At 69.7% G+C, this 56,208-nt stretch carries 53 protein-coding genes, 1 tRNA gene and 1 pseudogene (2 of these 55 cut by a window edge); 24 read left to right on the forward strand and 31 right to left on the reverse strand.

Features of this window, described 5'->3' with window-relative positions:
- Positions 1-1,021, forward strand: the 3' portion of a protein-coding gene (locus ACFPIJ_RS13260) for a glycoside hydrolase family 19 protein (protein ID WP_380115041.1). It extends 95 nt beyond the left edge of the window; only the last 1,021 of its 1,116 coding nucleotides appear in the window; the start codon falls outside the window, past its left edge; the stop codon is at positions 1,019-1,021.
- Positions 1,022-1,072: 51 nt separating this feature from the next.
- Here ACFPIJ_RS13260 and ACFPIJ_RS13265 read toward each other — a convergent pair whose 3' ends face one another.
- The 3 genes from ACFPIJ_RS13265 to ACFPIJ_RS13275 all read right to left on the reverse strand — a co-directional run bounded on the left by ACFPIJ_RS13265 (position 1,073) and on the right by ACFPIJ_RS13275 (position 4,373).
- Positions 1,073-2,365 carry a reverse transcriptase family protein gene (locus tag ACFPIJ_RS13265; RefSeq protein WP_380115042.1) on the reverse strand — a complete coding sequence of 431 codons (1,293 nt, stop codon included), beginning with the start codon at positions 2,363-2,365 and terminating at the stop codon, positions 1,073-1,075.
- A 78-nt stretch (positions 2,366-2,443) separates the two neighbouring features.
- Positions 2,444-3,769 carry an NAD(P)/FAD-dependent oxidoreductase gene (locus tag ACFPIJ_RS13270; protein ID WP_380115043.1) on the reverse strand — a complete coding sequence of 442 codons (1,326 nt, stop codon included), beginning with the start codon at positions 3,767-3,769 and terminating at the stop codon, positions 2,444-2,446.
- Between the two features lie 97 nt (positions 3,770-3,866).
- Complete coding sequence (locus ACFPIJ_RS13275) at positions 3,867-4,373, reverse strand: mycothiol transferase (protein WP_380115044.1); 507 nt, start codon at positions 4,371-4,373, stop codon at positions 3,867-3,869.
- Between the two features lie 125 nt (positions 4,374-4,498).
- Here ACFPIJ_RS13275 and ACFPIJ_RS13280 point away from each other — a divergent pair, with 125 nt between their 5' ends.
- Positions 4,499-4,855: a hypothetical protein gene (locus ACFPIJ_RS13280; protein WP_380115045.1), complete on the forward strand. Its 357-nt coding sequence runs from the start codon at positions 4,499-4,501 to the stop codon at positions 4,853-4,855.
- Between the two features lie 42 nt (positions 4,856-4,897).
- Here ACFPIJ_RS13280 and ACFPIJ_RS13285 read toward each other — a convergent pair whose 3' ends face one another.
- Positions 4,898-5,752, reverse strand: a complete 855-nt coding sequence (locus ACFPIJ_RS13285) for a hypothetical protein (RefSeq protein ID WP_380115046.1) — start codon at positions 5,750-5,752, stop codon at positions 4,898-4,900.
- 48 nt (positions 5,753-5,800) lie between these two features.
- Between ACFPIJ_RS13285 and ACFPIJ_RS13290 the strand changes: the two genes are divergently transcribed.
- Both ACFPIJ_RS13290 and ACFPIJ_RS13295 read left to right on the forward strand, forming a co-directional pair.
- The gene (locus tag ACFPIJ_RS13290; RefSeq protein WP_380115047.1) at positions 5,801-6,235 is read left to right on the forward strand and encodes a GNAT family N-acetyltransferase; all 435 of its coding nucleotides are present in this window, start codon (positions 5,801-5,803) and stop codon (positions 6,233-6,235) included.
- 92 nt (positions 6,236-6,327) lie between these two features.
- Complete coding sequence (locus tag ACFPIJ_RS13295) at positions 6,328-6,966, forward strand: tetratricopeptide repeat protein (protein WP_380115048.1); 639 nt, start codon at positions 6,328-6,330, stop codon at positions 6,964-6,966.
- A 61-nt stretch (positions 6,967-7,027) separates the two neighbouring features.
- Here the strand turns inward: ACFPIJ_RS13295 and ACFPIJ_RS13300 are convergent, their stop codons facing one another.
- From ACFPIJ_RS13300 to ACFPIJ_RS13335, 9 genes and pseudogenes are all read right to left on the reverse strand, one after another.
- The gene (locus tag ACFPIJ_RS13300; protein WP_380115049.1) at positions 7,028-7,645 is read right to left on the reverse strand and encodes a hypothetical protein; all 618 of its coding nucleotides are present in this window, start codon (positions 7,643-7,645) and stop codon (positions 7,028-7,030) included.
- Positions 7,646-7,796: 151 nt separating this feature from the next.
- Positions 7,797-8,441 carry a hypothetical protein gene (locus ACFPIJ_RS13305; RefSeq protein WP_380115050.1) on the reverse strand — a complete coding sequence of 215 codons (645 nt, stop codon included), beginning with the start codon at positions 8,439-8,441 and terminating at the stop codon, positions 7,797-7,799.
- Between the two features lie 11 nt (positions 8,442-8,452).
- Complete coding sequence (locus tag ACFPIJ_RS13310) at positions 8,453-8,674, reverse strand: hypothetical protein (RefSeq protein ID WP_380115051.1); 222 nt, start codon at positions 8,672-8,674, stop codon at positions 8,453-8,455.
- Positions 8,671-9,564, reverse strand: a complete 894-nt coding sequence (locus ACFPIJ_RS13315) for a hypothetical protein (RefSeq protein WP_380115052.1) — start codon at positions 9,562-9,564, stop codon at positions 8,671-8,673. Before ACFPIJ_RS13315 ends, ACFPIJ_RS13310 begins: the two co-directional genes overlap by 4 nt.
- A gap of 18 nt (positions 9,565-9,582) precedes the next feature.
- Entirely contained in the window at positions 9,583-9,717 is a 135-nt protein-coding gene (locus ACFPIJ_RS13320) for a hypothetical protein (RefSeq protein WP_380115053.1), read from the reverse strand.
- Positions 9,718-10,321: 604 nt separating this feature from the next.
- Positions 10,322-10,570: pseudogene (locus ACFPIJ_RS64565) on the reverse strand (IS1634 family transposase); the annotation flags it as partial.
- Between the two features lie 155 nt (positions 10,571-10,725).
- Entirely contained in the window at positions 10,726-11,307 is a 582-nt protein-coding gene (locus tag ACFPIJ_RS13325) for a hypothetical protein (protein WP_380115055.1), read from the reverse strand.
- On the reverse strand, positions 11,304-11,861 hold the full coding sequence (locus ACFPIJ_RS13330) for an RNA polymerase sigma factor (RefSeq protein ID WP_380115056.1): 558 nt from the start codon (positions 11,859-11,861) through the stop codon (positions 11,304-11,306). Before ACFPIJ_RS13330 ends, ACFPIJ_RS13325 begins: the two co-directional genes overlap by 4 nt.
- On the reverse strand, positions 11,837-12,355 hold the full coding sequence (locus tag ACFPIJ_RS13335) for a hypothetical protein (protein ID WP_380115057.1): 519 nt from the start codon (positions 12,353-12,355) through the stop codon (positions 11,837-11,839). The genes ACFPIJ_RS13330 and ACFPIJ_RS13335 overlap by 25 nt, the downstream gene beginning before the upstream one ends.
- Before the next feature lie 270 nt (positions 12,356-12,625).
- Between ACFPIJ_RS13335 and ACFPIJ_RS13340 the strand changes: the two genes are divergently transcribed.
- Positions 12,626-13,039, forward strand: coding sequence for a hypothetical protein (locus ACFPIJ_RS13340; RefSeq protein WP_380115058.1), 414 nt, complete (start codon positions 12,626-12,628; stop codon positions 13,037-13,039).
- A gap of 17 nt (positions 13,040-13,056) precedes the next feature.
- Here the strand turns inward: ACFPIJ_RS13340 and ACFPIJ_RS13345 are convergent, their stop codons facing one another.
- Entirely contained in the window at positions 13,057-13,689 is a 633-nt protein-coding gene (locus tag ACFPIJ_RS13345; protein WP_380115059.1) for a TetR/AcrR family transcriptional regulator, read from the reverse strand.
- A gap of 202 nt (positions 13,690-13,891) precedes the next feature.
- Between ACFPIJ_RS13345 and ACFPIJ_RS13350 the strand changes: the two genes are divergently transcribed.
- The 3 genes from ACFPIJ_RS13350 to ACFPIJ_RS13360 all read left to right on the forward strand — a co-directional run bounded on the left by ACFPIJ_RS13350 (position 13,892) and on the right by ACFPIJ_RS13360 (position 17,137).
- Positions 13,892-14,320 (forward strand): DAPG hydrolase family protein, encoded by a 429-nt coding sequence (locus tag ACFPIJ_RS13350; protein WP_380115060.1) that lies wholly within the window; start codon positions 13,892-13,894, stop codon positions 14,318-14,320.
- Complete coding sequence (locus ACFPIJ_RS13355; protein WP_380115061.1) at positions 14,317-15,027, forward strand: MFS transporter; 711 nt, start codon at positions 14,317-14,319, stop codon at positions 15,025-15,027. Before ACFPIJ_RS13350 ends, ACFPIJ_RS13355 begins: the two co-directional genes overlap by 4 nt.
- A 169-nt stretch (positions 15,028-15,196) precedes the next feature.
- Complete coding sequence (locus ACFPIJ_RS13360) at positions 15,197-17,137, forward strand: protein kinase domain-containing protein (protein WP_417323598.1); 1,941 nt, start codon at positions 15,197-15,199, stop codon at positions 17,135-17,137.
- A gap of 582 nt (positions 17,138-17,719) precedes the next feature.
- On the opposite strand, the gene ACFPIJ_RS13370 is transcribed toward ACFPIJ_RS13360, so the two are convergent.
- From ACFPIJ_RS13370 to ACFPIJ_RS13380, 3 genes are all read right to left on the reverse strand, one after another.
- Positions 17,720-18,607 carry an aldo/keto reductase gene (locus tag ACFPIJ_RS13370; protein WP_380115063.1) on the reverse strand — a complete coding sequence of 296 codons (888 nt, stop codon included), beginning with the start codon at positions 18,605-18,607 and terminating at the stop codon, positions 17,720-17,722.
- Positions 18,561-18,950 carry an alpha/beta fold hydrolase gene (locus ACFPIJ_RS13375; RefSeq protein WP_380115064.1) on the reverse strand — a complete coding sequence of 130 codons (390 nt, stop codon included), beginning with the start codon at positions 18,948-18,950 and terminating at the stop codon, positions 18,561-18,563. The genes ACFPIJ_RS13370 and ACFPIJ_RS13375 overlap by 47 nt, the downstream gene beginning before the upstream one ends.
- 405 nt (positions 18,951-19,355) lie before the next feature.
- Entirely contained in the window at positions 19,356-20,603 is a 1,248-nt protein-coding gene (locus ACFPIJ_RS13380) for an MFS transporter (RefSeq protein WP_380115065.1), read from the reverse strand.
- 119 nt (positions 20,604-20,722) lie between these two features.
- On the opposite strand from ACFPIJ_RS13380, the gene ACFPIJ_RS13385 reads away from it, so the two are divergent.
- Entirely contained in the window at positions 20,723-21,667 is a 945-nt protein-coding gene (locus ACFPIJ_RS13385) for a LysR family transcriptional regulator (RefSeq protein WP_380115067.1), read from the forward strand.
- A gap of 193 nt (positions 21,668-21,860) precedes the next feature.
- On the opposite strand, the gene ACFPIJ_RS13390 is transcribed toward ACFPIJ_RS13385, so the two are convergent.
- Positions 21,861-22,130, reverse strand: coding sequence for a hypothetical protein (locus tag ACFPIJ_RS13390; RefSeq protein WP_380115068.1), 270 nt, complete (start codon positions 22,128-22,130; stop codon positions 21,861-21,863).
- A 273-nt stretch (positions 22,131-22,403) separates the two neighbouring features.
- Between ACFPIJ_RS13390 and ACFPIJ_RS13395 the strand changes: the two genes are divergently transcribed.
- Positions 22,404-22,571: a hypothetical protein gene (locus ACFPIJ_RS13395; RefSeq protein WP_380115070.1), complete on the forward strand. Its 168-nt coding sequence runs from the start codon at positions 22,404-22,406 to the stop codon at positions 22,569-22,571.
- Positions 22,572-22,717: 146 nt separating this feature from the next.
- On the opposite strand, the gene ACFPIJ_RS13400 is transcribed toward ACFPIJ_RS13395, so the two are convergent.
- Positions 22,718-23,464, reverse strand: coding sequence for an FAD-dependent oxidoreductase (locus tag ACFPIJ_RS13400; RefSeq protein WP_380115071.1), 747 nt, complete (start codon positions 23,462-23,464; stop codon positions 22,718-22,720).
- Between the two features lie 109 nt (positions 23,465-23,573).
- Between ACFPIJ_RS13400 and ACFPIJ_RS13405 the strand changes: the two genes are divergently transcribed.
- Positions 23,574-24,131 (forward strand): hypothetical protein, encoded by a 558-nt coding sequence (locus ACFPIJ_RS13405; RefSeq protein WP_380115073.1) that lies wholly within the window; start codon positions 23,574-23,576, stop codon positions 24,129-24,131.
- A gap of 684 nt (positions 24,132-24,815) precedes the next feature.
- Positions 24,816-26,843 (forward strand): choice-of-anchor D domain-containing protein, encoded by a 2,028-nt coding sequence (locus tag ACFPIJ_RS13410; RefSeq protein ID WP_380115074.1) that lies wholly within the window; start codon positions 24,816-24,818, stop codon positions 26,841-26,843.
- 337 nt (positions 26,844-27,180) lie between these two features.
- On the opposite strand, the gene ACFPIJ_RS13415 is transcribed toward ACFPIJ_RS13410, so the two are convergent.
- From ACFPIJ_RS13415 to ACFPIJ_RS13455, 9 genes are all read right to left on the reverse strand, one after another.
- Positions 27,181-27,672, reverse strand: a complete 492-nt coding sequence (locus ACFPIJ_RS13415; RefSeq protein WP_380115075.1) for an NUDIX hydrolase — start codon at positions 27,670-27,672, stop codon at positions 27,181-27,183.
- 77 nt (positions 27,673-27,749) lie between these two features.
- Positions 27,750-28,496, reverse strand: coding sequence for an HAD family hydrolase (locus ACFPIJ_RS13420; protein WP_380115076.1), 747 nt, complete (start codon positions 28,494-28,496; stop codon positions 27,750-27,752).
- 47 nt (positions 28,497-28,543) lie between these two features.
- Complete coding sequence (locus ACFPIJ_RS13425; protein ID WP_380115077.1) at positions 28,544-29,167, reverse strand: histidine phosphatase family protein; 624 nt, start codon at positions 29,165-29,167, stop codon at positions 28,544-28,546.
- Positions 29,164-29,910: an SDR family NAD(P)-dependent oxidoreductase gene (locus ACFPIJ_RS13430; protein WP_380115079.1), complete on the reverse strand. Its 747-nt coding sequence runs from the start codon at positions 29,908-29,910 to the stop codon at positions 29,164-29,166. The genes ACFPIJ_RS13425 and ACFPIJ_RS13430 overlap by 4 nt, the downstream gene beginning before the upstream one ends.
- The gene (locus ACFPIJ_RS13435) at positions 29,907-31,046 is read right to left on the reverse strand and encodes a hypothetical protein (RefSeq protein ID WP_380115081.1); all 1,140 of its coding nucleotides are present in this window, start codon (positions 31,044-31,046) and stop codon (positions 29,907-29,909) included. The genes ACFPIJ_RS13430 and ACFPIJ_RS13435 overlap by 4 nt, the downstream gene beginning before the upstream one ends.
- A gap of 3 nt (positions 31,047-31,049) precedes the next feature.
- Complete coding sequence (locus tag ACFPIJ_RS13440) at positions 31,050-32,153, reverse strand: glycosyltransferase family 9 protein (RefSeq protein WP_380115082.1); 1,104 nt, start codon at positions 32,151-32,153, stop codon at positions 31,050-31,052.
- Positions 32,129-32,689: a phosphoribosyltransferase gene (locus tag ACFPIJ_RS13445; RefSeq protein WP_380115084.1), complete on the reverse strand. Its 561-nt coding sequence runs from the start codon at positions 32,687-32,689 to the stop codon at positions 32,129-32,131. The genes ACFPIJ_RS13440 and ACFPIJ_RS13445 overlap by 25 nt, the downstream gene beginning before the upstream one ends.
- Positions 32,686-34,566: a hypothetical protein gene (locus ACFPIJ_RS13450; protein WP_380115086.1), complete on the reverse strand. Its 1,881-nt coding sequence runs from the start codon at positions 34,564-34,566 to the stop codon at positions 32,686-32,688. The genes ACFPIJ_RS13445 and ACFPIJ_RS13450 overlap by 4 nt, the downstream gene beginning before the upstream one ends.
- On the reverse strand, positions 34,563-35,003 hold the full coding sequence (locus tag ACFPIJ_RS13455) for a DUF4254 domain-containing protein (RefSeq protein ID WP_380115087.1): 441 nt from the start codon (positions 35,001-35,003) through the stop codon (positions 34,563-34,565). The genes ACFPIJ_RS13450 and ACFPIJ_RS13455 overlap by 4 nt, the downstream gene beginning before the upstream one ends.
- A 515-nt stretch (positions 35,004-35,518) precedes the next feature.
- Here ACFPIJ_RS13455 and ACFPIJ_RS13460 point away from each other — a divergent pair.
- The 10 genes from ACFPIJ_RS13460 (at position 35,519) to ACFPIJ_RS13505 (ending at position 47,157) form a co-directional block, all read left to right on the forward strand.
- Positions 35,519-36,835, forward strand: coding sequence for a helix-turn-helix domain-containing protein (locus ACFPIJ_RS13460; RefSeq protein WP_380115089.1), 1,317 nt, complete (start codon positions 35,519-35,521; stop codon positions 36,833-36,835).
- Complete coding sequence (locus ACFPIJ_RS13465) at positions 36,832-37,497, forward strand: HAD family hydrolase (protein ID WP_380115090.1); 666 nt, start codon at positions 36,832-36,834, stop codon at positions 37,495-37,497. The genes ACFPIJ_RS13460 and ACFPIJ_RS13465 overlap by 4 nt, the downstream gene beginning before the upstream one ends.
- 960 nt (positions 37,498-38,457) lie before the next feature.
- A complete protein-coding gene (locus ACFPIJ_RS13470; RefSeq protein WP_380115091.1) occupies positions 38,458-39,873 on the forward strand; it encodes an APC family permease in 1,416 nt (471 codons plus the stop codon).
- Positions 39,870-40,871 carry an acetamidase/formamidase family protein gene (locus ACFPIJ_RS13475; protein ID WP_380115092.1) on the forward strand — a complete coding sequence of 334 codons (1,002 nt, stop codon included), beginning with the start codon at positions 39,870-39,872 and terminating at the stop codon, positions 40,869-40,871. The genes ACFPIJ_RS13470 and ACFPIJ_RS13475 overlap by 4 nt, the downstream gene beginning before the upstream one ends.
- Positions 40,872-40,877: 6 nt before the next feature.
- Positions 40,878-41,606: a GPP34 family phosphoprotein gene (locus ACFPIJ_RS13480; RefSeq protein WP_380115093.1), complete on the forward strand. Its 729-nt coding sequence runs from the start codon at positions 40,878-40,880 to the stop codon at positions 41,604-41,606.
- 199 nt (positions 41,607-41,805) lie between these two features.
- Positions 41,806-42,600 (forward strand): hypothetical protein, encoded by a 795-nt coding sequence (locus ACFPIJ_RS13485; RefSeq protein ID WP_380115095.1) that lies wholly within the window; start codon positions 41,806-41,808, stop codon positions 42,598-42,600.
- A 100-nt stretch (positions 42,601-42,700) separates the two neighbouring features.
- On the forward strand, positions 42,701-44,038 hold the full coding sequence (locus tag ACFPIJ_RS13490) for a class I adenylate-forming enzyme family protein (RefSeq protein WP_380115096.1): 1,338 nt from the start codon (positions 42,701-42,703) through the stop codon (positions 44,036-44,038).
- A 295-nt stretch (positions 44,039-44,333) separates the two neighbouring features.
- Positions 44,334-45,200: a hypothetical protein gene (locus tag ACFPIJ_RS13495; RefSeq protein WP_380115098.1), complete on the forward strand. Its 867-nt coding sequence runs from the start codon at positions 44,334-44,336 to the stop codon at positions 45,198-45,200.
- Positions 45,197-46,717 carry a hypothetical protein gene (locus ACFPIJ_RS13500; protein WP_380115099.1) on the forward strand — a complete coding sequence of 507 codons (1,521 nt, stop codon included), beginning with the start codon at positions 45,197-45,199 and terminating at the stop codon, positions 46,715-46,717. The genes ACFPIJ_RS13495 and ACFPIJ_RS13500 overlap by 4 nt, the downstream gene beginning before the upstream one ends.
- Entirely contained in the window at positions 46,711-47,157 is a 447-nt protein-coding gene (locus tag ACFPIJ_RS13505) for a histone-like nucleoid-structuring protein Lsr2 (RefSeq protein ID WP_380115100.1), read from the forward strand. The genes ACFPIJ_RS13500 and ACFPIJ_RS13505 overlap by 7 nt, the downstream gene beginning before the upstream one ends.
- Before the next feature lie 274 nt (positions 47,158-47,431).
- Here the strand turns inward: ACFPIJ_RS13505 and ACFPIJ_RS13510 are convergent, their stop codons facing one another.
- Positions 47,432-47,827 (reverse strand): hypothetical protein, encoded by a 396-nt coding sequence (locus ACFPIJ_RS13510; RefSeq protein WP_380115102.1) that lies wholly within the window; start codon positions 47,825-47,827, stop codon positions 47,432-47,434.
- A gap of 787 nt (positions 47,828-48,614) precedes the next feature.
- On the opposite strand from ACFPIJ_RS13510, the gene ACFPIJ_RS13515 reads away from it, so the two are divergent.
- Positions 48,615-48,686 (forward strand) — tRNA-Lys (locus ACFPIJ_RS13515).
- A gap of 571 nt (positions 48,687-49,257) precedes the next feature.
- Entirely contained in the window at positions 49,258-50,454 is a 1,197-nt protein-coding gene (locus ACFPIJ_RS13520) for a hypothetical protein (RefSeq protein WP_380115103.1), read from the forward strand.
- Here the strand turns inward: ACFPIJ_RS13520 and ACFPIJ_RS13525 are convergent.
- Positions 50,411-52,942 (reverse strand): hypothetical protein, encoded by a 2,532-nt coding sequence (locus ACFPIJ_RS13525; RefSeq protein WP_380115104.1) that lies wholly within the window; start codon positions 52,940-52,942, stop codon positions 50,411-50,413. The two genes, ACFPIJ_RS13520 and ACFPIJ_RS13525, sit on opposite strands and share 44 nt — an antisense overlap.
- Positions 52,939-56,208, reverse strand: partial view of a phospholipase D-like domain-containing protein gene (locus tag ACFPIJ_RS13530; protein WP_380115105.1) — the 3' portion only. 225 nt of this gene lie beyond the right edge of the window; 3,270 of the gene's 3,495 nt are visible here — the last part of the coding sequence; its start codon lies beyond the right edge, outside the window; its stop codon occupies positions 52,939-52,941. The genes ACFPIJ_RS13525 and ACFPIJ_RS13530 overlap by 4 nt, the downstream gene beginning before the upstream one ends.

Genomic DNA, 56,208 nt, shown 5'->3' on the forward strand with positions numbered 1-56,208 from the left:
CTGCGCCGCCGCGTGGCAGTCGTCGGCGGTCTACACCGGGGGCGCCACCGTGTCCCACAACGGCCGCAACTTCCTCGCCAAGTGGTGGACGCAGAACGAGGCACCGCCCGGGACCACCGGGGTCTGGCAGGACCAGGGCTCGTGCGGCGGGAGCACCCCGCAGCCGCCGACCCAGACCGGGTCCGCCGGCGGGTGCAGCTTCCCGGCCTGGGTGCAGGGGCGCAACTACGTCACCGGCGACGTCGTGAAGTTCACGGACGGCAAGTACTACGTCGCCGAGCACGACAACCCGGGCTACAGCCCGACGATCAGCACCTGGTACTGGGACCCGTACACCTGCAGCGGTGGCGGCACAACGCAGCCGCCGACCAATCCGACCACCAACCCGCCGAACAACGGGGCGTTCGTGGTCAGCGAGGCGCAGTTCAACCAGATGTTCCCGAACCGGAACCCGTTCTACACGTACAACGGGCTGGTCGCGGCGTTGAGCGCGTACCCGGCGTTCGCGAAGACCGGCACGGACGCGCAGCGCAAGCAGGAGGCGGCGGCGTTCCTCGCCAACGTCAACCACGAGACCGGCGGGCTGGTGTACATCGTCGAGCAGAACACCGCCAACTACCCGCACTACTGCGACACCAGCCAGCCGTACGGGTGCCCCGCCGGGCAGGCCGCGTACTACGGGCGCGGGCCGATCCAGCTCAGCTGGAACTTCAACTACAAGGCCGCCGGTGACGCGCTCGGCATCGACCTGCTGCACAACCCGAACCTGGTGCAGACCGATCCGGCCGTGGCGATGAAGACCGCGCTCTGGTACTGGAACACGCAGAGCGGTCCGGGCACGATGACCCCGCACAACGCGATGGTCAACGGCGCCGGGTTCGGTGAGACGATCCGCAGCATCAACGGCAGCCTCGAGTGCGGCGGGCGCAACCCCGCACAGGTGCAGAGCCGGGTGGCGGCGTACCAGCGCTTCGTCGGCATCCTCGGCGTCGGCGTCGGAGCGGGCAACCTGAGCTGCTGAGCAGGCACGAACAGACCAGAAGGGCGCCCCGGGGGAGTGGGGCGCCCTTCGTCATGCAGGCGCCAGGGCCGCCCGCAGCAGGCGCCGCAGCCGGGCCGCCCGCGAAGGGTGCCCGTGCGAGGCCCACGCGACCAGCCCCGTGAGGTGGGCGGCGAAGTCGGGATGCCCGTCCCGGTTTGCGGCGTCCAGGCCGTCCCGGGCGGCGTTGTGCAGCACGGCGCGCAGCCGGTCGTAGGCGTCCCGGGGCACCGCCGGATGGGCGTTGACCACGAGCCCGGCGAGCTGCTGCCGGTCGCCCCGCCCGCGGACCCGGGTCTTCGCGGGGTTCACCCGGAAGCCCTCGTCCTGCGCGACGGCGGTCACCGCCGCGACGAGCCCGGACGCCCGTGACCCGGAGAACGCCAGATCATCCGCGTAACGGCTGTAGACCAGGCCGCGCCGCGCCGCGAGCCCGGTCAGCCGCCGGTCCAGGCGGAACGCCACGAGGTTGGCCAGGGCCGGCGACGTCGGCGCCCCCTGCGGCAGGTGCGGCGTGCGGTGTTCGAGCCGGCCGGAAACGGCGTGCGGGGTCCGCGTCGTGCACAGCGCGGTCAGGGTGTGCGCGACCGGCTCCGGGTAGCCGGCGGTGCGGAACAGCCCGTAGATCCGCCCCGCGGTGACGCTGGTGAAGAACGCGCGCAGGTCCAGCCGCACCAGCGCCGCCTGCCCCGCGTGCAGGGCCGCGAACGTGTGCACCGAACGCCCCGGGACGAAGCCGTGCGCGGCCGCGTGCACCGGCAATGGCCCGAGCAGGTCGTCGAGCACGCGGCGCTGGATTGCCTTGAGACGTGATTTCGGTGCCTCGATCAGTCGTTCGCCGATCCAGGTGTACGAATAGTGCCGCACCCTGTGGTCGGCATGCTTCCGGTTGATCCCGCGCCGGTCGGCGAACCAGTCCAGCTCGTCCGGGGTCAGCTCCAGGAACTCGGCGAGCGCCGCCAGGTCGTCGATGCGCGGCGAGTGCCACCGCTGCCGCACGGTGCGGGTGGCCGTCGCCCGCCGGACCCGGATCGGCTGGCGGGCCGGCGCGGTGATGAACTCGGCCAGCTCCCGGGGCCGGTCCGCGGGCGCCTCCCGGTAGGCCCGCAGGACGGCGGTGACGACCGGGCCGAGCCACCGCGGCCGCCGGCCCAGCACCTCATGGCCGGCGTCGAGCAGCGGCTGACGGGCCCAGTCGACGGTCAGGAACGCGTCGGCGAGCGCGCCGGCAACGACGCGGGCAGCGTGTCCCGACGAATCCCGGTCGTGCCTGCGCTGGGTCGCGCGGAGCGCGAATGCGCGCCGGCGATGCGCTGCCGTGCTCAATCCTGCGTCCCCGGGGTTACCCCGGAGCGACCATCGCTGGTCTGCTCGGGACACGCTGCCACCGCGCCACGATAACCGTCACGGCAGGTGTTGCCGGTACTCCTGCAGCGCGCGCCGGGCGAAAACCTGCTGGAACGTGGCGACCCGCTCCGAGCGGCCGCGACCGATGAAGCTGACGAACCAGTGCAGCACCGCGGTGACCCGGTTCTTGAAGCCGACCAGGTAGAGCAGGTGCACGGCGAGCCACATGAGCCACCCGATGACCCCGGAGAAGTGCAGCTTGCCCACGCTCGCCACCGCCGAGAAGCGGGAGATCGTCGCCATGCTGCCCTTGTCGAAGTACTTGAACGGCTGCCCGGTCGGCTGCCCGGCGAGGCGCTTGGTGATCTGACCGGCGGCGTGCCGGCCGCTCTGGATCGCGACCTGCGCGACGCCCGGCAGCCGGTTGAGGGCCATCATGTCGCCGACCGCGAAGATCTCCGGGTGGCCGGGCACCGTGCAGTCCGGGTTGACCTCGAGCCGCCCGGCGCGGTCCGTGGCCGCGCCCGTCGCCTTGGCCAGCTGCGTCGACAGCGACGGCGCGGCCACCCCCGCCGCCCAGATCTTCGTCATCGACTCGATGCGCTGGTGACCGTTGCGGGTCTCGACCTCGATGCCGGTCTCGTCGACGTCGACGACCTTGGTGCCGAGCTCGACCTCGACGCCCATCTTGTGCAGCTGGCGCAGCGCCTTCGTCGACAGGTGGTCGCCGAACGTGGACAGCACCGTGTCGAGCGCGTCGACCAGGATGATCCGCGCCTGCTTCGGGTCGATGTTGCGGTACTGCCCGGGCAGGTGCCGGTGCGCCAGCTCGGCGATCTGCCCGGCCATCTCGACCCCGGTCGGGCCGGCGCCGACCACGACGAAGGTCAGCCACCGCTCGATCGCGGCCGGGTCGGTCTCCAGCTCGGCGAGCTCGAACGCGCCGAAGATCCGGCCGCGCAGCTCCAACGCGTCGTCGATGCTCTTCATGCCCGGCGCGTGCTCGGCGAACCCGTCGTTGCCGAAGTAGGACTGCGACGCGCCCGCGGCGACGATCAGCGAGTCGTACTCCACCGTGTAGCTGGTCCCGGGCGCGACCGCGGTGACGGTCTTCGCCGCCGGATCGATCTCGGTGACGGTGCCCAGCAGCACCTTCGCGTTGTCCTGCCGCTTGAGGATCTCGCGGATCGGCGGGGCGATCTCTCCTTCGGACAGGATGCCCGTCGCCACCTGGTAGAGCAGCGGCTGGAACAGGTGGTGGGCGGTGCCGTTGATGAGGGTCACATCGACCGGCGCGTTCTTCAGCGCCTTGGTGGCGAACAGCCCACCGAAGCCGGCGCCCACGACCACGACGCGGTGACGTCCCTGTGCACGCTCGTCCATCTACATCTCCCGATCAGGGGGTGGATCGTGCAGATCAAGTACACCACCACTCGGGCCTGCCGGCCGTGTGTCCTCCATGACGTTTCCACCGGTGCGGTCAGGGAATCAGACCTCGGACGTAGGCGGCCTGGCCGGCGTGCTGCGTGTCGTCGTTCAGGATGCTGATCAGCCGCACCCCGAGCGTCACCGGCGGGTCCCACCGCTTGTCGACGACCCGGTCCAGGTCCTGCTCCGTCAGCGTCGCGAGCCACTCGACGGTGCGCGCGGACACCGCTTCGAAATACCCGATGAGCGCTTCCGGCCCGTCCGGCCGCACCGCCCGGACCTGCGCCGCGGTGTGCCCGTAACCGGTGTCGTCCGGGTCCGGCTCCAGCCCGAACCGCGACGCCCGGTCACCGCTGACCCACAGCTGCTCCGCGCCGTCGATCAGGTCCGTGACGTGCTCGTCCTGCACCCGCGTGAGGTGCCAGACCAGCCAGCCGACGGTGTTCGCGCCGGGTGCCGGCGCCCACCGCAGCTGCTCCGCGCTCAACCCGTCGACCGCACCTCTGACCAGTTCGGGCAGCCGCCCGAAGCCCTCGACCAACAGCTCGCTCACCTGCATGACGTACTTCCCTCCGTGGCACGTTTCCGGGATTTGACGGTCTCCGGACCTCCGTAGTGTTCAGCACATCGCAAGAGCGCACCGAACACCACATAAACCGCAGTATCAACAACAAGGGGAATGACATGAGCGAGTACGGCGAGTTCGAGACCGGCGAGCAGCACGAGGCGCTGGACCAGATCCACGAGGTCGACGCCAACGAGCAGGACTACCAGTCGCAGTTCGGCGTGTACGAGCAGGACCACGCGTCGGCCGAGTCCACCAGCTTCGACCAGGGCCACCACGTCGAGTACAGCGACCCGAACGGCGCGCACTACGAGGAGTCGGACTACACCTCGTACGACCACAACGAGGCCGAGGCCGACCACGTCTTCGCCGCCGAGGGCTCCGAGTCCGCGTCGTCGAGCGAGTTCCACCAGCTCGACGCGCTGCAGGCGCGCTTCGACGCCGCGTTCGCCGAGGGCACCTACGCCTCGAACTGACGCAACGCTTGAAAGGGGGTCCCGTCCGGGGCCCCCTTTTTTTCAGAATTTGGTGGGGATGATCGCGGCGAGCGCGCTCACCACGAACGGACTGATGATCACCAGGCCGCTGCGCAGCTCGCCGAACGTCGTCTGGTCGATGCCGAGCAGCTTCTCCAGCTTGGCGCGCTCCTCGGCCTTGTCGACCAGGTCGCCCAGCGCGACATCCGTCAGCGGGAAGTGCCGGTCGACGAACAACGCACACCGGCGGCGCAGGGTCGTGCTCGCCGGCACGTACATGACGCCGACGACGAACGAGGCGACCGCGCCGGAGAACAGCACCGCCGCCTTCGGCAGCTCCGCGCCCCATCCCGTGGCGGCGCCGTTGACCAGCGTGACCAGCAACACGAGGAACCCGAGCTGGTTGAGCAGCCGGCTCACCAGCCGCCGCAGGCTCAGCAACGTGTTGAGCTGCTGCCCGGGCGACCCCTCGATCCGGCGCCGCGCCACCCGCTGCACCGCGCCGAGCGTCGCCGCCGACGGCAACGCCCCGCAGATCGCGATCGCCGACAGCGCCAGCCCGCGGCCTGTCAGCCCCTGCTCCCCGAGCACGTACGGCGTGGCGGCCACCAGCCCGACCGCCACCGCCACCGACGCGAGCACCAGGTGCAGCACGTGGAACAGCCGGACCCGGTGCACCGTGCCCAGGTCGCGCCACCGCGCGGCGCCGAACCCGAACGCCTCGCCGCTGGCCGCCCCGAGCACCGCGGCGAGGACCGCGAACAGCACCCAGCGTGGCTCGTGCCCGTGCTGCGGACTCGTCCAGGCGATCCACGTCCCGAGCACCGCGCCGAGCAGCATCGCCAGCAGCCGGAGCTCCCCGGTGATCGTCTCCTCGGCATCCTCCGTCACCGCCACGCCGCACAGCTTCTCATCGGCACCCGGCGGTCGATAGGGTCGGTTCCCGTGATCACCGTCGCGAAGCTGACCGCCGAGGACCGGACCGCCTGGGAGGCCCTGTTCACCGGGTACAACACCTTCTACGAGCGGGTGCTGCCGGCCGCCCGGTTCGACCTCGCCTGGGACGACTTCCTGGCCGACACCCGCATCCACGCCCTCGGGGCGAAGGTCGACGGGCAGCTGGTGGGCATCGCCCACTTCCTCACGCACGCCAGCACCACCACTGACGACGTCTGCTACCTGCAGGACCTCTTCACCGCCCCCGAGGCCCGCGGCAAGGGCGTGGCCGCGGCGCTGATCGCCGCGGTCGCCGACTGGGCCCGGGAGCGGCAGTGCAACCGCGTCTACTGGTCCACCCACCACACCAACGCGACCGCCCGCCGCCTGTACGACCGGGTAGCCGTCAACCGCGGCTTCATCCTGTACCAGATCCCGCTGTAGACAGTGGTGGTCGTCTACGGTTACGGACATGGATGACACCGGCACGATGCTCCCGGTGGCCCCGGTGAGTGCCGCGGGCGGCTGAGGCGACGATGGGGCTCGAACAGTTCCGCCTACTCTATGAGCGCGCGGTGTACGCCGGTGACGCCGAGGCGCTGACCGGGGCCGAGCGCGAACTCGACGCGCTGGAGGCGGCCACCGCCCTGGCCCGCGGGCAGGTCCTGCACCGGCGGTTCCTGCACGAGCGGGCCCGGCCGGACGCGACGCCGGTCGAGGATCCGGCCGAGCTGCCGCTGTTCGAGCGCGCGCTGGCACTGTTCCGGGCGGCAGGCGACGTGCGCGGCGAGGCCGAGGCCCTGTTCTGGATCGGCTGCCTGCACCAGGTCGTCCGGCGCGACAACGAGACTGCGGTCCCCCTCCTCGAACGGGCCGCCCGGACCGACGACCCCTCGACCCGGTCGGAGGCGCTGCGGCACCTGGGCACCGCGGCGTTCGCGGCCGGCCGCCTGGACGAGGCCCGCGAGCACCTGAAGGAGTCGTCCCGGCTGCGCCGGGCTTCGGGGGAGCTACCGGGGGTGGCGGCGAACCTGGTCGGGCTGGCCTACGTGGCCGCCGCCCAGGACCGCCGTGCGGACGCGGTCGCGGCCCTGGACGAGGCGCACGAGATCGCCCAGGGGCACGACGCCCACGCCGTGCTCCACGACATCGCGGAGGCCCGGGCAGCGCTCTGACCATCCCCGCGGTGGCGGTCGTCGATGCCCAGCGCATCCACGCTCAGACCCTGGACGACGACTACGACGAAACGGCCGGCTGTGGTGCGGACGCCTGCCTGCGGCGGCGCCGGCGCAGGACGAACGCCCACCCGACCGCGGTCAGCAGCAGCGCAATGCCGAGCTGCCAGGGAAAGCCGAACATCAGCGTGACCCAGGTGCCCAGCGGATCCGTGCGCTGCCACCACGTCTCGGTGGTGGAGTCGTCGCCCGGCCCGTCCAGATGCATCGGGGGCGTCAGCGGACTGTAGATCACACCGACCGTCTCGTCGTCGAACCGGTGCCCGAGATCGGGGAGCGCGGAGGGGCTCAACCGGGTCGTCACGATGTAGATCCGACCGTCCTGGCCACCGTAGATCTCAACCCACCCGTGGTCCTTCATCGCTATCAGCGTGTCGGTCACTTCGTCCAGAGCCGGTAGCCGGCTATCGGCCCCACGTGGGCTGGTGTCGGCGAAGGGAAGGTCCACCGCGGACAGTGGAATGCCCGACCAATGCCGAGGATGGAGCCCCGCAGCCGCGGCCGACAGCACCATCAGCGGGACCAGGACCATCAGGCAGAGCAGCGTGATGACGGCGTCGCGCGCTCGAGTCATACGGTATTGACGCACATGGCTGGCTTCGTTTCCAGCTGGCGACACAGGTTGTCTCCGGACCGACGCAATGCCGGCGGCACCCTGGGTTGTCGTGCAGGTGAGGCCGGTGTGTTGCCGGACGATGGGGGAGCACCGATGAACGAGTCCGGTCGAACACCCCTTCGTCGTAGCTGGGGCACGGAGGCAGTTCCATTGGTCATGGGTCTTCTGCGCTGTCGGCGTTGTCGGTGCTGCCCTCGGCGAGCCGGGCCGCGTGCGCGAGGACCTCGTCGGTCACCGCGGGGAACTGATACCGCCGGGTGCGGATGTGCGCGAGGAAGGCGGGCTCGGGGGCCAGCGCGTACACCGCGGCGTAGTGCGCGAGCGACTCCGACCAGACCCAGCGGCCGTCGGTCCGCACGTGCAGCGGCACCCGCGGGTGGCTGTCCGCGTACAGGTCCGGCCCGAAGCCGAACGCCGACACGACCAGCGGCGCCTCCCGCAGGTACCGCGCGACGAGGTCCCGCTCCACGCCCTCGAGCCGCTCGGCGCTGTCCCCGGGCAGGGCCGCGGCCAGGCGCATGCCCAGCTGGCCCCGGCCCTGCGCGGCCAGCTCGCGGCGCCGCACCTCGGCCAGGGCCTGCCAGCGGGCCGCGATCGCGTCGGCCAGCTCGGCCGGGATCTCCACCAGCTCGTCCTCGAGGTCACCGACGGCGGCCCGCTCGACCAGGTCGGTCGGGTGCCACCGGCCGTCGTCGCGCAGCGCCTCGTCGGTCGGGTACACCGGGGTGTGCCGGCGGCGGACCAGGCTGCGCGGCCGCTCGGTGGTGTCGTTGGGGGCCAGTCGCGCGTAGTAGGTCACGGCTTCCACGGTCACGCCCTCCCCGAATCGGCATCAACCGCTTCGAATCCCGGTTCCTCCGGCGGGTCCGGGTGGCCGGCGAGGAACTCGGCGAGGACCCGGGCGCGGGGCTCACGCGCCGCCAGGAGCCGGCGGTCCCCTGCCTCGGCGGCGTCCCCGGCCAGCAGGTCGGCCACGGCGAGCAGCTGAGACGGGACGGTGCCGGCCGACCAGCCGCGGGACCAGCCCGTCATGGTTGTCGCCGCGGCGGCGGACCGTAGACCCGGGTGAACTCGTCGATCGCGGTCCGGTACTCGGCCGCCTTCGCCTCCAGCACCCCACGGTTGAACGCGTGCGGGTTCTGCCGCAGCATCCGCAGGCCGAGCGGGGTCCAGAACGCCCGCACCGGCAGCTCATCCTCGCCGGGTGACAGAAACCGCAACGCCTCCGCGGCCGACCCCGCCGCCTGCACCAGCAGGTCGAAGACCTGCCAGTACTCCCGCGGGCCGATCGCCCGCGGCCCGAAGCCGAGCAGCAGGTCCCGCGCCTCCGCCTCGGCCTGGCTGGCGATGAACATCCAGCCGCCGGGGTCGATCACCGTGGACGGCGGATCCTCCGGATGCGAATACACCCCGACCCCGCTCGGAACCTGCCCGTTCGGCCGGGGTTGCAGGTGCACGACGATGTCCCGGTAACGCACGACCCAGTCGCCGTCGACCTCGAACGTCTCCGCCGCCCGCACCGGGTCGTCCGTCGGGTCGTCGGGCTGCACGTGCAGCAGGATGTAGGCGTACGCCTCGGCCCGCGAGCGCACCCACAGCCGGTCGTCCTCCCACGCCCACCCGGCGGCCACCCAGCTCACCTCGTCGTGGCTGAGCCCGGTCTCGAAGAGCAGCTCGGTCAGCACGTCCCGCGGCTGCCGGTCGCCGAACTGGTACAGCTCGGTGCCGGGCGCCCGGTCGCTGATCAGGCGCGAGAACCCGACGACGGTGCCGCCGGCCAACCGGCCGAACGCGAACAGCACCGGCCCCAGATTGTCGTCGAGCTGGGAGAACTGCAGCCCGAGCCGCTCCTGCAGCTCCGCCGGCTCGACCGTCAGCTTCGCCAAGGGCCAGCGCGGACCCTCGACCGCCTGGAGTTCCATGGGCTGCACCTGGCCTCCTCAGTAGATCTCGTAGGCGGTCAGCACCTCGCGGTACGCCGCGGTGACCGCCTCGATCCTGCACCGCCGGAATTGCGTGGGATCCGCCCCGAACAGCGCCCGCCCAACCTCGGAGGTGAACGCCTCGGCGGGCACCGCGCGGGACTGGACGGCACCAGCGCGGCGGCCTCCCGCGCCGGGCTCAGGAACTGCCCCGGATCGATCAGCCGCGACGGCTCCGGTCCCCCGAGCGCAGGTGGCGGCGGGTCCTGCCCGGTTCCGCAGTCGGGACACGGACCCCGGTAGACCGAGACCAGGTCCTCACCCCGCACTTCGGCCGAGTGGCTCTCCCACTCGAACCCGACGACCCCACAGCCGGGACATGGCTGGAGGCCCATGCACAGGTGACTCTCCTCGGCCGATCGCGAGAGCAGCACGACGTCACGGTACGTCACCCATGCCCTTCACCGGGTCCCCGGCGCTCCTCCCTGTGGTTGCCCCTGGCCTAACTCGCTCGGCTCCCCCACATCCCGTCAGGTAACCTAATCGCGCGGGCTGCTAGCTCAATGGCAGAGCTGCGGACTTTTAATCCTCAGGTATTGCCGCCGCGCGTTCGGTGCTAGGTCTTCTGAGCAGCGGAAACGTCTGCAGTTCATGTCCAATGTGGACCTGTTTTGCTCGAAAGTTGCTCGTCTGTCGGAGCGCGGGCAAGGGCGTCCGCGGCGCGCCCTCAGCCTGTCGGAACACTGCGGGGCACGGTGTCGGTGCCGTCGATCAGCTCGGTCAACGCCGCGACGTGCCAGGCGCGGGTGGCGGCGTCGCGTTCGGCCTCGGCAGGGTTGTAGCACACGACGAACCTGTCGTTGGCGAGGTCGGGGGCGAGGCGGACCTCCTTGACCTGCAGGTTGTCGCGGACGGCCTGGTAGCGGCCCTGCCGGGACAGGGCGGCGTCGGTGGCTGGGGTGCCGCCGCGCAGTTTCTCGCCGAGGATGTAGTGTCCGCCGCCCTGTGTTCCTCGCGCTCATCGCCGCCTGCGCCGGGCTCCTCGCGCTGCCGTCGAGCCGGCGCCACTTCCGCGCCTGACCAACGCCGGGAACGCAACCGGACCGGCGGGAGCAGGTCCCGCCGGCCACGTCGCGCTAGCCGCCGCCCCCAACGCGCTCCTTATTCACCACCACGCCGAGCCGGGGGACTGGGGATGTTCGGATCGGCCGGGGCCGGGGTGAGGTTCGCCGGGGCGACGAACATCCCGACGGTCTCGCACGCCTGCGCTGCGGTGCTGATCCCGTCGCCCGGGATCACGATCACGCCGCCACCCGTGCCGTCCTTCTTGAAGACGCAGGAGAACAACGTCTCCGGTGCCGCACCGGTACGGCTGATCCAGTCCTTGCGGCAGATGTCGACCGGATCGTCGCCCGCCCGCCAGGCGCGGATCGACAGATCGGCATCCTTGGTGCGCTCGGCGGCGCAGGCGATCGAGTTGCCGGGGACCTTCCAGTCCGGTGGCGGTTCCGGAGCGAACGCGAGCACCGCCGCCCCGGCGGCCCCGGCCACCGTGACCAGCCCGCCGCCGGCCACCAGCGACGGCCGTAGCCAACGGCGCCGCGTCCCGGCACGGGGCATCCCGGCACCCACGGACACGGCATCCGTCAGGACACCCTGCAGCACCCGCTGCCCCTGCGGCCCTTCGGACCAGCCCGGTTCGCGGGCAGGGCGACCGGCCTCGATCATCTTGTCGACGTTCATCGTGCTCCCTCTGATACGGGCATCGGGTAGGTACCGGCGTGGGTGTCCGCAGGCAGATCCGGGAGGATTCGGTTGAACGCCGCGCGGAACCGGTTCCGCGCGCGATGCATCCGCACCGCGTATGTCGGCCGGGACACCCCGAGGACCTTCGCCGCCTCGGCGGGGCTCAGGTCGAACCAGGCGGCGGTGACCAGCAACTCGCGGTCGGCCTCGCTCAGCGCGTTAAGCACCTGATGTACCCGGTCGGTCAGCACCACCTGTTCGGCCAGCCCGTCGGCGACGGCACGGTCGTGTATCGCGGTCAGTCGACTGGTCAACGCCGTCCGAGCCACGCTCTGCCGGCGTCGGGCGAGCACGATCCGGCGCGCTGCCCCGAACAACCAGGCGCGCTCCTCGCCCGGCCGCAAGGAGCCGAGGGACCGCCAAGCCGCCAGGAAGACCTCACTGACCACGTCGCTGGCCTCGTCGTCGCCGACCCGCCACCGGGCGTACACATGGATGTCGTCCGCGTGTTCGCGGAACACGTGGGTCATCCGCCCTGCAGGACCCTGCATCGCACCTCCACAACTCGGTTCGTCGCCCGTACTTGTCGGTGGAGGCGGCAGAGATTACACGTGGCCCGCACCTGCTTCCGCCGGCACCGTTGCCTTGTGGGATCGGAAGACGGCCAGCCGTCCAGCGTGACCTGGGTGAAGCCGTCGGCGCGGGTGACCGTGCCGACGAGCTTCGGGTCGACGCCCGACAGCTGGATCTGGCTGCCGTCGGCGAGCAGCGGCGGCCAGACGATGACGCAGTCGGCGGCGCAGTTGACCTTCGACGGGCGGTTCTCGTCGGCCTCGGAGCGGTACACGATCCGGTCCTTGAACCGGACCACGACCACGTCGGCCTCGGTCCCGGCGACCGTCGCGCGACCGGCGGTGAGGCTGATCCGCTCGGCCTGCGGCGACGGCACGTCCTGCGGCGCGGGCTGGCTGAGCGTGGTGTCCGGTTCGGCCGCGGACGCACCAGCGGCGGGCGGTGGGGCGGACTGCCCCACGACGAGCCGCATGCGGATACCATCAGCCCGGCCGGCAGCGCGACGTCGAGCGCACTGCGCAGGACCACGAGCGTGAGGTCCGACCCGTCGACCGCGTCTCGCTCGACCGGTATCGCCGTCGCGTCCGCCACATTGGCGTCGGTAACGGTCGGTGCGCGGTCGACGACCCTGGTGGTCACCCGGTCGACGTGACGGCCGATCGGCACCCCGAACCGGGCGGTGTCGCGCTCCTCGGCGGTCGCCGGTGGATCATCCGATCCGGGCCAGAGCAGCAGGACGAAGATGATCGCGAGTAAGGACGTCGCGACCGGTGCCGCGGACCCGCCGCGCGAGCACGACGTCGACTGCCACGCCGACCACGTCGGCGACGAGCAGGGCGGCGGTCCAGCCGTCCATGTCTCCCGATTGTGCACTGCCACCGCACGCATGGTCATCCGCCGTGGAGCACACCCATCAGCGTTCCATCGGCTAATCCTCGCGCAGAAGTTCCGCCACCGCCCGAGCGAAGTCTTCGGGCTGCTCGACGTGGCCGAAATGCCCGCTGCGCTCGAGCACCACGAGGTGGGAGCCCTTGATGCCGGCGTGCAGCAGTGCGGGCCGCAGATGAAGTCGTGGCGACCCACGATGACCACGGTCGGCGCGGTGATCGTGCCGAGTTCGTCGCGCACGGTCGCTGGGGTATGCAGAAGTCGATGACCGGCCGGATTGTGTCCCTAATGCACGGCGGAGGCATCCCCGGCGGTCAGTACTGCGATCGCGGCATCAAGGGAGCGTTCCAGGGCGGTCGGCTGCCGATGCACGTGGGCCAGCATGGCGCCGCCCTCCAACGCGGCCAGCAGCATGCGCCCTGCGTCCTCGGGATCGACGTCCGAGCGCACACGGCCCTGGTCCCGGGCGCGTGAGACCAGGTCGGCCAGGCATTTCTCCCAGCGGCCGAACAGTTCGGCGAGGATACCGTTCAGTTCGGGTTCGTCGTCGACCTGACCGACGAACACCCCGAGCGGGCACATCCCATGCGAACTGTCCCGATGCGCACCCACTACCTGGTCCCGCCAGGCCCGAAGATCGGCGCGATCCGGGTCCCGCAGAGCCGGCTGGGATCCCATCACGCGATCGAACTGGTGGTACAGCACGGCGGCTGCCAGGTCCCGGCGACTGCCGAAGTAATGGTAGAACTGCGACTTGCCCGCGCCGCTGGCCGCCAGCACGTCGTCCACCGACGGCCCGGCCAGGCCGTGCTGGTGCATCAGCCGAGCCGCCGCGGTGAGGATCGCGGCACGGGTGCGCCGGCCGCGTTCGGTCGCCGGTAGTGCCTTCATCGTCTTCCCGCCCCCTGGGTTGATCACGATACATACCCCGCCGAACCATGGATTGTACTGTTCGGTACAGTCTGAGGGTGGTCTACTTACGAGATCAGCGGGGCGGACCTGTCGTCGGTCCCCGCGTCTTTTCAGACCGAATCGCGCTATATGGGGCAACCGGGAGGCGGACCGGGCCAAGCCGTATGCCGAGTTCTTCCGCGAGGACACCTTGCCAGTGCAGCCCCACGTGAGTGAGGCACTGCTGGCGGGCATGGCTCCCACCGAATACGGCTACCGCCCCTCCGACGCGGTTTGCATGCTCACCCGGCCCGGCCACCACCCGATGGAGACCGGCTGGACGATCCTGGACGACGGCACGGTTATCGTCGCCAGGGTCGGGCCGAGTACCGTACCTGCCGCCTTCGGATGGGTCGTCCACCAGGTACGAGCCACCGAATCCGGCTCGGAGATGCGCAGCCGGTTCTTCCTGAACTACCCGCAGCACCTCGACTTGCCGCCCGCGTCGCTGGCCCAGCCACCGGCCGAACGCGCGCCCATCGGTGAGCCCAACCTCGAAATGCTCGGCGTCGGACTGCTGCACCACTGCGCGGCCGAGATGAACCACCTCGCCTCGTTCCTGCCCGAACTCCGCGACGCGTTCGGCGGAATGCCGTGAGCACCCCCGTCGGACTCGGGACCCCTTCGAAGCCCGCCTGGCTGACCATCGTCGCGTGCTGTCTTGCGCAGTTCATGGTGGTTCTTGACATCTCGATTGTGAACATCGCGCTCCCGCAGGTACGCCAGTCCCTCGACATGAGCGAGTCGTCGCTGCAGGGCGTCGGCCACTACTCGCCGTTGCGGACCGGCCTCGCGTTCCTGCCGATCGGTCTGTCCACGTTCGCCGGATCGCTGACCGGCACCCGTCTGGTCCGGCACATCGGCATCCGTCCGTCCATTCTGTTCGGCACGGCCGTGGGTGCGGCCGGCTTGTTCTGGCTCGCGGCGGCGCTCGACCCGCACGTCGCGTACCGGGCGCACCTGCTGGGGCCCCTGATCCTGTTCGGCTTCGGCTCCGGCTCGGCCCTGGTGCCCATGACCCTGGCCGCGACGCAGGACTTACCGCCCCATCAGGCCGGCCTGGCCTCCGGCCTGATCAACACCTCGCGTCAGATCGGCGGTGCGGTCGGCCTCGCCGTGATGGCCATGGTGCTGGCTCAGCCCCACCGCAGCCCCACCACGGACTTCCGGGACGCATTCCTCGTCGGCGCCCTCGTTCTACTCGGTGGCCTCTTGTGCGGCGCCGCCATCACATCCGCGAAGCGCCCACCGAAAACCTCGCCTCCGCAGTTCCGAACCGCTTCCGCCGACGAGCTGGCCCGGTAGACCCTTCCACCGCGGGACGAGCCGAGCGCAGTACAGCGACCGTTCACATCCGTCGGAACAACGTCACGTCACTCGTATACAGACAAGGAACTCCCGCGAAGTGCAAGAGCAGCTGCCCACCATTGTTACTGATCGGTATGTTTTCGAAGGGCTGATCGGCCAGGGCGGAATGGGGCGGGTGTGGAAGGCCCGCGACCAAATGCTCCAGCGCAACGTTGCGATGAAAGAAGTCGTTCCGCCGCCCGGCTTGACCGGCGAAGCGTTAGAGGAATTGCGCGTACGCTCACTCCGTGAGGCGCGGGCGATCGCCAGGCTCGACCACGTCAACGTGGTACGGGTCTTCGATGTACTCCTGGGCAACGGCGGTGACCCATGGATCGTGATGGAGTACGTCCCGTCACGCTCGCTGCACGAGATCATCATCGCCGACGGCCCTATCTCCCCGGTCCGAGCAGCCGAGATCGGCTTGGGCGTGCTCGGTGCGCTACAGGCGGCCCATCGCGCCGGGCTCATGCACCGTGACGTCAAGCCCGCCAACGTACTGATCGGCAACGACGGTCGGATCGTGCTGACCGATTTCGGACTGGCCACCGCCGTCGAGGATCCGAACCTGACCTCCAGCGGCGTACTTCTCGGCTCGCCCGCCTATGTCTCGCCCGAGCGGGCTATTTCAGGTGCTGTGGGGGCGGAGGGGGATCTCTGGTCGCTCGGCGCCACCCTCTTTGCCGCGGTGGAGGGCCATGCGCCGTACGCCCGCCCGTCCAGCTTGATGAGTCTCACTGCGCTCGTCACCGAACCGCCGCCCTTGGCGGAGCACGCCGGCCCGCTGGCACCGGTGCTGGAGGGGCTACTTTGCAAGGATCCGGCCCAACGGATCGACGCCGACGCCGCCGAAAGGCTGCTCCGCCAGGTGCTGCGTGAACCGTTGGGCGATACGTCGCGAGCCGGTGGGGCGGACACCGGAACTGGCGCGGAACGGCCGGCAGATGACACGGCAAGACGCATCCGTACCCTCCGTCCGCGGTGGCGCCAGCTGATCGGTGCCCTCGCCGCCCTGCTGGTGCTCGGGCTCACAGCCGGCGTTCTGCTGGTCGCCCGCGAGCATCCGACGGAGATCAGCAGGGCGTCGGACAGTCCTTCCGCCGACGTCAGGCAATCGTCCTTCCCGGCGGCAGCCGCAACTGAACCCGCGCCGCTGACCTGGTCCGTCTACCAGGACGGCAGCGGTTTCGCCGTACCAGCGCCGAGAGACTGGCAGGTCGCCCGGCAAGGCAACGAGGTCGACTTCCGGGAGCCCGGCGGCGATCGGCTCCTCGTGGTCAGCCAGACCAGCGCTCCCGAACCCGACCCGCTCGCCGAACTGACCGCGCGGGAGAAGACCCGGGCGACCGGTGGGCAGTACCGAGGCTACCGGCGGATCGCCATCACGGCCGTGAACTACCACCTGAGCGCCGCCGACTGGGAGTGGACCTACACGACCGGCGCCGACCACCTGATCCACGTACGTCAACGCACCTTCGTCACGGCGAAACAGAAGGGCTACACGATCGCCTGGTCAGCACCTGAGTCGGCGTGGGCAGCCAGCGCGGACGCCTTCCGGCGGATCACCGACGGCTTCCGGCCGGCACCGAACCCGAGTGCCGCGGGCACACAACGCAGCGCAACGCCGCCACCTGGCGCAACCTCGCCGGCTAAGCCGAGCACCGCCGCCGGCATGCCCGGTTTTCAGCTCATCGGGAAGGCGAGCGGCCGGTGCCTTGATGTCGCCAACCCGGATTCGCCCGATCCGGTACGTCTGCAGATCTGGGACTGTAGCGCCGGCCGCGCCCGGAACCAGCGCTGGACCTTCTTTCCCGACGGCAGCATCAGGTTGCTCGGCAGGTGCATGGATGTGCTCGGCGCCTCGAGCGACAACGGAGCGGCGATCCAGCTGACGACCTGCAACGGGACACCGGCCCAGCATTTCACGCTCAACAGCGAGCAGCAGTTGGTGAACGCCCACAGCCGGCTGTGCCTCGATGTGACCAGCACGGGTACCCAGAACGGGGCCCTGATCCAACAGTTCACCTGCAACAACGGCGCGGACAACCAGAAATGGACACGGAATTGAAGCCCCCGCACGCCGTTCCTGGACAGCCAGCAGTCGCCGTCCCCATGATGGCGCATCGATGGCTTCAGGGCATGCGCGACGTTGGGCTCGGTGCTCCCGCTGCGGTAGCGCAAGGGCGCACGCCATTGTTCCCAAGCGGTGCCGACGGTGCGCGACAACCGGCCAAAATTTTCTTGCGAACCTGGTTCCCGGCCGGTGGCCCCGGTGTTGGTCGGCCCGCGGCGTGCGATGTGTCCATCTTGGCGAGGATTCGCTGACCCTGTGGGTGGGTGCCCGAAACTACGGTCACTCGCGGGTCGGGAAGTGGCGGTAGAGGGTCGCGGCGCCGACGCCGGCTTGTTGGCGATGTCGGTCAGCAGGACATCGGTTCCCTCTTCGGCGAAGAGTCCACGGGCTGCGTTGGGATCGCGTCGAAGTTGCGGGCCGCGTCGACGCGGTGCGGTCGTCGAGTGGCGAGAAGGTCACTTACCGTGTGGCCATTCCGGCTGCTTTCCGGCTGTGCTGGGCTGGCGCGGTCGGTCGACTGCTGCTCTGCCGCCGCGAATGTGGGAGTGGTCTCCGGCTATAGGTAGCGGTGACCTGTCAGGTTCCCTCGGGTGTGAGCGCGGTGATCGCGGCGACCTCGTCGTCGGTCAGCAGCATGCGCCCGGCGGCCAGGTTCTCCTGCAGGTGTTGCACGCTCGTCGTACCAGGGATCGGTAGTGCCCCGGCGGTGCGGTGCAGTTGCCAGGCGAGTGCGATCTGTTGGGCTGTGGCGTCGTGCTTCGCGGCGATCGGGTCGATGATCGCATGCAACGGCACACCCTGTTCGCCGCCGGGAATAGCGCCCGGGTGCCACGGCGAGAACACGATCCCGCGTTCCTGCGTGACTTCCCGCACCGCGGCGCCGTGGCGGACCGCGACGTTGTAGTGGACGGTGACGGCGGCGATATCGGTGATCGTCAGCGCCGTACGCAGCTGCTCGGCGCTGATATTGGACAGGCCGATGTGGCGGATGAGCCCCTCCTGCCGCATCCCGGCGAGGGTTTCGATGATCTCCTGGAGCGGGGCATCGGTCATCGCCGGCGTGTGCAGGTAGTAAAGGTCGATACGGTCGAGGCCAAGCCGGCGTAGGCTCATGTATGCGGCCTGCCGCAGGTAGAAGCGGTTACCGACCGCGCCCATGTCGGTGTACTCGGGGCCGCCGCGCACGAAGCCGCCCTTGGTCGCGATGACGAGGTCGTCCGGGTAGGGATGCGGCGCCTCCCGGATGAGTTCTTCGTTGGTGTGCGGACCGTACACGTCGGCGGTGTCGATGAACGTCACCCCTTGGGCGACGACCTCGCGCAGCAGCGCGACGCCCTTGTCGTGGTCGGGGTAGGCGCCCCAGACCTTCGGCCCGGTGAGCTGCATCGCGCCGTAGCCGATGTTGCCCACGGTGAGCTCACCGCCGATGGTGACGGTGCCGACTTTGCCGATGTTCGTGGTCATGACGCTCCTTGAGATTCGTGTCGAAGGGGTTAGCGCGCGGTGGAGCCGCCGTCGACGGGCAGCGCGATCCGCTCCACCCGAAGCTGGCGTCACGAAACGGTGCCAGCGTGCGACCCACGCATTCCTCGTTGTGATGAGGCCCGTACACCTCCGCAGTGTCGAACAACGTCACACCCAGCTCGAGGCCGTCGATGACCGCGGGGTCCCAGTCGTCCAGCACAGCCGTCAGGTGGTGCAGCAAGACGAGTGGGACACCGCTGTTGGCGCCCACCTCCCGATACGTGAAGGGGATTCCGCCGACATCTACCGTCGTGGTAGGCGTGTCCTTGTAGCTCGTTGTCATTTCTCTTCGACTCTCCGAATTCACGCCGCCTCACGGGCGGCTAGCCGAGCGGTCATAGAATAACGATCGCTATATAACGAACGCTGCCGGGAAGGCGCACCGCGCCAAGGGCACCGGTGCGGCTTGCACCGATTACACAGCTACGGATTTATGCCTATTTCGTAATACGTCAGATCGTCTTCACCCTGCATGAGGACATAGAGAGCCCCGCCGGTTAAGTTATTCTGGGAAATCTCCGGGCTGGAGCCGTTGGTCCGCCAATCCGCCAGATTGGGAGTCCAATCGGATATGTTCATCGCGGCGATGTTCCTGCAGTCCTCCCTGCGTAGGTGTCGACAGTGGCGGGCCCCGCCTCCAATGAACCGCGCCTGGACCTGCACCGACAGGGGTGCGGTGGCGGCGGCCTCAGATGTCTGTCATCTGTGCGGCAGATGACCGCAGCGCAGTGCCGCCCGTTTCCGGGCGCCGCAGTGTGGCCGCCTGAAGGCGGGCGGCGATCGCCGAGACGGCGATGACGGCGACGCTGAAGGCGATGATCGCGACCCGGTCACTAACCGCCTGGCCGGCGGCGGCCAGCAGGATCGGTGGCAGGCCCATCCCGATGTATGCGATGACGAAGAAGACGGCAAGCACCCCTGCGGTGGCGCCGGGCTGGGCGGTGGCGATGGCGGAACCCAGTGCGGCCTTGAACAACAACCCAGCGCCGGCGCCGGCCACCGCGGAGCCGATCAGGTACCAGCCGAGCGACGGCTCGTACAGCGCGTACACCACCAGAGCCATCCCGACCGGGGTCGCAGCCAGGCCGGCGGCGAGCATCCGGGCGGCCGGTAGCGCGGCGAACACGGTCTGAGCGACGGCAGACACCCCGAGCACGACGAATCCAGCGACCCCCCAGACGAACGGTGACGTGACGTGTAGTTCGCCCCGAACGATCAACGAACCGATCGAGGAGAACAGCCCGAAGACAGCGAACGAGCAAAACGTTACGGCGGCTGCGCCGGTAAACGCGGCCCGCCGGCCCGCGCGCAGCCGGAAGCGGGCCGCGCCGGAGGCCGGCAGGGTGCTGCGGTCGACGGTCTCCGGCGTGATCAACACGGCGACCGCACCGGCCGCCATCAGGACCAGGAACACCAGGTACGGGGTCAGCAACGGGTGTTCGGTCCACCGGGCCAGGGCGCCGCCGACGATGGGCCCGAGGGACAGCCCGCCGAGGTTGGCCACCGACGCGACGGTGGCCGGCACCCGGCTGGGCGCTGCGGCGGGATGCGCGGCACGGTGGAGTTCCGTCAGATAAGTGGTCGCGGTGGCGGCCATCAGGCCGACCGCCACGCCGGTCAGGACGCGGCCGGCGAGCAGACCCGGCAGCGTCGGCCAGGTTTCCATGACCACGTCGGCGACGATGCCGGCGCCCAGCGCCGGGAGGATGATCCGTCGCCGGCCCCACCTATCCGAGAGGTGTCCCAGAAACAGCAGACTGCCGGCGGCGCCGAGCACCATGGCCGCGAACGTCGCGGTCACCTCGGTCGAGTTGAGGTGGTCACGGACCGCGTACAGCGGCCACAGCGGCGTTGGCACCGTACCGAACGCCCCCAGCGTGGCGAACGCTGCGGCGACGATCCAGAAACCCACCTTGTGGGGTACAACCTGAGCCATCGGTTCTCCTTGGGTCGAACGTGTCACCTGAGACAACCGTCAACCGTTCGGCGCACCTTCCGACTTCTCGGCGGGGGGCGGAGATACTCTCGATCTGCTCGGCAGATGGAGGTTCGGGCATGGAGCTGCGGCAGCTACGCCATTTCATCGCACTCGCCGAGGAGCGCAGCGTGACCGCCGCCGCCCGCCGCGAGCTGATCGTCCAATCCGGACTGTCGAACTCCCTGCAGGCCCTCGAACGCGAGCTGGGCACTGAGCTCTACCTCCGCGGCACCCGGCCGGTGCGACTCACCGCCACCGGAGAGGCCCTGCTGGCGCCGGCCCGCGAGGCGTTGCGCGCGGCCGAGACCGCCCGTCGCGCGGTGCACGAGACCCGGGACGTGCTCGTGGGCCGGCTCCGGCTCGGCATCGCCCTCTCGGCGCAGTACCTCGTACCGTTCGCGGGCTACCTCGGCGCGTTCCTGCGCGACCACCCCGGCGTCGACGTCCGGATGCGTCCTGCCGCCGCGCTGGCCATGCTCGACATGGTCGAGACCGGCGAACTCGACTGCGCCATCGGACCGGCTCTGGAGCAGCGCGGCCGGCTGCGGCTCACCTCGCTGGCCAGAGAGCCGCTCGCGCTGACCTGTCACAGCGACCACCCGCTTGCCCGCCGTGGCCGGGTAAAGGTCGCCGACCTCGACGGCGAGCGCTTTGTCGACGTGCCCCCGGGCTGGACCGCGCGGCTGCTGTCCGACGCCCTGTTCGCCGGCGCCGGACTCACCCGACGGATCGTCGCGGAGGTCGGCGACTGGGAGATCCTGCTGGAGATGATCGCCGCCGGCGCCGGCATCGGATTCACCCCGGTGGGACTCCCGTACGGGGTTCTGACCGGCCCCGACAGCCTGCTGCGTCACCTCCGGGTGGATGGCGCCCAGATGGAACGCCACCTCTACCTGATCCTGCCGCCGCGCGCCGAGACCAGTCCGGCGGCCGCCGCGTTCGCCGCCGGCATGCTCGCCCTGCACAGCAGTGCGCCGTCACCGGCCGCGGCGCCGGTTGCCAGCGAGCGCGACGCCGGCTAATCAGCATGAAGCGGCCGGCTCCACGTTCCGCTCTCTGTGAGGGGTGCTTCTGAGAACGCGTTCGGACTCGTGGTGTGCACCCGCTATCGCGTTCTCGCTGGTCGCCATTAATTTAGGTGTAGTACGCGTCCAAGGTGTCGGTTTCGTGGTGCAGGTGCTCGCCATCCGGGTAGGGCAGTTCCATCTCGCGGAATCAGACGTGGGCCAGCAGTTCAGCGTGGTGGTAGTACACCGCCGCGGAGCGCGGTGACTCGAATGTGGTGGGCCGGTTGGTCAGGTTCTCCAGCGCCTGGCGCAGGTAGCGCAGCGCGCGCTCGTGGTGTCCGGAATACCTGCCGGCGCGACCAGGCGCGGAGATGTCGCTGGCCCGGACGGCTGCCATGATCCGGTCGGTGACACCTTGGGTGTACTCCTGCAGGATGTGCCGCGCGGTGACCGCCCGGACCGCTTCCGGGTCGTGCACGCCCGTATCGGCGAGTTCATCGAGGCCATGGTGGGCGACGGTAAGACGCTGCAGATGGCGACGAGCCACGAGTTGGGGCAGAACTTCGCGAAGGCGTTCGACATCGCTCGTCATGCCGATCGATGCGGCGGGAACCTGATGTTGTCGGCGAGCCGGAGAGCCGGCCGTTCCGGGTCCGGACGGAAGTCGGTGTGCGGCCGTCGAAGGGGAAGTCTCCCGCATCGATCAGTATGAGCCGCTTGCCTTCTGCCCGGATCGTCTCGGCTGCGAAGGTTGTGGGCAACGTTTCCGAACGTCCGTGAGCTGGACCCGGTCCTGCGGGAGGTACTCCTCGACGGTGTGGCCGAGGTAGTGGCGGGCCAACCCGGCGGCATGGTGGTGGACCACTACGTGACCACGCTGTACACGGCGGAGCGCCAGCCTGACGCCCGCCGGTCGTGACGTGCGGTGCGGGCGGCCCGCGAACACGGCCGTGATCGTCAGTTTGTCGCTGTCGGGTGGCGGCTGCGGAACGGAAGATCTGGTTCTCAGGGAGCGATCACAAGCTGTGCCTGCCGCCGCATCAGCAACGAAAGCCGTCTGCCACGTCAAACCGCCGAGCCGGCAGGAGAGCAGGTACTCGCGGCGCAGATCGGTTGAGCGGTGCCGCCAAGCACGAGGGTGTCGCCGTGCGGGTAGTAGTGCAGCAGGTCAGGCGACGAGCCGGTGTCCTCGGAGAAGAACTCCGTGAGCCCAGGATTCTCAACGACGACGAGCTGGCCGCGGATCGGAAAGAGGTCCGGGTCGGGCACGAGTTCGCGTGCTCCCATGCCCGTGCAGTTGACGACGATCGGCGCCTCGGCGACCGCCTCGGTGAAGGCCGTGACCCGTCGCCGCTCGATGTGACCGCCCGCGGCGGCCAGCCGCCGTCGCAGGTGTCCCAGATAGGTCGGCATGTCCACGAGCGGCGCGGTGTACCGCCAGCCAGCGGCAAACCCGGGCGGGAGCTCTTCTGCTTCGCACATGCGGAATCCGTCGAGCTGGTCGCCCCAGGCCGGTGGGTCGACGGGCTCCCGTGCGGCCTCGATGCCGGCGACGAGGCGTACCCCTGCGTCCGGGTCATCGGCGAGGAGTCTCAGGATGTCGAGGGTGGCGGCGCCCCATGCCTGGACCCGGTCGAGTGGCTCCACATGGTAGGGCCCCCACATCGCGCCGGCTGCCATCGAGGTGGTCTCCTCGGTCGGCTCGGCCGTCCAGATGACGACGCGGACACCGGCTTCGGCGAGGCAGATGGCGGTGGTCAGTCCGGAGACGCCGGCGCCGATCACGATCGCGTCAGGCTTGACCTGGTTCACGGCGTTGACGGTTGTCGTTCAGTGGCCGAGGTGGTCGCAGGCCAACCCGGTGGCATGGTGGTGGATCATTACAACTTCAAGAAGCCGGCCACCGTCACCGAAGCGGTCGATGACCACGTCCGTGCGATCGCTGCCGACGGTTCCGGACACGAGACCGTCACCCGCTTCCCGCTGGCATCCAGAGCCCCAGCACGGCACGCTGGGCGCGCAGGCCCGCACCGAGGAACGCGAACCCGGCAGCTCCCGCGACGGCATCACCCCGCCGCTCGGCACCGACCCAGCGATCCTCGCGTCCCAGATCGACAAGGTCCAGCCCTGGGAGACCGGTCCGTTCTCCGGGCTACAGGCCATCGCCGACACCGCCACCACCAACTACCTGACCTGCCCCGTACGCACCGCCACCCTCGATGTGATCGCCACCATGGGCGGCCAGGACAGCGGCCCGGCCACCGACCGGGCCGGACGGCCGGGTATCGCGATCGCCGTCGACAGCAGCGACCACGCCGTCCGCGACACCTCAACTGAGGTGTCCGCACGGCGCACGTTGCCTGAACCGGCTCGTCTCGACCCTACGGCAAATTCTCGGTCGTTCAGGCGGCAGCAGGCGGCGGCAGGACCGGACGAGATAGGCCGTGCCAGGTCAGCTGAGCTGCGGAAACGCGCCTGAACGGTAAGTCGATATGTTCGACCGGGCGGCGACCGGTACCCTGTATCCGCGGGCTGCTAGCTCAATGGCAGAGCTGCGGACTTTTAATCGTCGGGAATCGTGGTTGCGGGCCGTGTCGTACCGCTATTTACCTGCATAAACGCGCGAGTTAACGGTCCATTGTGGATTTGGATTGCTCCAAGGTTGCTCGACTGTTCAGGTGCCGGTTTGTCGGCGCCTGCCCGGGCGTAGCCCCAGTCGCGTCCCGACCGGAGCCTACGAATGGCACTTCGACGGGCATCGTCCACATCAGAGCCGGAATCAACGGCCGCCCGACTGCGGCCCGGGTGTTGTCGTGCTCGATCGACGCTCCCATACGGCGACGACGGGTCCTCGGTGGCGTCATCAACGCGTACCACCGAGCAGCCTAACCACAACTACAAAGGAGCAGGTCACTGCTCTTGCGACCCTTTGGCGCGAGACAGGTCTGTGAACCACCCGTCATGCACTGGACAGCAGGCCCGGGCCTTCGCGCTCCAACTGGTCAAGACCGACTGGCTCCACCAGACCACCGAACAGTCAATTGAATCCAATCATGAATACCACTAGCCTCTAGCCGCTCTGGCAACATGAACGACGACGACGGGGAGTCAGGTGCGCCTTTTGCGCAAGTTTGGCGCCATCTTCGGAGCAGTAGTCCTTGCCGTGACGGCATTACCTGGTGTGGCCAACGCGGCCGCACCAACCGCTCCGTACGACGCCTTCACCATCAACGGGTCGGCTTGGAACTACAGCTTCGATCCCGGCAACGCCAGCATCGCCTTGAATGCGAGAGGCCCCGCGGGCTTCGACCTCTCGGCGAACACGCCCGACTTCGGTCACTGGTTCCATGCCTTGGTGGTCGCGCCGCCGGGGCAGAAGCTCGGCGTCGGCACGTTCCCCACGAGGACGATGGGCGACGCGACACATTACGCGCTGAACGTGTTCGGCGACGGTTTGACTTGCGGCGATTCGTTGGGCTCGCTGACCATCCACGCCTTGACCGTCGACCCGGCGACCAACGCCATCACCTCGATCGCGGCCACCTACTACCAGGACTGCTACGACACGTACGGCGAGATCCGCTGGCACTCGGATCAGTCCTACGTAAACGGCATCCGGTCGGCCAGCTTTCTCGATTTCGGCACGGTTGACCTGGGGCAGGGCTCGCAGGTGCAGACGGTGACGATCACGTCGTCGGGCAGTTCGGCGCTCCAGCTCGGTACTGCCTCGCTCGGCGGGGCAGTACCGGCTGCCTACACGATCACCGGCGACACCTGCACCAACGCCACGCTCCAGTACGGGCAGAGCTGCACGATCGGCGTCCAGGGCCGGCCGACCACATTGGGCGGCCTGACCGCGACCCTCACGGTGCCGGACAACACCACGTTCGGAAAGCGGACGGTCGGCCTGGCCATGAGCGGACGCCTCACCGCCGAAGGCACCTACATGCCGGTCACCCCGTCCCGCCTGCTCGACACCCGGGAGGGCAACGGCGCGCCGAAGGCGCCGCTCGGTGGCGGCCAGACGCTGCATCTGCAGGTGACGGGTCGCGGTGGCGTGCCGTTGAGCAAGGTCTCGGCGGTCGTGTTGAACGTGACGGTGACCGGTCCGACCTCGGCGGGTTACCTGACCGTCTACCCGACCGGTGTCACCCGCCCGACGGCGTCGAATCTGAACTTCCCGGCGGGGTGGACGGGTGCCAACTCGGTCACCATGCCCGTCGGCACCGACGGTCAGGTCGACATCTACAACGCCGCCGGCAATGTGCAGGTCATCGTCGACGTGATGGGCTACTACAACGCCTACGACGAAACCCACACCCAGTGGGGCGGCGGGCAATACCTGCCGACCCTGCCGGAGCGTCTCCTCGACACCCGTGACCCGGCGTTCGGCGGCCCGCTGGCGCCGAACGAGTCCGTGCGGATTCCGGTCAGCTACGGCGAGGCGTTCGACTCGCACATCTGGGCCCTCGCGGTGAACATCACCGCGGTCGCCCCGACCATGGGCGGGTTTGTGACCGCGTGGAGCGGCGTTGGTCAGCCACCGACCGCGTCGACGCTGAACTTCACGCCGGGTTCGGTGGTGCCGAACTTCGCGGTCGTGCCGACCGCGTGGTGCTCTCAGTGTGGCGTTGGTGGCTACCCCGCGATCGCCGTCCGTAACTTCTCCGGCGGCAGCACGCACATCGTCGTGGACATCTTCGGTTTCTACGATGACGGTCAGATCCCGGGTGGTCTGCGGTTCCACCCGTTGACCCCGACGCGCATCGTCGACACGCGCGACGGACTCGGCGCAAGCACGTTCACCGGCGCCGGCACGAAGACGGTCACCGCCCCGGCGGCGGTCGCCGGTGACAACACGTACGCACTGGTGACCAACGTGACCGGGATCGACCCGGCGAACTCGACGTATCTGAGCCTGTGGGCGACGGGCGACACCAAACCGACGGTGAGCAACCTGAACCTGACGCCGCACGAGGTCCGGCCCAACGCCGCCTTCGTGCCCGTCGGCCCAGGCAACAAGTTCAACGTGTTCAACGCGGCATGGAAGGTCGACGTCGTCATCGACGTGTCCGGCACGTTCGAGTTCCTGCCTGGATCGGTCCCGGCGGGCCAGGTCAGCAGCCTTGCCCGGCAAGGTCCGCTGCATGCCAGCTCGAGCGGCACACCGCAGCGGCTGACACTGCCGTAGATCGGCAGATTCTACGAGGGTACGGCGGCACCGGGTTTGCCCGGTGCCGCCGTCGTATGTGTTCCGCATGGTTGCTGCCAGCATCGGGATGATGAGGCCACCGGCCGTCGTCGACCGTCAAGACCCGACTGCGGGTTGCGCGGCAGCGCCAAGCGAACGACTAACAGCCCTTTGCCGTTCATTCGTCGGGGAGTCGCATCCAGGTGGTTGTTGCGGTGGATACCGTAACAGTGGGCCTGGTTATCACAGAACGTCACGCGCCGCGAGTAGCTCCACCGTGGCGCCAGACGATTCCAGCAGCGGTTTGGCGCCGAGGCGATCAGCACGACCGCGCTGTCTACGGCGTGGGCGCGGCCGTGGCCTGTTCGGTCGAACCTGACGCGGCATCGGTAAGCGCGGCCCAGTTCGTCTGGATGAACGCTTTCAGGGACTCCGGCTTCAGGTCGACTTCGATTGAGCCGTCCGTCCCGATCGCTATCCGGTCGAGGTCGTAACCGCCTCGGCTGGCGTCGGCGAATTCTGGTCCGGATCGATTGTCCAACTCGAGGTGCTCTAGGCGGCACACGAAGAAGTGCTGCACGCCGACGCCTGCTTCGCCGGTCGGGGTGGACACCAGGAACACCTGTTGTGCTGCGCCGACCTCGGCCCCGATCTCTTCACGCAGCTCGCGTCGCATCGCCTGCTCTATGGAGGCATCGCTGGGCTCGACACCTCCACCTGGTGCGGTCCAGTACGGCGGCTGATCGTTCTTCGTCCGTTTGATCAGCAGCAACCGTTGTTCCTTGTCGATCAGGATCGCTCTCGCTGCGCGCTTCACCACTGATGACATGCTGTTCCTTTGGGTAGGGTTGCGCCGGCTCGTTCGCTTGCTGGCCGTGCACTGATGTGCCCTATGGGCATCATTGTCTAGTACGTCAGGTGGTTCAGGTGTCCGCCAGCCGCCCGGCCAGCTCGTGTCGGCGGTGGACCGTCCTCTTGGCGGATCCGATCGGCCAGCCATCGGCTGAGCTGGTGAAGGTCCGTTGCGGCGTGCGCAGGTTGCTCGACTGCAAAACGGGCCGACTTCGGCGTGGAGGTTACGAGCACCGCCGTCATCCCGGCGAGGTTGGCGGCGATCATGTCCGTTGGGCTGTCGCCGACGTAACAGCACTGACCGGGACGCACGTTCAGCGCCTGTGCGCAGGCCAGCAGACCGGTTGCGCTTGGCTTGGCGCCCGGCGAACCAGCGGGGGTGAACACCATGGCCTCGTCGGCGAAGTAGCTCGACAGATCGGCCTGCTTGAGTTTGAGCTTCTGCGGTTCCGGCTCGCCGTTGCTGACGATGCCGAGAGCTGAGCCGGCGGCGTGAAGAAGCGACAGGCACTCGGCGGCGCCGTCGCGGGCGGTGACACCAACATGCCAGGACAGGCGGACGGAGCTGGCAAGGTGAGCGAGGTCCGTAGCATCCCGCTTGGCCAGTCCCAGTTCGATCGAGATCGCATGGAGGATGCTGGACCGGTCGGCCTGACCGAAGTGCGCGAAGAGATGGTTCCACAGCTCCAGCGCGTGCTGCTCATCCGCCGGCTCGACTTCCAGCCGGGCGATGGCCTCGCGCTGGCCTATGAGGTAGCTCGGAGCCGTGTCGACCAGGGTGTCGTCGATGTCCCAGATCACTGCGGCAATCCGACGGGAATCGGGTGGGGCGGGTTCGCGTCGGCGGCTCATGGGCGGCGTTCCTCCGGCGATCGGAGCTGGGAAGACTGTGGGTGCCAGAGTCCTGCGGGTTCCAGCCGGAAGGTCCGGGCGTGCTCGAAGACTTCCGCGACGTCGTGGACGCCGGCTCCGGCGGCGGCGACGCAGCCGATAAGTACTTGATGTGACACGACGAGGACTGCACCGTATTGCTGGGCAAGGGAGTTGATGCGGGCGCTGGCGGAGACGGCACGGTCTCGCAGCGAGCGCAGGCTCTCCCCACCCGGCAATGCCGTGTCGACGTTGACGAGTCGTGTGGACCGCCACGCGAGGTATTCAGGCGAGTAGTCGCTGGGTCCGCGGCCCAAAACGCATGCAGGGGCGGCCCACTCCCGGAGCAGGTCGTCCTGGTGGATCTCAGTTCGGTCGGCGACCAGGCCGACTGCTGCAGCGCTGGCAGCGGCGCGCGGGAGTGGACTCGTGATGATGAGAGCTGGCCGCCAACCCTCGCGGACGAGCGACCGGGCGGCGGCGGTGACCTGCGCAAGGCCGTCCGGATGGAGCGGGCTTCCTGGGCGCGCGTGAGCGTCAGGGCGCTCGCGCCCGTCGGTGCAGGTACCATGCCTCATCCAGATGACGTCGGTGCTGGTCATGTCAGGTGCCAGCCCCCGTCGACGGTGAGAGTCTGGCCGGTGATGAACCCGGCCTGGGCCGATGTGAGGAAGGCAACGGCCGCGGCGACGTCGTCAGGTCGTCCGCGCCGGGGTATGCACTGACGGGCGAGCTGCCGGGTCACCATGGCGTCGTGATCGTCGACGACGGCGTGTTCGGCCGGGACCTCGATGGAGCCCGGCCGCACGGTGTTGACGGTGATGTGGTGCCGTCCGAGCTCGCGTGCGAGCGCGTGGGCTGCGGCTTCGAGACCGCCCTTGGCCGCGATGTAGTGGGCGAGTTCTGCCCGGCCGATCTGGGTCAGCACCGACGAGGTCATGACGATGCGCCCTCGGCCGAGTCTGATCATGTGGCGACTGGCTGCTTGGGCGCACATCAGGTGTGCGTGGAGGTGCAGCGTGAGCGCCTCCTGGAGGCGGGTCGGGGTGAGTTCGGCGAAGGGGATGCGGGGGTACGCTCCCGCGTTGCAGACCAGCACCTCAAGGCGCTCGCCGTGGTTGTTGATCGCGGCGGTCAGGTCTGCGCCGACGGCGGGAACGGTGAGGTCGCCGACGAAGGTGTGCACCTTGCTTCGGCATGCTTCGGCGCTGGCGACTGTGTTCTTCAGGTCTTCGTCGTCGGTGAGGTGGGCCAGGAGTAGGTCGTACTCGGTCGCCAGCCGGCGGACGATGGCAGCACCGATGCCGCTGCCGGCTCCGGTGACGACGGCGAGTGGCCGCGTCATGATGACCTCCCGATCGGCGCTGTCGTGGCGAACAAGCCGTCCAAAGTCGTGTCCGGATCCAGGATCTGGGTGAGATACGCCAGGTGAAGGCCGGCGTCCTCAGCGGTCAGTCGGCCGAGGTGGTACACCGCAAGCAGGCGCATGATCAGCCAGGGCCGGAGCCAGCCGACGATGTCGTCAACGCCCAGCGCGATCGCCGTCGGGGTAACGAGTTCGTGCACGTAGCGGCTGATGGTGTGGCGGCGTGCCGCCGATGGCTCGTGCCGGCGGTCAATAGAGATGACCCGGGCGGACTCGCGTCGTACCTGCACGCTGGGCCTATTGAGGACGCGGTGCTGTAGGGCGGCCGGGTGGTCGACGAACGCCGCCGGGTTGTAGGTCGGGACGAGCCAGCCACCGTGGAGGTGCTGGTACCACAGGAAGCAGGCAAACTCGCCGGCCAGCGCGTTGCGGCCGCCGGTGTCGAAGTCGAACCAGACAGGGCCCTGCTCGGGAGTCCAGCCGAGGTTGAGGTCTGTCGGGTCGCCCTGTGTGATGGCCGCCCATTCGATGCGATCAGGGTCGAATCTGCACCGCAGGACGGTGATGAGCCGCTCGAAGTCGACGTTGTGAGGTTGGCCGTCGACCAGGAGCGTGGTGGTCGCGAGGTCGGCGGCGCTGACGGATGCGTGGTCGGCAAACGTCAGCAGGTGGCTGCCGTTGCGGTAGTACGAATCCAGGCGCCCTCCGGCGCTTGCCCTGTCGCCATACAGCTTGCTCGTCGTATCAGCGAGTCGCGTACGCACGGCCGTAGCTGCGATGACCTGCTGGTAGTGAGATAGCAGGTCGTCGAGGCAGTGATCCAGGCGTGTCAGAGCACCGGTCAGATCGGCGTAGTTGATCTCATCGAGCAGCAGGCCTTGACCAGGCATCTCGCCGCCGAACCGGTCATATGCCAGCAACGTCCATCGGTGCGCTCGAAGGCACGCACGAAGTACCGGGACAGGGTAGTGGCCGCGCAGTTGCTCGTGGCCGGCTCGCTCGGCAATCGCTTCTTCAGGATTCGGGCTGAGCTTCAGGAACAGTCGGTGCCCCGGCAGGTTCACGTGCCAGGTGTGATTGGCGGTGAATCTCCGGTGATGACCGATGCTGAGCATCGCTCACCACCAGCCCGCTCGAACGCCGGCGTATTCGGCGACCTGGGTAGGGCTGATGGATGGCAGATCCGCGCTGCGGCCCCAGACGCCGTCGTCGTACCGATCGCGAACCGGGCAGCGATCAGCAGCAGCGAGCAACTGTGAGAACGGGGTTGCGATGGCATGGTGCCGGGGTGATCCGGTGATCCATTTGGTGTGCGCGTGGCGACCGTAGAGCCCGACGACGTCGGGGCCGGTCCCGTCGACCCTCGTCGTGAGCGCAGCAAGGTGCGTCAAGCCGGTGTCGTTGCCGACGACCAGTTGGGCGCTCGCGAACACGTCTATGCAGTCGGTTGCGTCGGCGCCATCAAGTACCGCAACCGGTGGGCCCTGCCAGGCGAGTCGTTGGCCGGCTGCGCCCAGCGGGGTGATCAGCGTGAAGCGCCAGTCTCCGTGCGCCCGGTTCGTCAGCTCGGCGGCGACCTTCGCGAACTGTGCGGCGCCGTAGTCCTTGCGGCCGGGCATGCTTGTCGTGGTGGCGAAGACGACGTGGAACGGTTCGGCGGCCAGTATGGTGCTGGTAAAGGCGGGCGCCGGAGCGGCCGCTGCGGGTAGTCGACAGCCGGTGGCCAGCTCGATTTGCAGGTAGTAGCGCATCGGAAGCGCGGCATGGATCTCGACGTGGTCGCCGTCGAGGAGGTCCAGCCATGTCGGCGGTTCCTCCGGCATCGCAGCGAACGGCACTGGGTGAGCGGTCACGGTCTGCACGATGTGACCGGTCTCGTTGCTCTGCCCGACGCGCATCGGCAGGGTGGAGCGGCGCATCAAGCCTGGCCGTGGGCCCAGGTACTCCAGCTCGAACCGATCCCCGGTCACGTCGTGGAGCGCCCGTACCATCGCCAGGCCGAGCAGGACATCACCGAGCCCTCGGTTGCCGAGATCGACCGACCACCCGCGTTCGTGGACCAGCTCCCCGATCCCTGGCGGTGGTGTCTCCCCGGCTGCGCGTCGATACGGCAACAGCCGTCCGAGCGGAGTCGTCTCTCGGGGCACGATGAGGCGTCCACCTGTAAATTCGCGGACACGCTGGTCTGGCCACAGGTTCAGATGGTCGTCAGTGCGCAGCACGGGATCCGCAGCCCTTCCAGCAGAGAACGGCCTCCGCCGGAGGTCTCTTCCACGAGGCATACGGCACCCACCACTACGGCGCCCGCCGCTTGGAGCACCTCAGCGAGGCCCGCGATGGTGACGCCGGAGGTGACCTCGTCGTCGACGATGAGGATCCGCCGTCCCCGCATCTGCCCGTATGCGAAAACCTCGACCCGTCGAGCATGGCGTTCGTAGAACACGCGCTTGTCGGGCAGGTCGAGATCTACCTTCCAGGCGAGCCTGTACGGTGTCGCGCTCGCCATCGCGACGGCCACCGTCGGCAGGATGCCACCGGCATCCAACCCCAGGATCAGGTCATGCGCGGCGAAGTCCGGGTGCTGTCGCCACGTGCTCCACAGTCGGTGGCCCACTGTCAGCACATCGACGGGATCAACCTCGTCGTCGATCCCGTCAAGCTGGTGGACGACACGAACCCTCCGGACGTCCGAGGCGACACCCAGACGCGGCACCAACCGCGCCGGGTAAGCGGTAGCCGAAGCCAACGGCAGCATCATCGTGGAAGCACCTTTCGTACCAGGACCTGATCGAGGTTCGCGACGATGTCGAGCACGGAACCTGCCGCGCTGACGACACGTGCGACTGCTTCCGCGTCGCGCACAACAGGCAGAAGCTCGGCCGGCGACGGCAACGGCAACGCTTCGGGGAAGAGCCCCGCGAACGCCAGGACGATGCCGTCGTGTCCGTCAACCTCCACGTCGCTGGCGCGCAGGAGGATTTTCATGATCAGGAGGACGTGTTTGTGTACGGCGCGGACATCGAGCGACGGTGCGGCGAGCAGGCGCCGCAACGTCATCACGACGAGCGCGAGCTCACCGCGGCTGGCCACGTCATCGTCGGCGAGCGTGAACGCTGGGAACTCGAATCCGTCTCGGCAGAACAAGATCCGTTCGGGCTCTCGAAGAGCCTGTCGCACACTGTGGACGATTCTCGGCACCACCAGGCCGGCGTTGACCTCCGCGGTGGTGACGTAGGTGACCGCTACCTTTGCCTCGCTCGGGGCGGGAGGTAGCGCTGGAGCATGCTGGAGTCGGTCGAGTGGGTACCGGTCGCGGATGACCAGCAGGTCGATGTCACTCCAGCCGGATAGCCATCCACCGGTGTTCGCGCTTCCGGTGGCCACCACTGCGGCTGTGTCCTCGTCGACCAGGGATACCGTCCCGCTCGCCAGCCACACGCTCAAACAGTCCCGTGCTTGAGCGGACACCTTCATGGGACGACCGGGCAGCTTGGCCAAGCGAACCATCGTGGTGACGCCGAGCTTCAGTGCCGCCAGGCTGCCGGAGTTATTGAGGACCCAGTCGGCGTCGGTCTCGATCCGGTCAGCGCCGCGGTCCTGCTTGATGACGTCTCGTCGGCGTAGCGAGGCCAGCGGCTCTGCCGCCCTGAACTCGCGGGCTGGCGCATCGGCGTGGACGTAGACCACCTGACAGAGCCCGCCCATGAGGCGCCGCAGATGGCGAGTCGCCTCGTAACGGTGGGCGCTCTCCAGACTCACCGTCGACGCCTTCGACGATGCCGAGAAACAAACCAGTTCCTCTACGAGGTGTTCGGCCTGTTCCAGCTCGTTCCAGGCAGTGTATGGATCGGTGACCTGTGCGCGTGCCGCTGCTACGTCCAGCAGGTATCCGATCTTGAGGCGAGTGACGCCGTGTTCGTCGCGCAGCAGTGCACCGACCGTGCTCTTGCCGCTCTCTGACAGCCCCGCCAACACCCAGACTCGGTCGAGCGCGGCCAACGGCAGACCGCGGGCGCCCACGCCGATGGCAATGAGCTGCTCGCGAACGTCTCGTTGGATGTCGAGAATCGATCGGTCGTCGCGAACGACCACGATCGGGTAGTCGCCACGGGCCGCTTGCAGTTCCAGAATCGCTGCCAGCGCACGCTGATATCCGGCGTACCACGGCGACGGCGGCGCTGCTTCGCGTGCCAGCGCCAGCGCGGCCTCACGACTCGGGTCTACCGAGTGCCGAAGAAGTATGTGTACCCCGGATGCCAGCGTCGGCCGTAGGTCTTCAACGAGCGACTCCACCAGATGTAAAGCCGTTGCTGGAGGGAGGCCGTCCTTCACGGCCGCTGTCGCCGCGCAGACTGCCACGAGCATCGGCCAGCCGCGGTCTTCCAGCAGCACCGACTCGTCGGCCCCTTTCCGGCGTGCGGCGTGGCTGTCGAAGACGAGCTGCACATGCTCTGTCGTGCTCGAGTCCTGGAACCACCAGCGAGAGAAGTCGCCTTCCGACACTTCCACCCACCGGGTGTGCCATCGGTCGATGGTTCCGCGCATCGAGGAGTCAGCAACCGCGGTGGCGAGCCATCGCAATTGGGTGCTCTTTCCGACGTTGTCCGCGCCGTTGAGCGAGATCACCGTGCTCATCGAGTCGTTCCGTAGCGCTTCAGCGTCCTCCAGGCGGGCAGGCGGCGCCGGCCGTCTCGGAGGTCACGCAGCAGGTCGTCATACGCATCGCACAGCTGCGTCAGAAGCGTCATCGCCCGGCGAGCGTCGGAGCGCAGCGCAGCGTCGCGGCCGGCGACCTCAGCGAGCCGCCGCGACCGCACCCACGCCACCGCGAGCCGGTCCACCAGCTGGCCGAGCGTTTCCGTGTGCAGCGATGCGTGCGGATCGGCCGGCAACGAGTCGTCGATCAGCGAATCGACACGGTCGACGAGTTCGGCGCGCATCAGGTTCATCGCATCGATCTGCCGTTTCGCCCGCGCGACCGCCGCGTCGTCGGTGCGGTGATCTCGACTCAAATCCTCCGCCTGCCACTGCGCCAGATGGTGCTGTGCGAGTTCCCCAGCTGCATCGAGCATCGAGGGCGCCGCACTTGCCGACCGACTTGGATTCCCGAAGACCATCACCAGGTCGGCTGACTGAGGCAGACCGGCCAGCGGCACGGACGTGCAGGTGGCTGGGGCGTTCGTCAGATCACGAAACATTGAGTCCCGCGCCTTCCAAATAGGTGTTCAACCGGCGATGATCATTGAGTGGGCCGCCACTTCTGGCCCTTTCAAACACGGGCCACCGCTGCGGGATCAATCCATTAACACCGATACGTATGCGTGACGCAACGCTCCGCATGCGGACAGCTAGCTTGTCCGCATCAGTGGCCGTCCCACATCTCGTGCCCGAGGCCGGGAGCATGCAGACAACTCGACTGTCTGCATGCGCGCGCTTGCCGGTTCGTGGGCAGTCGGGCTCAATGAGAGGAGTCGACTCGCTCGGTGGTATCGACGGTCATGCGCGGCTGACGTGCAGGGCCGCTGATACTGTCGGAGTCGAATTTTGGTGCATCGTGATCTCGAACTGCGAGTCACCTGGGGTCCGGATGGGACAAACGCCGCGGCAGTTGACGCCGGAGGCGTCGCCGCAGCACATGTTCGGTGCCCGGCTCCGGCGCTGCCGTGAGCGGGAAGGACTGTCGCAGGCGCAGCTCGCAGCAAAGCTGTTTGTCTCCGCTGACCTTGTCGCGAAGGTCGAGAAGGCGCAGCGCTGGCCCAGCGCTCGGTTCGTCGAAGACTGTGATGCCGTGCTGGGCGCGGCCGGAGATCTCGCACGATTCCTTCCCGACCTTGTCAGCGAACGGGGGCGGGCTCGGCCGGCGTCACCGTCCGGCCATGACTGCCGCCATGAAGAACCGCATGGCGACGTTGTTGTGGAGGAGGTCGACGACATGCGTCGGCGTGCCGTTTTGCAAGCGTTGGCCGCATTGACCATCCCGCCTCCGAGCGGCGTACACCGCGCGCCCGAACCTCAGGTGGTCAGGCTCGAAGACGGTGCGGAGGCGCTACGGCGGCTCTACCACGACTGCTCGTCGCCGCGGGACCTGCTTGCGCTGGTCCGCTCGCACCTCGACGCCACCGCCGACCTCCTCCGGCAGCTGCCGCAGGGCACGTTGCGCCGGCGGACGTTGAGCAACCGCAGCGAGGTCAGCACCTTGGCGGGGCGCCTCGCCTTCTTCGACCTGCACAACGACAACCAGGCCCGCGGATACTTCGGCCTCGCGCACGAAGCCGCCCTCCAGGCCGACAACAACGCGCTTGCCGCAGCCGCGCTCGGACACCTGGCGTTCGTCCCCGCCCGCGAAGGCAACGTCGCGGCCTCCATGGACTACCTCGGCGACGCGTCCCGGCATGCCGCAGCCAGCGGCGTGACAACGCTGCAATCCTGGGTCACCGCGGTCGAGTCGGAGCTGGTGACGGCTGTCGCGCCGACCCTCGCCCTGAAGGCCCTCGAACGGGCGACGGACCTCATCGCGCAGCCGAACCAGGCTCCCGTGCCGGTCTGGCTCGATTACTACTCCGCCGATCGTCTCGCGGGCTTCCACGGCTACACGCTGCTCCGGCTGGGCCGGGGTGGCGACGCCCGCACCGTCTTGACCTCGGCCTTGAACGGACTCGAACCCGAGGCAGTGAAGCAGCGGGCAGTGTTCCTGGCGGACATCGCCACGAGCTACCTGACCAGCGACGGTCCGGACGTCGAGCAGGCCTGCGCGGTCGCGACCGAGGGCATCGTGAGCCTGCAGCGGTTCGGCTACGCCACCGGAGCGGACCGCCTCCACGCAATCCGGGCCCGGCTGCGTCCATGGGAAGATCAGCCCGCAGTCCGCGACTTCGACGAACGATTGGCCGTACTGAGCTCATGAGCGATCCCAACACCTCCAGTTCCATCCGCGCGGTGTACTTCGACGTCGGCGAAACGCTCATCAACGAGTCGACCGAGTACGGCACCTGGGCGGACTGGCTCGGCGTGCCCCGGCACACGTTCTCCGCGGTCTTCGGGCAGGTCATCGCGCAGGGACGCGACTATCGCGAGGTGTTCCAGCACTTCCAGCCGGGTTTCGACCTCGCCGCCGAACGGCAGCGCCGCGCCGACGCCGGCCTCGCCGAACACTTCAACGGACGCGACCTCTACCCGGACGTCCGGGCGTGCATCGCCGAACTCAAGGCAGCGGGGTTCTTCGTCGGCGTCGCCGGTAACCAGACCGCACGCGCAGGGCGCCTGCTCCACGAGCTCAACCTCGGCGTGGACCTGATCGCCACCTCCGACGACTGGGGAGCCGAGAAGCCGACGCCGGCCTTCTTCGACGCGCTCATCGAGTCCGCGCCCTGCCAACCCGAGCAGATCGCATACGTCGGTGACCGCCTCGACAACGACATCCTGCCCGCCCGCGAAGCTGGCCTCGTGACGGTCTTCGTCAAGCGAGGCCCATGGGGTTACTACTACGCCACGCAGCCCGAAGTGCAGCAGGCGCACCTTCGTGTGGACAGCCTTGAAGGACTCGCCAAGCAACTGACGAACGACTGAGCTTGGAAGGCTGTAGCGCGCTCGAGGCGCTGCAGCTCGCATGCAGGATGGCACTGCAGCACGTGCGATACCACCGCAGGTGAAGGCGGCGCTGCTGATGCTCGCGAGACTGCTCCCGCCGGGGCCGCCGGCGCTGCGTGAGCTGACACGATGGATCGAAGTGTCCGCGGAACTCAGGTCGTAGGCGCCAGGAGCCGGTCGGCCAGGTCCGTCAGCGAATCGACCACCCAGTAAACGGTCTGCCGCACCAGCGGGTTCATCCGCCCACAGATTTCCCCACGGTCCGCGCCGCAGCAGCGCCCGGACTGTCTGATTGCCGCGACGCCGATCCAGATTCCCGCGTATCGCATCGCTGCAAGGGTCGGCATTACATCGGAGTACAGGTCGGCGGCGCTGATCTGTTCACCCCGCGCCCGCCACCTCGCGGCGCTTCCGTTCAGCCGACAGGTCGAAGCCCGGTCGCGTATCCGTGGGTCGCGAGCGCTTCGGACAACGTAGATGTCCGCATCCGCGCCCTGGACAGGCCGTTGAGATCTGAATGATCCTCCAATACGCGCCCCGGCTGGGCGTGAGCAGCGCCTCCGTCCAGCCGGGTGCGTTCAAGGAACAACGCCGGGCATCAGGCAGGACCAAGCGGCGGCCGGGTTATACCCAGCAAGTTCGCCGTCAATGCTCCAGCCATTGTGGGCAACGGCGGCCTCGCAATAAACGCGCGGTCCGGTCTGACCATGCGTGATTTGCGGATCAGACAACACGTCTGTCCACATGCAACGTATCGACGGGGATGCGTCAAAGCGCGATGGTCAACCGGTCACCAGGCTGCCACTCGGACGGCGGACATAGCCAGACGGCTTGCAAACGAATCAATTCAGCATCCGCGTATCAGGCGGTGATGCGTGTGATGTGCCGCGCCCGCAGGCAATGAGGCATGCGGCGGACTCGACCAGGGGAGGACGAAACATGAGTACCGAACAGCGGATACCGATCAATGTGAACGGTCAAACCACGACGGCCAGTTACCGACCGGAATTGCGACGGACGCTCGGGTTCAAGGATCTGGTGTTCTACGGGTTGGTGTTCATGGTGCCGATCGCGCCGATGGGGATCTTCGGGTCGGTGTACAGCGGCTCCGGCGGCATGGTCGCGCTGACGTACCTCGTCGGGATGGTGGCGATGGTGTTCACCGCCGCCTCGTATGCGCAGATGGTGAAGGCGTTCCCGCTCGCGGGCAGCGTCTACAACTACGCGGGCCGGGGGATCGCCGCGTGGGTGGGGTTCCTGGCCGGTTGGGCGGTCCTGCTGGACTACCTTCTTGTCCCGAGTCTGCTGTACCTGATCGCGGCGGTCGCGATGCACGCCACCGTCCCGGCGATCCCGGTGTGGGCGTGGCTGCTCGGGTTCGTGGCGTTCAACACCGTGGTGAACCTGCGGGGGATCCGGATGACCGCGCTGATCACCCGGATCATGCTGATCGGTGCCCTGATCGTCCTGGCGGTGTTCCTGGTGGTCGGGGTGTGGGCGATGCTGAACGGGCGGGGTCGCAGGTTCTCGTGGGAGCCGCTGTTCAACGCCGACACGTTCACATGGCAGGTGGTGTTCGGCGCGGTGTCCATCGCGGTGTTGTCCTTCCTCGGTTTTGACGGCATCTCGATGCTGGCCGAGGAGAACACCGGCGGCGCCCGCCAGATCGGCCGGGCGATGGTCGCCGCGCTCGGTGTGGCCGGGCTGCTGTTCATCGTGCAGACGTGGATCGCGGCGCTGCTCGTCCCCGACCCGGCCGGGCTCCTCGCCGGCGGGGATCCGGACGGGGTCGCGTTCTACGATGCGGCCCGGCAGGCGGGTGGGGCGTGGCTGGCGACGTTGTGCGCGGTCGCGACGGCCATCGCGTGGGGTGTCGCGAACTCCCTCGTCGCGCAGGTCGCCACGTCGAGGTTGTTGTTCGCGATGGCCCGGGACCGGCAGCTGCCGTCGTTCCTGCGCAAGGTGTCCGTGCGGTCCGGCGTTCCCGGCAACGCGATCACCTTGACCGGGGTGTTGTCTGTGGCGATCGGCCTGTACATGGCGTGGCGTTCCGACGGGATCGCCCTGCTGTCGTCGCTGATCAACTTCGGGGCGTTGACCGCGTTCCTCGTACTGCACGTCGCCGTCGTCTGGCATTACCTGGTCCGCAAGCGGTCCCGGAACGTGTGGTCGCACCTGCTGATGCCCGCGGCCGGGTTCGCGATCCTCGCCTATGTCGTCATCAACGCCGACGTCGCCGCGCAGCGGCTCGGGTTCGTCTGGATCGGCATCGGTGTCGTCGTCCTGATCGGCCTGTACGCGGCCGGGCGCCGGCCGAAGCTGTCGGGCATGCCGGGGACGGGGGACGCGGCATGAACGGCGTGGTCGAGCACAAGATGACCGAGTCGGACCTGACGTACCTGTTCGGCGGGGGCCGGTATCCGATCGCTGACGTGCTGCCCGGCCAGGTGCTGTCAACGAGCACGGAGGACTGCTTCGGCGGCGCGGTGCTCAGCACGGATGATCTGCCGTCGAAGGTGTGCCGGCAGTTCAACCCGGTCACCGGCCCGTTCCGGGTCCCCGGCGCCGAGCCCGGCGACACCCTCGCCCTGCACTTCATCGACATCGCTCCCGCGCGGGACTGGGGGATGTCGGCGACGTTCCCGCACTTCGGGGCGCTGACCGGCACCCACACCACGGCCATGTTGCAGCCGCCCCTGGATGAGCTCGTCTGGCGGTACACCATCGACGCGGACGCCGGCGTGGTCCGCTACCACGCCCGCCGCTGCGACTACACGGTGGAGCTTCCCCTGGATCCGATGCTCGGCACCGTCGGGGTCGCCCCGGCCGGTGGTGAGGCGCGGTCGACGATCGTGCCGGACCGGCACGGCGGGAACCTCGACACCCCGGAACTGCGGGCCGGAACCACGGTGTATCTCGGGGTGAACGTGCCGGGGGCGATGTTCTCCATCGGCGACGGCCACGCCCGGCAGGGACAGGGCGAGATGTGCGGGGTCGCGGTGGAAACGGCGATGCATGTCACCGTCGCCGTCGACGTGATCAGGGGCGTGGTTACGCCGTGGCCGCGGATCGAGACCGACCACCAGCTGATCAGCATCGGCGCCGCCCGCCCGCTCGAAGACGCGTTCCGGATCAGCCAGCATGACCTCGTCACCTGGACCGCGGAACTGACCGGTCTCGACATCCTCGACGCGTACCAGCTGGTATCGCAGGCCGGCAGGGCCGCGCCGGGCAACGTGTGCGACCCGCTGTACACGATGCACGCCGCCATCGACACCGCGATCCTGCAAGGGGCGTCGGCATACGGCGGAACGCACCGGCGGCTGCGTGACCTGGCCCGGTCGATGCGGTGACCAGCAGTGACCTACCAGACCTACCCGATCGGTGAGGCGCCGCCGCCGAATCTGCGGCAGCCGCTGCGGGTCGAGCTGTTCTTCCTCACCCACTCCGAAACCGGCGAGCCGCTCACCAACGTGGGCGCGCACGCCGTGGCACTGGCGGGTGCGGCCCTGATCGACGACCTGCTGCGACCGGTTGAGCGGATCCGGCTCGTTGGGTCGCAGGTCGTCGTCGTCAACGCGGATGTGTCCGGTGATCCGGTCGCCGACTGGGTGGTCCGGACGCTGGGCGGGAACCGCGGTACGTCCGTGCTGGACCGGCCGCAGCGGTCGTACTCGGTCCGTGACGCGGTGCGGGCCATCGCTGTGCACGCCTATGACCGCACCGCGGCCGGGATGTATGCCGGGGACCTGGTCCAGGAGCTCAAGCGGCGCAGGTTGAGCGGCGGCCGTCGCCGGTACCCACCGACGGACACCGGGGTCATCGCCCGGGTGCGTGGCCGGTTGTGCAGCGTCCTGACCGGACACACACCACCGGACCCGCAGACCGCCGCGCTCGCCGGCCTGATCCTCGCCCTCGACCTGACGTCCGAGCTGTACCTCGACGGATCTGGCCTGAACGTCCGCAGCCTGCTCAAGGCGCTGGCCGACTGGGTCGGGCGCAGCATGCCGGAGGTCCAGCAGTTGATCGGCGCGACCGACGACCTGATCGCCGAGGCGGCGGTCGCGGTCTACGGACAGTCCCGCTGACACCGACGCCGTCGTGGTTCGCGGACCGGAACGAGCGCCCGGCCCGTGCCGTTCGGCGGCGGCCGGGCGCCGGACGGACAGCGGACGGCCTACCGCCGAAGCCGCCGCCGTCCACGCGGGGTGGCCCTGCCTTCGTGCCTCCCAGGGAGGCCGGGCCACCCCGCACCACACCTATAAATGATCGCTAGGAAGGGACCCCGTGGGCACCGCAACAGCCGCCGAGGCGGCCCGCCTCGTGCTGATGCGCGCAGGTGCGCCGACCGATGCCGATGTGGTCGACGATTTGGCTGTCCTGCTGCATGGCTATGTCGTCCTCGCCGGCCGTGACCCGGCGACACAGCTGCCGGACGCCGCGCTCATCGAGACCGCGATGTGCTACGCCCGTACGGCAGCCCCTGCCGCCGATGCGTTGCTGGACGCGACAGTTTGGGCGAAGTACGCCTACCGCGCCGCCCGGACGCTGCACGGTGTGCATCACCCGCGCACCGTGGAGGCCACCGAGGCGCTGATCTGGGTGCTGTACAGCCACGGCCTGGACAGCGAGGCGCGCACGCTGCAGCGTCAGCTGGTCCAGCTGCACCTCGACCACGGCAATACCGCCGCCCACCTCACCGCCCGGGTCGATCTGGCCGGGCAGCTGCACGGCGCGGGCCGCTGCGGCATCGCCCTCCGGGAAGCGACCGCGGGCTGGAACGCCTGGATCGACGAGTTCGGGGCGCATGACCCGGCCGGTCTGACCCTGGTGCTGCAGCTCGTCGGCCTGCTCGCCGGTTGCCGGCGGATCCCCGAGGCGCAGCGGTACATCCAGCAGGCGAGCCGGCTGCTTCCGGAACCCGGCGACCCGGCCCGGACGCACACGACCGCCTTCATCCACATCTTGATCATGGCGGCGGTGCGTCACCGGTCGGTGTGTACCGCGCCCGGTGGCCGCCAGCGGCACGACGCAGCCCAGCTGGCGGGCCTCACGGCCATCTGGACGGCGCTGCTGCCGTGACCTCTCGCCGTCCACAGCGCGGCACCGTCGCCGGCACAGACCCAGCCGCAGCCGCAGCACGGCCCGTATCACCTCACCATACGCCGACCTGGAGCAGATCATGACCAGCGACACCGATGCCGCCGCGCCGGCCTCGGCAACTGTCCGAGACATCATCGCCCGGTTCCATCACCTCGCCGCCACCCAACCCGACCGCGTCGCCGTCATCGACCGCCACCGCAGCACCACGTTCGCCGACCTGTGGCAGCTGGCGTATCAGGACGCGGCGCGCCGCCCCGCCGACCAGACGATCGTGCCGGTCGTCGCCCGGCCTGACGCCGCGACCATTGCGGCCGCGCTGGGAGTGTGGTTGACCGGCGGTATTCCGCTGCCGGTTGCGACAACGGTGCGACTGAAGACCCTCAACGCCGCCGTACAGCAGGCGAGTAGCGTCACCCACACGTGCCGGCCGTGGCGCGCGCAGTTGCACGCCGAGCTCGGCGCCCGCCACATCTCGGTCACCGGTGGCGTGCCGCCGACCGACCCCCGGCTCGGCGACGCGATCGGCCTCACCGGCGGCGGCACCGCACTCATCACCTCGCCCCTCTACGCCGCCGCGATCTTCGAGGCCGCCGTCCGGCAACTCCTCGCCTGTGGCACGATCGTCCTGCGGCACGAGTTCGAGCCCGAGGACTGGCTCGCCACCGCGGTGGAGACCGGCGCTGACTGGGCGGTCCTCGCCGCCGGGCAGCTCGTCGCACTGATCCGACACCAGGAGGCGGTCGCCGGTTGGCTCCCGGTCGCCACCCAGGCGCTGCGCCGCATCGTCGTGCCCGCCGCGGTACCCGCTGTCAACGCCGGCTACCTCGCCGCGCTCACCACCCAGGCCGGCGCGGCCGTCACCGCCTGGTACCACGCCCCCACCTACGACGGGGCCCTCAGCCGTGCGGGCGGACCGCCCAACGTCCTGACCCCGCTGCCGGGCATCCACCTGCGGACCGTCGACCCGTCCGGACAACCGACACCGCGCGGCGTCGCCGGGCTCATCGAGGCCTCCACCAGCCGCGGCGCCACCAACCACCGCGCCGACCTGCCGTGCACCACCGCCGGAGCCTGGCGCACCGCCGGCGACATCGGCACCCTCGACCCAGACGGCAACCTCACCCTGCGGCGGCTCGACCCGGCCAGGCACTACCTCGATCCCGGCGGCGCCAGGGTGACCGTGGCCGCGCTCCGCGAAACGCTCGACGCCCACCCCGACATCACCGCACACACCATCCACGTCGTGCCGGACGGAGACGGGCAACGCCGTGCACGCGTACAGATCTGGGCCCACACCACCCTCACCCCGGCCGCCGTCGCCAGACACTGCGCCGACCGCGGCACCGCGACATCCGCCGCGCATATCACCGTCAACGACGCCCGATCCGGGGAACCAGCCACGGCGGATCCGCGATGAACACGACACACGCATCCACCTCCAGCAGGCCCGACACCCGCCGGCGCATACCCGGCACGAGCAGGTGGAACGCGGCGCCGTCACATACCGCTACGGTCGTATTGGTCGTCGCCGCCGGCGTGTTGGCCGCCGTCCTGCTACCCGCGATGCTGCTGTTGATCCGTCACAGCCCGGCAGAGGTACCCGTCCAGCGATCGCCGCGATCGCCGACACATGCCGGTAGTCCTTCACGCGCGTTGCCGACGAGCCGGCGCGCTGCTGATTCCGTGCCGTGCCGACCCGGTTCGCAGCGACCGTGCAGCGCCCCACGAACGGTCCTGCCGACACCCGCGAGGACGTCACGGACCGCAGCGTCGAATGCCCCGCCGACGAGCGGCGGCGTGGCATGACGGCACCCGACCCGGCGCTGCGGCACGCCCTGGACAGCGCGTACGCGGCACTGCTCGCCGGGGACACGACGAGCGCCGCAGCACTCCTGCAACCGCATCTCACCGCCGTACCGGAGTCGACACCGCCTGATGCCGTGCGGGGCGAGGCCGCGACGCTGTGGGCGAACCTGCTCGTCAACGATGCGGCCACCGCCGATCGTTCGACCACAGCGCTGGCCGTGCGGTGGGCGCGGTACGGGGCCGCCACGGCACGGCAGCTGCACGGCAACGCCCACTGGGCGACGCTACGAGCTCGGCGGGTGCTGGCCGAGGTGCTGACGGCGGGCGGTGAGCACGCGGCCGCCGCGGACGCCTACGCCGCGGCGGCGGCCGCGCTGCTCAGCACCGGCGAGGTGGACGAGGCCAGTGCGGTGGCGGCACCGTTGGCCGGAGCGCTGCACGCGGCGGGCCGGTGCGCCGACGCGATCGAGCGGCTCAGCGGGGTATGGGACGCGTGGCAGGCCAAGCACGGCAACCGGGACCCGCGCGGGTTGCCGATCGTGCTCCGGCTCACCGGGCTGCTCACGACGTGCGGTTTCGAGCGGGAAGCGAACCGCCGCTGGACCCAGGCCCGGCCCGCGCTGCCGCCGCAGCACACCGTGCGGCGGGTCGCCGTGCTGACCGACGCCTACACCCTGATGTCACGAATCGCGGAAGCTCACCCGCCGGTCTGCGCGTACCGGCGGCTCCAGCACGGCAACGCCGCCGCCACGACCGAGCCGGAGCCGCAATGAGCACCGACCATGCAGCCCGCACGGGCGCGGCGGGGAACAGCGGCGGCCGGCACGCACGACCGGCAACGCCGGCCGACCTGGTCGATGAGGCGGCTGTCCGGATGGCCGCCTATGACTTCGGCGGCGCCTACCAGCTGCTGGTCGAGGTCCGGTCCCGGATCTTGCAGGGTGTCGAGGTCGAGCACACCGACGCCGCGGACGCCACCCGGATGCTCGCCGAGGCGATGCTCAGTCTCGGACAGATCGACGACGCCGCTGCGGTGATCGCCGACCTGGCCGCCTGGCCCAGTCTCGGCCCGTACCAGACCGCGATGCTCGCCGTCACCCACGCGCGGGTGCTGACCGCGCAGGACCGGCTCGACGAGGCAGCAGCCCAGTACCGCGCCGTCGCCCAACGCCGCCCGCCGGCCGGGGACCCCGGGCGGTGGCCGGCACTGCTGGCAGCCGCCGGCGCGGCCACCATCGCCGCCGACGGGCATCCCGCGACGGCGGAACCAGCCCTCACCCGCGCCTACACCTGCCTGGCCGACGAATACGGCACCAGCCCCGTCGACGTCCTGCGCATCGGCGTCGAACTGACACAGCTGCGGATGCGGCTCGGCGGACACGACACAGCCTGGCACCTCGCCACAACACTGCTCCCGGCGGCGGTCGCCGAACACGGCCGGCAACACCCGCTGACCAGACAGCTCACCGCCACCGTCGACCGCCTCGCCACCCCGCGCCGCGGCCAAGACAGCGCGCACGAGCGCCCGCCAGACACCGCAGACACCCAGGCAGACACCGCGCCGGCATCGGGTGGCCGCGACACGCCCACCGTGCCAGCACCGGCGCGGTGGTCGCGGTCTGTTCGGTCTGTTCGCTCTGTTGGGCGAGGACCGTATGCGGCCAGCTGGCGGTCGCTGCCGTACTGGATGCTGCTCGCCGCTGTGGTCCTGCTGGGCGCGGCGTCCGCAGCCGTGATCACCACCCTCGTCATCGCCGGCCCGGACGCCGCACGTGCGCCGACAGCCGGCAGCCGGTCCACGCCCAGCCGAGCTGCGTGGACGCCGGTGTACGCGCCAGCCAAGGACGTGCGCATCGTGCGGGACACCGGCGCCACGATCGACGTCGCCTGGACCGACCCGAGCGGCGGCACCCGACCCGCGATCGTCTTCCTCGCCGAGGACGACGGGCCGGCGACCGTCGCTGGGACGGTCCAGGCGGCGGCCACCAGCTTCCGGCTCACCGGCCTGGACGCCCACGCGCACCGGTACTGCGTCAGCGTGGCCCTCGCCTACAGCCCGACCGATGTCGCGCGCTCCGCCGACGCCTGCACCGCCAGGCCAACCAGCACCCAGAACTCCCGCAACAGCGGCAATCCGACCTCCTCACCGACCTCCTCGCCGCCCACCTCCCGGCGACGCCCAGCACACCGCCGTCGCCGCGTCCTGCCGTCAAGGGCACGCCACACGGCCTCGACGCGCCCCACGACGTCCGCGCCACATCTGACCCGAACGGCAGTAACCCCATGGTGAAACGCACCGTCCGCATCCTCGAGGACGACCTCGACGGCAGCACCGCAGACGAGACCATCCCGTTCGAACTGGACGGCGTCAGGTACACGATCGACCTGTCCACAGCACACGCCGCAGCGTTCCGGGAAGCGCTCGGCCCGTTCGTGCGCGCCGCGAGCACCGTCCAGCCGCCACCCTCCCGGGTCGTGCTGTCCCGGTCAGCGCTTCGTCGGGGCCGTCCAAGCCGCACGACCGGCCGCCCCGCCAGCGACCCGGAGTACGGGGCGCCGGGGACGGCGGAGCGCAAGGCGGTCAACATCGCCATCCGGGAATGGGCACGCGATGCCGGCCATCAAGTGGGCGACCGCGGCCGGCTCAAACACACCGTCGTGGAGGCATACCACCGCGCCACGGCCGGCGACTACCGCCAGGGCGACGCGATCAATTGCCCGGCTCCCTGATAGGCGCGGCCCCTGGCCGGCATGGCCCCGATGCCTGAGCGCTGACGTCAACTGATCTGCGGTGAGTGTCCAAACGACACAGCGGCCGGGATGCGGAGAACGTATCCCGGCCGCTGTGGTTGCCGTACGGCTCGACGGGCCTCGACCGCACAGCCTTCCCGCTGCCGGATGCAGGTAGGCCCGGCAGGCTGTGCCCGACCCGCCCAGGGACCGGGTCGAGCACGGTGCGTGGATGCCGGTGCGGGCACGACGTGCCCGCACCGGGCGGCTTCGGTCAGCGGTGGCGGCGACCGCCGTACTCGTGGGCGACGAGAACGTACTTGCCGCCGCGACCGACGCGGTAGCAGTCATAGTCGTCCCAGGCGCCCCGCTGCTCGCCGATCCAGCCAGCGAAGGTGCAGCTCTTCTTGTTCTGGAACGTCCGCACCGTCCAGGACTGGGTCCAGCCGCCGTTGCGGTGTCCGTCCCAGCCGCCGTGGAAGCGCCCGTCGTTGCCGCGCCAATCCCCGCCCCGGCCATTGCCACCGCTGCCGCCGCCGGGGTGGTCGCCGCCGCCCGGACGGGGCTGGGCCACGGTGCTCTTGCTGTCCTGGACGGTCGCGGCCGACGCCGTCGAGGCGCTCATGCCGATGACGGCGCCGGTGGCCAGGGTCAGTCCGGCCATAGCCATGATTCGCTGCGTAGTGCGCATCACGATCCCCCTCGTGTTGTGACGATGCAGCTACCTTATGTAACCTTCCGGACTGAACCCGCTAAAGCCACTCATACGTTGTGGTTAGGCATAAAACCGCTCGGACCAACACGCCCATATCCGGACGGCGTACCACTCGGCCGAACAGGCAACGGGCGCTTACCTCAGCGACCGTGGCGCCAGCGGCGGCCGCAGTGGTCATGCTGCTCGGCGGCATATCGATGGTCGTCGCGCACACGTTGAACAGACGCACGCTCGTCGATCTCGGCGCCGGCACGGGTCCAAGATGGGGCATCGCCGCCCGGTGAACGGCGGTTCCGGTGGTCACCATGATCCTGACGGTTTCCGCTCGCCATCCTGACCGTGTCGTCCGGCGGCCGGAGTACCGACTTCTCGTTCGGCGTGCTCTGGATGGCACCCGCCCTGATCGGCACCATTGCGTCCCTGGTCGTCGGTGCCGCGTTCCTTCGCGTGCCGCGTCAGTCGTCGGACTAGCGGTAGTTCGTTGGTTCAGATCGGAGATGACCTGCACGTTACCCCCGGTGGATCCACCGGGGTCAGGGCTTCAGGAAGCGCGATGACACTCGGGTGGATCCGTGGTGGTTCCTGTGTTGGCCCAACCTTGGTGCTGGCCGCGCCGACGCTGCCGATCGCAGCCGCAGAGATCTGGTTGTTGCCGAGCCGCCAATGACTTGACCTGCGGAAACGCCCAGTAGAGGGGTATCGCGTGGAACTGCACGCTGTGCGCAGGTACCCTGTCAAGCGCGGGCTGCTAGCTCAATGGCAGAGCTGCGGACTTTTAATCCGTAGGTTCAGGGTTCGAGTCCCTGGCGGCCCACCGACCTGCGTCGACCCTGCTCGCCGGACCTCCGGTCCGGCTTGCCGTTGGTCGGTGGATTCCTCGCGCAGGCTTCGCCTGCTCCCCAGTGGGGGAGCTTCGCTCCACCCACACCCCCTCAAACCCATAGCGGCGCCATCTGCTCTGCCGACGGCGAGTCGTTCGAGGCGTTGCCGGCGGGCGTGCTCTCGGAGTGATTGGACGGTGTGCCGGTCCAGGGCGATGACCATCCGGTGCCCGTGGGGCCAGATTTCGCGCCGCCTCGATTGAGCGGTGCTCGGCGGCCCGCTTCTGCGGCGTGTCGAAGTCGTCGCTGTGCGGAAACCCGTCGCTTGGCCGCCAAGGCAGTTCCGTCACCTGGGCGCCGACGTACTCGGTGCGGCACTCGCTTGATCTATGCGCGTACTGCGGGCGGCAGCGAAGACGACCTCCGGTACGGATGGGCCACCTGGCCGAACAACGGTGACCGTACGGTCACCGTGCGGCACGGGCGGCCCGGGCGGCTCCGTGACCGTATTAGCATCGATGAGGAGCCGGCCGCGCGTCGGACCCGAACGAACCGGGAGTCGGCGTGTGGACCATCCGGATACTCGGCGAACTGGAACTCAGTTCGGGTGACGAGCGGGTGGAGCTGCCGGGCGCGGTGTACGGGCAGACGCTCTTGGTGATCGCGCTCGCCGGGCGGACCGGGCTGTCCCAGTCGGAGCTGCACCGAGCGCTCGATGACGTCGGCAGCGGTTGCACGCAGGAGGCGTTGCAGCGGCGGCTGAGCGACATGCGCAACAAATGGGATCTGCCATTGCCCCACTACAGGGAGCGTAAGCGTTACACGCTCGACGAGGAGCAGGTGGCGTCGGTCGACGCCTGGGAGTTCATCGATGGCGTCGCGGCGCTGGCCGCGGACGCCGATCCGCAGGAGGTGGATCGGCTGCTGCGGCTCTGGCGCGGTAACCCGCTCGTCGACGTCGACGAGCGGGCGCGCAAGCGGTGGCGGGCCGTGGTCGACGCCCGTCGGCGACTGATCGAGGTCGTCGAGGCGATGGACCCGGCGGGCCGCGGCCGCCTGAGCGGCCTGGCCGCGCACGCCGCGATGTTTTCCGAGGACCGGGCGCTGGCGCGGCTTGCCGGCGCGCCGACCGGCAAGCCGCGGCTGCTCGTCGTCGAGGACCAGATCATGGACGACATCACGAGCCTGCTGGAGGACGAGTTCGAGATCGTGCCGGCGGAGTCCTTCGAGCGGTGGTGCGAGCTGCGCGACGACGGGACGCTGGAGTCGATTCAGGCGGCGCTCATCGACCGTCACCTCGTCAAGGACCGGCCAGACGACAGCCTCGGTACCATCAAGGTCGCCGAGTACCTGCGGCTGCACACGCACATCCCGGCCACCCTGATGTCGGTGGACGTCGACTGCTCGGCGAACCGGCAGCTGGAGCTGTGTCAGAAGTACCGGCTGATGGACGTGATCCGCAAGGAGCGCAATGGCCGGGTCAACGAGGACGGGCTGATCGCGGCGGCCCGAGCGATGACCGACCAGTCCCCGCGGGGGCGCCGCGAACGGTGGCGGCGGTCGGTCGACTCGGTCCTCTTTCACGTCCAGCAGGCCGAGCTGTTCGGCCGCGGCCTCGGCCGGCAGCGCCTGCTGACCTGCGAGGACGAGCGCGATGCGATCGTCCGCCTGCTCGGGCGCGGGGAGCTGGAGCAGGCGGAGGCGAGGATCGCCCGGTTCACGGCCGAGTATGGTCAGTCGACTGCGGCAGCCATGCTCTGACGCAGCCGCCCGACCAGATGGCGGAGCCGTTGCGCACCTCGAGCCGGCCGCCGTACTCCCACAACAGGCTCGCGCTCATCGGCAGCCCCTGCCGCGCGCCGTCCAGCGCGGCCGCCGGGCGCCAGAGCGCGCCGGTCGGCTCGGTCAGTGCCCGGGCGCGGGCCAGTTCCTCCGCCGAGAAGCCGAGGCCGCTATCGGCCACCTCGATGACGACGCACGGACCCGTCACCGGCACGGGACGGTCCGCCGTCTCCGGCTGCGTGGTGACCGCGATCTGGATGCCGCGCCGTTCGGTGCCGTCGAGCCGGGCCAGCGCCCGCGCCGAGTTGAGGACCAGGTTGCGCAGCGACTCCAGCAGGATCGTGGGGTTGATGCGCACCCAGCACGCCTCGCCCAAGGGCTGTTCGATATTCAGACCGGCGGGCAGGTGCCACTCGACGCTCCCGATGAGCCGGGTGACCAGGCCGGTCACCTCGACCGGTTCGGGCGGCGAAAGCGCCTCGTAGTAGAGCTGCACGTAGGTGCCGCCGCCCAGCGCGCGGATCCGCTCCTCTAACTCGGTCAGCGCGGTCCGGGCTGGCGGATTGTCGACCTGGGCCGCGATGCGCTGCAGCCGGGCGATGACGCTGAGCACGTCGTTGTCGACGCGATGGCCGATGAGGTGCGCGACCCGGGGACCGAGGACAGCGGCGGCGGCGTCGTCGGCGGTCTGCGCCTCGATCGACAGCTCCTCGAAGACGGCGTCGATGCGCCGCTCCGCCGGCATCTCGGCCGGATCGAGCAGGGCGGCGACCAGCCCCGGCGCCGCCGAACCGTAGCCGCGGTCGCGCCGTCGGAGCAGACCCTGCGCGGTCAGGGTCTCGAGCGCCTCCGTGATGGCGGTGCGGCTGATCATGCGGGCGGCCACGCGCGACGGCACGTTTCGTTGTCGAAATCCGTCGAGGATGTCGTCGGCCGCGCAGGCCGACTCGACCGCGAGATGCTGCAGCGTGAGCCAGAGCGTCGCCCGGACGAGCGGGTTGGCGGCGAGCGGTGCCAGCACTGCCGCCCGGATCTCGGCCCGGGTGCTCGTCCGCACGGCCCGCAGGTCGTCGGCCGTGATCCGCCGGCCGGACTCGGTCGACCGGCCGGATGCGATGAGGCTGCGCACGGCCCGACCATGCGCTGCCGGATGGAGGCCGAAGTCTTGGAGCAGGCCGTCGAGCACCGCCGCCTCCGGCACCATCCCGAACGCGTCGATCAGCCAGGCCAGCGTTTCCCGGGCCGGGGCGGCGCCGTCGAACGACACGCCGCTGGCGAGCAGCGCGGCCGGGTCCAGCTGCGGGATCAGGCGGCGCAGCAGGTTGATGCGCCGGGTGTCGGGTTCCACCGGCCTGGCGGTGTGCACCGGCGCGATCAGGCGCAGCAGTGTGGAGACGTCGAGCACCGCGAGGCCGGGGTCCGCGGGGGACTCCTCCTGCATGACCGGCCGGAACCACACGACGGGCCGGTTGCCGGGCGGCGGCGCCGTCGCGCCGGCCCAGAGCGACAGCCGGTCGGTGAACAGGGCCAGGCTCGCCAGCCGCGGGTCGGTCACGTCGAGGGTCACCGCGAAGCCGTCGCCGTCGGGATAGGCCTCGGCGGCGCGGCCGCCGACTGCGGCGGCCAATGCCGCGCCGAGCTCGGCGACGGTGTCACGGTCGGTCCGGAGCACGACGGCGCCGACGGCCACGATGAGCCGCTGTGCCTCGGCGTCGTCCGGAGCGGGCCGGTAGCGGCCGAACTCGGCGTCGGGCGGCGCCACCCGGTCGCCGTACCACTCGAGCACCTCGGCCACCGGCCGGCCGGCCCAGGGCCAGCGCCAGATCATCGGCGGCACGGTGATGGGGCTGTGTCCGCCGACGCCGGCGGCGGCCCCCGAGTTCAGCAGGTCGGTCGCCATGCCGAACTCGCCGAGGTCGACAGAGCGGCGCACCGCCTCGTGCCAGGACTCGGCGTCGGGTCCGGGCGTGGCCGACCCGAGATCGCTCTGCAGCCGGCGTTCGAGCTCGGCGCCGATCTGGTCAGTGCGGGCGGCGATGCGTTCCTCGGCATCCGGACGCGACACCCCCGCGAGGCGGAGCACCTCGTCGCCGTCCTCGCGCGGCAGCCCGAGCGCCGCGGCCCGCTCCTCCAGCGTCGCCCAGGCCAGGCCGACGTCCGCCACCGCTGCCGCCCGGGTCACGTCCAGGTCGGTCATGAGCCGCGCGAGCTCGTCCTCGCCGAGCGGCGTGGCGCCCAGGCTCTCCAGCAACTCGAGGAGGATGCCCTCGACGGCATCGAATTGCCCGTCGTGGATCATCGCGGCCAGGCTCTCGGCCGGAGTCCGGGCGTTCGCGATGTCGCCGAGCAGCAGGGACACGGCCCGCTCGGCGCCGGGGCGCTCGGGTCCGGCCAGCGCGGCGGCGAGCGTCGGATACCGCAGCCGGCTGATGGATGCCGCGAACAGGTCGAGGGCGTCGATGCTCATGCTGCCGCCGGTTCCGCGCCGAGCGCGGCCCAGTCCTGCAGGACGGCGAAGGAGTCCAGCACGTCCCGGACGAAGCGGTTCTCGGGATTGGTCGCCGCGTCGACGGCGACGATGAGGTCTGGCAGCTCCGCCGCGACGACGGCCGCGAGGTCTCGGGCCCGGTCGAGCAGCTCGGCCTTGTCCGGGTCGCCGGCCAGCTCCGCGTCCATGTCCGGGTCGTAGGTCGCGGCGAGCGCCCGCACGTCAGAGACGATCGCGGTCAGCTGCCGCAGGAGCCGCTTGCGATGCTCGCCGTGCACCGGCGGCTTGCTGTCGTCGATGGCGCGGCTCACCTCGTCAATGAGGGGCCCCAGCTGATCGTGGGCCGGCAGGCCGGGCGCGACCTGCAGGGCGAGCCGCCGCAGGTCGCGTTCCTTGCCGCACCCGCGCACGTCGGCGAAGGCTGAGTCCTTGCCATTGACCAGCTCGTGCAATACGCGGACGCTGTGCGAGTTCTGCAGCTGGGTCTGCTCGACCCGGTCAAGCCCGTCGCTGATGTGCTTCCACAGCGCCGCCTGGTCTGCCAGGTCGTGGTGGCGGTCCAGATTGGACCTGATCAAGCCGAGCGGGACCGGCCGGTGGTAGCTCCGGTCCGCGTACGTGCGGACGGCTGCCGCCAGCGGTTGCCAGCCGGGCCCCAGGGTGTACATCCCGAGCTCGAGCATGGTCGCCGCCTCCTGGTCGCCGTGGAAGACGATCCGCTCCATGGCTGTCGCCAGCACCGCGGCGCACTCGGCCGCCGGGCGGGTCGGCGTGACGACGTCCTCGTCCTCGGCCGCCGGGGCGCCGTCGACGACCTCGTCCCACACCTCGGCGACCACGTCGCCGTAGAGGGCGACGGCGCGCGCGGCGGCCAGGCGGGTCATCGCGGGGCCGGGGCGCGCCTCGTCGTCCTCGATCGCCGCGCGCAGCAGGGCGGCCTCGACGTACAGCCCGTCCATCCAGAGATCCTCGAACAGCCAGCGCAGCCACCGCTCCCGCCGGAACCGGGACATGGTGTCCGCGTGGGCGCTCACGCAGTACGCGGACGCGACGCGCAGCAGGTCCCGGCCGGCGTTCTCGGCCAGCCGGTCGAGCACCCTCCATGGGTCGATTCCCGGGCCGGCGAGGTGCTCGGTGACGGCCCGTGCGATGTCGGTACCCGCGGAAACGTCGTTAAGGACCAGTTGCGCGACCGCGAACGAGTCGTCGACCTGGCGGGCGGCGGCGACCGGCGCGGCCACTCGAACCGGCGACACGTCCGCGCCGACCGCCCGCGCGACGTCGTCGGCGACCGGCTGGCCGGTCAGCCGCAGCCCGAGCTCGCTCTGCTGGCGATGGGCGGCCATCGAGCTGTAGGCGCCCTCGAACGACAGGAAGTTGAAGCTGCTGACGACCGCCTCGTCGTCCCAGACGAGCACCTTGGCATGATTGCCGGTCCGCAGCACCCGCAAGCCCGCGCCGTGCCGTTCGACCAGCACCGCGAGCCCGCGCTCGGCCTCCGTCGGCGCGTTCGACAGCGCTGCGCCGTCGGCCGACATCGTGCGCTCCCTCTCGTGCGGGCGGTCGTACACGATCGTGACAGCGACGCCGCGCTCGACCGCCCGGTCCAGCGCGTCGATGAAGCGCTCGTCCACGACCTGGCGGCTGAGCTTGTCCGAGGCGATGACCAGCCGGCGGCGCGCCTCGCGCAGCGCGGTCCACAGCAGCGTGCGGTGCACGCCGTCCAACACGACCTCGGCGGGCGGATGCTCGCGCTCGGCAAGCCGGGCGCCGATCGCGCCGGCGACGTACCGCCAGCTCTCACCCCAGTGCCGCGCCGCCTGTTCGGCATGTTCGTCGATGCCTTCGTTCGGCGCCGTGGGCACCTCTGGCAGCTGCGGCGGCCAGTCCGGCGCGACCGGTGGTCGGTTGGGCTCGCGCAGGGCGAACTCGTGTTCGCCGACGAGCATCAGCCGGCTCATCTCGTAGCCGGGGACCGCGGTACGGGCCCAGCGCAGGATCTCCCGGATCGGGTGGCAGCCCGGAGCCTCCGCCGCCGGTGGCGCGGTGACGTAAAGGCCAACCTCGTGCCGCGGCCGGTCCTGGTTCAGCAGGTTCCAGCTCGTCACCAGCGCCACCCGGTCGTCGGCGACCGCGAACTTAGCGTGCGTCCGCGACGAGGTCTCCGGCACCAGGAACCAGGGCCGGCGTGGGCCGGGCCGCGGTCCCGCGTCCGCGGCGGGCGTGCCGCCGCCGTCGAGTGACGCGACGACGCGGGCGGAAGTGCGCAGCGTCGTGTCGTACAGCAGCCCGGCGACGTCGGCGTCCAGCTTGTCCTGGTATCCGATGCCCCACAGCACGACCACCTGCACCCCGCGCTTGAGGGCGTCGCGCAGCGCCGGCGTGACGGCGGCCAGGGCGCCGTAGCGCAGCCAGGGGCTGCTCAGCACGAGCTGGCTGCGGGCGGCGCCGATGAGCCGGACCAACTCGCCGACGTGGTCGGCGCCGACCACGACCCGGGCGTGCACCTCGCGCTCGACCCTCATGCCGATCAGGCCGCTCAGCTGCCGGTAGTTTGCGCTCAGCTCGCGGTGGCGGTTGCGGCGCTGTCCGGCCGGGATGGCGGCCGCGGTGGCGGCCTGGTCCGCAAGCCGGGCCACGGCGCGCTCGATCGTCGGCGCGGAGAGCAGGCCCGGCGTCGCATACCCGCGTAGCGTCTGGACGAACGGGTCCTTCGGCTGTCGGGCGACGAGGTCGGTGAGCCGCCGGGCGGCCTCGGCCCGGTGCGAGTCGGGCAGCCCGCCGTCCACGACGGAGACGGCGAGCTGGTCCGTGTCGGGGTCGATGGCCGTCTGGATGTCGAGGGCCAGCCAGCGCCGATTGCTGACGCTGACCTGCTGGTCGGTCACGTAGGCGCCGAGCACCCGGCGCCGCCGGCCGTCGCGCACGGTGCCGGGCTCAGGTCGGTCGCCGAACCGCTCCTGCTCCTCCCGGGCCAGACCGCGTTCGACGGCGTCGAGCACGGCCGCGATCGGGGCGTCGGCGATGCGGACCGGGCTGTCCTCGAGCGGTACCGCGAGCTTCGGCTGGACGGGTGCCCCAGTGCCCAGGATGGGCATGACGTGGCCGGTGAGCCGGTCAATCATGACCTGGCGGTCGTCGACGAACGTCTCCGCGCTCTCCAGCCGCTCGAGCGTTCCGGCGGCGAGGTGCTCGCGGATCTTCGCGGTCACCTCGAGCCCGGAGTAGGACTTGACCAGCCGCAG

Origin of the sequence: Dactylosporangium cerinum (genome assembly GCF_042653625.1) — a bacterium.
GTDB classification, from domain to species: Bacteria; Actinomycetota; Actinomycetes; order Mycobacteriales; family Micromonosporaceae; genus Dactylosporangium; species Dactylosporangium cerinum.

Excerpts from the sequence above, each read along its gene's own strand:
- ACFPIJ_RS13360 (WP_417323598.1), top strand. The coding sequence starts at position 15,197 with ATGGGGCGGGTGTGGAAGGCCCGCGACCAAATGCTCCAGCGCAACGTT.
- ACFPIJ_RS13370 (WP_380115063.1), bottom strand. The coding sequence starts at position 18,607 with ATGACCACGAACATCGGCAAAGTCGGCACCGTCACCATCGGCGGTGAG.
- ACFPIJ_RS13445 (WP_380115084.1), bottom strand. The coding sequence starts at position 32,689 with ATGATGCTGCCGTTGGCTTCGGCTACCGCTTACCCGGCGCGGTTGGTG.
- ACFPIJ_RS13280 (WP_380115045.1), top strand. The coding sequence starts at position 4,499 with ATGAGCGAGTACGGCGAGTTCGAGACCGGCGAGCAGCACGAGGCGCTG.
- ACFPIJ_RS13470 (WP_380115091.1), top strand. The coding sequence starts at position 38,458 with ATGAGTACCGAACAGCGGATACCGATCAATGTGAACGGTCAAACCACG.
- ACFPIJ_RS13455 (WP_380115087.1), bottom strand. The coding sequence starts at position 35,003 with ATGCTCGATGCAGCTGGGGAACTCGCACAGCACCATCTGGCGCAGTGG.
- ACFPIJ_RS13275 (WP_380115044.1), bottom strand. The coding sequence starts at position 4,373 with ATGCAGGTGAGCGAGCTGTTGGTCGAGGGCTTCGGGCGGCTGCCCGAA.
- ACFPIJ_RS13460 (WP_380115089.1), top strand. The coding sequence starts at position 35,519 with ATGGGACAAACGCCGCGGCAGTTGACGCCGGAGGCGTCGCCGCAGCAC.
- ACFPIJ_RS13315 (WP_380115052.1), bottom strand. The coding sequence starts at position 9,564 with ATGGAACTCCAGGCGGTCGAGGGTCCGCGCTGGCCCTTGGCGAAGCTG.
- ACFPIJ_RS13325 (WP_380115055.1), bottom strand. The coding sequence starts at position 11,307 with ATGAACGTCGACAAGATGATCGAGGCCGGTCGCCCTGCCCGCGAACCG.
- ACFPIJ_RS13505 (WP_380115100.1), top strand. The coding sequence starts at position 46,711 with ATGGTGAAACGCACCGTCCGCATCCTCGAGGACGACCTCGACGGCAGC.
- ACFPIJ_RS13475 (WP_380115092.1), top strand. The coding sequence starts at position 39,870 with ATGAACGGCGTGGTCGAGCACAAGATGACCGAGTCGGACCTGACGTAC.
- ACFPIJ_RS13450 (WP_380115086.1), bottom strand. The coding sequence starts at position 34,566 with ATGAGCACGGTGATCTCGCTCAACGGCGCGGACAACGTCGGAAAGAGC.
- ACFPIJ_RS13510 (WP_380115102.1), bottom strand. The coding sequence starts at position 47,827 with ATGGCTATGGCCGGACTGACCCTGGCCACCGGCGCCGTCATCGGCATG.
- ACFPIJ_RS13430 (WP_380115079.1), bottom strand. The coding sequence starts at position 29,910 with ATGACGCGGCCACTCGCCGTCGTCACCGGAGCCGGCAGCGGCATCGGT.
- ACFPIJ_RS13435 (WP_380115081.1), bottom strand. The coding sequence starts at position 31,046 with ATGCTCAGCATCGGTCATCACCGGAGATTCACCGCCAATCACACCTGG.
- ACFPIJ_RS13270 (WP_380115043.1), bottom strand. The coding sequence starts at position 3,769 with ATGGACGAGCGTGCACAGGGACGTCACCGCGTCGTGGTCGTGGGCGCC.
- ACFPIJ_RS13375 (WP_380115064.1), bottom strand. The coding sequence starts at position 18,950 with ATGACAACGAGCTACAAGGACACGCCTACCACGACGGTAGATGTCGGC.
- ACFPIJ_RS13295 (WP_380115048.1), top strand. The coding sequence starts at position 6,328 with ATGGGGCTCGAACAGTTCCGCCTACTCTATGAGCGCGCGGTGTACGCC.
- ACFPIJ_RS13380 (WP_380115065.1), bottom strand. The coding sequence starts at position 20,603 with ATGGCTCAGGTTGTACCCCACAAGGTGGGTTTCTGGATCGTCGCCGCA.
- ACFPIJ_RS13425 (WP_380115077.1), bottom strand. The coding sequence starts at position 29,167 with ATGACCAGCACCGACGTCATCTGGATGAGGCATGGTACCTGCACCGAC.
- ACFPIJ_RS13385 (WP_380115067.1), top strand. The coding sequence starts at position 20,723 with ATGGAGCTGCGGCAGCTACGCCATTTCATCGCACTCGCCGAGGAGCGC.
- ACFPIJ_RS13405 (WP_380115073.1), top strand. The coding sequence starts at position 23,574 with ATGACCACGTCCGTGCGATCGCTGCCGACGGTTCCGGACACGAGACCG.
- ACFPIJ_RS13525 (WP_380115104.1), bottom strand. The coding sequence starts at position 52,942 with ATGAGCATCGACGCCCTCGACCTGTTCGCGGCATCCATCAGCCGGCTG.
- ACFPIJ_RS13490 (WP_380115096.1), top strand. The coding sequence starts at position 42,701 with ATGACCAGCGACACCGATGCCGCCGCGCCGGCCTCGGCAACTGTCCGA.
- ACFPIJ_RS13415 (WP_380115075.1), bottom strand. The coding sequence starts at position 27,672 with ATGTCATCAGTGGTGAAGCGCGCAGCGAGAGCGATCCTGATCGACAAG.
- ACFPIJ_RS13335 (WP_380115057.1), bottom strand. The coding sequence starts at position 12,355 with ATGCGGCTCGTCGTGGGGCAGTCCGCCCCACCGCCCGCCGCTGGTGCG.
- ACFPIJ_RS13500 (WP_380115099.1), top strand. The coding sequence starts at position 45,197 with ATGAGCACCGACCATGCAGCCCGCACGGGCGCGGCGGGGAACAGCGGC.
- ACFPIJ_RS13340 (WP_380115058.1), top strand. The coding sequence starts at position 12,626 with ATGATCGCGAGTAAGGACGTCGCGACCGGTGCCGCGGACCCGCCGCGC.
- ACFPIJ_RS13465 (WP_380115090.1), top strand. The coding sequence starts at position 36,832 with ATGAGCGATCCCAACACCTCCAGTTCCATCCGCGCGGTGTACTTCGAC.
- ACFPIJ_RS13310 (WP_380115051.1), bottom strand. The coding sequence starts at position 8,674 with ATGACGGGCTGGTCCCGCGGCTGGTCGGCCGGCACCGTCCCGTCTCAG.
- ACFPIJ_RS13330 (WP_380115056.1), bottom strand. The coding sequence starts at position 11,861 with ATGCAGGGTCCTGCAGGGCGGATGACCCACGTGTTCCGCGAACACGCG.